This window comes from Pseudohongiella acticola (assembly GCF_001758195.1).
GTDB lineage: Bacteria > Pseudomonadota > Gammaproteobacteria > Pseudomonadales > Pseudohongiellaceae > Pseudohongiella > Pseudohongiella acticola.
Map to the genome: position 1 here is coordinate 1 of NZ_MASR01000002.1, position 57,671 is coordinate 57,671.

Annotated in this window: 48 protein-coding genes and 2 tRNA genes; 29 read left to right on the forward strand and 21 right to left on the reverse strand. The window is 55.7% G+C overall.

What is annotated here, in order from left to right:
• The coding region (locus PHACT_RS16360) for a hypothetical protein (RefSeq protein WP_070118438.1) at positions 1 to 2,279 on the forward strand (2,279 nt) is incomplete at its 5' end.
• Positions 2,280 to 2,367: 88 nt separating this feature from the next.
• On the opposite strand, the gene PHACT_RS12230 is transcribed toward PHACT_RS16360, so the two are convergent.
• The 3 genes from PHACT_RS12230 to msrA form a co-directional block, all read right to left on the reverse strand.
• A complete protein-coding gene (locus PHACT_RS12230) occupies positions 2,368 to 3,774 on the reverse strand; it encodes an MBL fold metallo-hydrolase (RefSeq protein ID WP_070118440.1) in 1,407 nt (468 codons plus the stop codon).
• 102 nt (positions 3,775 to 3,876) lie between these two features.
• A complete protein-coding gene (locus PHACT_RS12235; protein ID WP_070118442.1) occupies positions 3,877 to 5,004 on the reverse strand; it encodes a hypothetical protein in 1,128 nt (375 codons plus the stop codon).
• Positions 5,005 to 5,127: 123 nt separating this feature from the next.
• The gene (msrA, locus tag PHACT_RS12240) at positions 5,128 to 5,757 is read right to left on the reverse strand and encodes a peptide-methionine (S)-S-oxide reductase MsrA (protein WP_070118444.1); all 630 of its coding nucleotides are present in this window, start codon (positions 5,755 to 5,757) and stop codon (positions 5,128 to 5,130) included.
• 151 nt (positions 5,758 to 5,908) lie between these two features.
• On the opposite strand from msrA, the gene PHACT_RS12245 reads away from it, so the two are divergent.
• The 9 genes from PHACT_RS12245 (at position 5,909) to PHACT_RS12285 (ending at position 20,556) form a co-directional block, all read left to right on the forward strand.
• A complete protein-coding gene (locus tag PHACT_RS12245) occupies positions 5,909 to 7,084 on the forward strand; it encodes an aspartate aminotransferase family protein (protein WP_070118446.1) in 1,176 nt (391 codons plus the stop codon).
• A gap of 93 nt (positions 7,085 to 7,177) precedes the next feature.
• On the forward strand, positions 7,178 to 10,210 hold the full coding sequence (locus tag PHACT_RS12250) for a bifunctional diguanylate cyclase/phosphodiesterase (RefSeq protein ID WP_070118448.1): 3,033 nt from the start codon (positions 7,178 to 7,180) through the stop codon (positions 10,208 to 10,210).
• Positions 10,211 to 10,328: 118 nt separating this feature from the next.
• Entirely contained in the window at positions 10,329 to 11,867 is a 1,539-nt protein-coding gene (locus PHACT_RS12255; RefSeq protein WP_070118450.1) for a methyl-accepting chemotaxis protein, read from the forward strand.
• A gap of 172 nt (positions 11,868 to 12,039) precedes the next feature.
• Positions 12,040 to 13,206: an isovaleryl-CoA dehydrogenase gene (locus PHACT_RS12260; RefSeq protein ID WP_070118452.1), complete on the forward strand. Its 1,167-nt coding sequence runs from the start codon at positions 12,040 to 12,042 to the stop codon at positions 13,204 to 13,206.
• A 106-nt stretch (positions 13,207 to 13,312) separates the two neighbouring features.
• Positions 13,313 to 14,914: a carboxyl transferase domain-containing protein gene (locus PHACT_RS12265; RefSeq protein WP_070118453.1), complete on the forward strand. Its 1,602-nt coding sequence runs from the start codon at positions 13,313 to 13,315 to the stop codon at positions 14,912 to 14,914.
• A gap of 53 nt (positions 14,915 to 14,967) precedes the next feature.
• Positions 14,968 to 15,840, forward strand: a complete 873-nt coding sequence (locus tag PHACT_RS12270) for an enoyl-CoA hydratase-related protein (RefSeq protein WP_070118455.1) — start codon at positions 14,968 to 14,970, stop codon at positions 15,838 to 15,840.
• Positions 15,837 to 17,645, forward strand: a complete 1,809-nt coding sequence (locus PHACT_RS12275; RefSeq protein WP_070118457.1) for an acetyl/propionyl/methylcrotonyl-CoA carboxylase subunit alpha — start codon at positions 15,837 to 15,839, stop codon at positions 17,643 to 17,645. The genes PHACT_RS12270 and PHACT_RS12275 overlap by 4 nt, the downstream gene beginning before the upstream one ends.
• The gene (locus PHACT_RS12280) at positions 17,635 to 18,576 is read left to right on the forward strand and encodes a hydroxymethylglutaryl-CoA lyase (RefSeq protein ID WP_070118460.1); all 942 of its coding nucleotides are present in this window, start codon (positions 17,635 to 17,637) and stop codon (positions 18,574 to 18,576) included. Before PHACT_RS12275 ends, PHACT_RS12280 begins: the two co-directional genes overlap by 11 nt.
• Positions 18,577 to 18,612: 36 nt before the next feature.
• On the forward strand, positions 18,613 to 20,556 hold the full coding sequence (locus tag PHACT_RS12285) for an acetoacetate--CoA ligase (RefSeq protein WP_070118910.1): 1,944 nt from the start codon (positions 18,613 to 18,615) through the stop codon (positions 20,554 to 20,556).
• Between the two features lie 83 nt (positions 20,557 to 20,639).
• On the opposite strand, the gene mtnC is transcribed toward PHACT_RS12285, so the two are convergent.
• The 8 genes from mtnC to PHACT_RS12325 form a co-directional block, all read right to left on the reverse strand.
• Positions 20,640 to 21,329, reverse strand: a complete 690-nt coding sequence (gene mtnC, locus PHACT_RS12290) for an acireductone synthase (RefSeq protein WP_070118465.1) — start codon at positions 21,327 to 21,329, stop codon at positions 20,640 to 20,642.
• On the reverse strand, positions 21,329 to 21,886 hold the full coding sequence (locus PHACT_RS12295; protein WP_070118468.1) for a 1,2-dihydroxy-3-keto-5-methylthiopentene dioxygenase: 558 nt from the start codon (positions 21,884 to 21,886) through the stop codon (positions 21,329 to 21,331). The genes mtnC and PHACT_RS12295 overlap by 1 nt, the downstream gene beginning before the upstream one ends.
• 13 nt (positions 21,887 to 21,899) lie before the next feature.
• Positions 21,900 to 22,562: a methylthioribulose 1-phosphate dehydratase gene (locus PHACT_RS12300; RefSeq protein ID WP_083264618.1), complete on the reverse strand. Its 663-nt coding sequence runs from the start codon at positions 22,560 to 22,562 to the stop codon at positions 21,900 to 21,902.
• Positions 22,563 to 22,586: 24 nt separating this feature from the next.
• Entirely contained in the window at positions 22,587 to 23,771 is a 1,185-nt protein-coding gene (locus tag PHACT_RS12305; protein WP_070118469.1) for a class I SAM-dependent rRNA methyltransferase, read from the reverse strand.
• 13 nt (positions 23,772 to 23,784) lie between these two features.
• Entirely contained in the window at positions 23,785 to 24,639 is an 855-nt protein-coding gene (locus tag PHACT_RS12310) for a pirin family protein (RefSeq protein ID WP_070118471.1), read from the reverse strand.
• A gap of 51 nt (positions 24,640 to 24,690) precedes the next feature.
• Positions 24,691 to 25,275, reverse strand: coding sequence for a nitroreductase family protein (locus PHACT_RS12315; RefSeq protein ID WP_070118477.1), 585 nt, complete (start codon positions 25,273 to 25,275; stop codon positions 24,691 to 24,693).
• A gap of 167 nt (positions 25,276 to 25,442) precedes the next feature.
• Positions 25,443 to 25,937 carry a hypothetical protein gene (locus PHACT_RS12320; RefSeq protein ID WP_070118485.1) on the reverse strand — a complete coding sequence of 165 codons (495 nt, stop codon included), beginning with the start codon at positions 25,935 to 25,937 and terminating at the stop codon, positions 25,443 to 25,445.
• A 172-nt stretch (positions 25,938 to 26,109) separates the two neighbouring features.
• Positions 26,110 to 26,964: an SDR family oxidoreductase gene (locus tag PHACT_RS12325; protein ID WP_070118486.1), complete on the reverse strand. Its 855-nt coding sequence runs from the start codon at positions 26,962 to 26,964 to the stop codon at positions 26,110 to 26,112.
• 216 nt (positions 26,965 to 27,180) lie between these two features.
• Between PHACT_RS12325 and PHACT_RS12330 the strand changes: the two genes are divergently transcribed.
• The 3 genes from PHACT_RS12330 to PHACT_RS12340 all read left to right on the forward strand — a co-directional run bounded on the left by PHACT_RS12330 (position 27,181) and on the right by PHACT_RS12340 (position 28,683).
• A complete protein-coding gene (locus PHACT_RS12330; RefSeq protein ID WP_070118487.1) occupies positions 27,181 to 27,555 on the forward strand; it encodes a Rho termination factor N-terminal domain-containing protein in 375 nt (124 codons plus the stop codon).
• A 163-nt stretch (positions 27,556 to 27,718) separates the two neighbouring features.
• Positions 27,719 to 28,252, forward strand: coding sequence for a GNAT family N-acetyltransferase (locus PHACT_RS12335; RefSeq protein ID WP_070118488.1), 534 nt, complete (start codon positions 27,719 to 27,721; stop codon positions 28,250 to 28,252).
• A 23-nt stretch (positions 28,253 to 28,275) separates the two neighbouring features.
• On the forward strand, positions 28,276 to 28,683 hold the full coding sequence (locus PHACT_RS12340; RefSeq protein WP_070118493.1) for a DUF6491 family protein: 408 nt from the start codon (positions 28,276 to 28,278) through the stop codon (positions 28,681 to 28,683).
• A 2-nt stretch (positions 28,684 to 28,685) separates the two neighbouring features.
• Here PHACT_RS12340 and PHACT_RS12345 read toward each other — a convergent pair whose 3' ends face one another.
• Complete coding sequence (locus tag PHACT_RS12345; RefSeq protein WP_083264619.1) at positions 28,686 to 29,360, reverse strand: exopolysaccharide biosynthesis protein; 675 nt, start codon at positions 29,358 to 29,360, stop codon at positions 28,686 to 28,688.
• Between the two features lie 132 nt (positions 29,361 to 29,492).
• Here PHACT_RS12345 and PHACT_RS12350 point away from each other — a divergent pair, with 132 nt between their 5' ends.
• Positions 29,493 to 32,198, forward strand: coding sequence for a vitamin K epoxide reductase family protein (locus PHACT_RS12350; protein ID WP_317622284.1), 2,706 nt, complete (start codon positions 29,493 to 29,495; stop codon positions 32,196 to 32,198).
• Positions 32,199 to 32,271: 73 nt separating this feature from the next.
• Here PHACT_RS12350 and PHACT_RS12355 read toward each other — a convergent pair whose 3' ends face one another.
• From PHACT_RS12355 to PHACT_RS12375, 5 genes are read right to left on the reverse strand one after another with little or no spacing between them, the layout of a single operon-like run.
• Positions 32,272 to 32,736 (reverse strand): hemerythrin domain-containing protein, encoded by a 465-nt coding sequence (locus tag PHACT_RS12355; protein WP_070118495.1) that lies wholly within the window; start codon positions 32,734 to 32,736, stop codon positions 32,272 to 32,274.
• 41 nt (positions 32,737 to 32,777) lie between these two features.
• Positions 32,778 to 33,770: a potassium channel family protein gene (locus tag PHACT_RS12360; RefSeq protein ID WP_070118497.1), complete on the reverse strand. Its 993-nt coding sequence runs from the start codon at positions 33,768 to 33,770 to the stop codon at positions 32,778 to 32,780.
• A gap of 1 nt (position 33,771) precedes the next feature.
• Positions 33,772 to 34,164, reverse strand: coding sequence for a hypothetical protein (locus tag PHACT_RS12365; protein WP_139141573.1), 393 nt, complete (start codon positions 34,162 to 34,164; stop codon positions 33,772 to 33,774).
• Between the two features lie 53 nt (positions 34,165 to 34,217).
• The gene (locus PHACT_RS12370; protein ID WP_070118501.1) at positions 34,218 to 35,108 is read right to left on the reverse strand and encodes a TIGR02587 family membrane protein; all 891 of its coding nucleotides are present in this window, start codon (positions 35,106 to 35,108) and stop codon (positions 34,218 to 34,220) included.
• Positions 35,109 to 35,149: 41 nt separating this feature from the next.
• Positions 35,150 to 35,602 (reverse strand): DUF4142 domain-containing protein, encoded by a 453-nt coding sequence (locus PHACT_RS12375; protein WP_169819470.1) that lies wholly within the window; start codon positions 35,600 to 35,602, stop codon positions 35,150 to 35,152.
• A 426-nt stretch (positions 35,603 to 36,028) separates the two neighbouring features.
• Here PHACT_RS12375 and PHACT_RS12380 point away from each other — a divergent pair, with 426 nt between their 5' ends.
• Together PHACT_RS12380 and PHACT_RS12385 are read left to right on the forward strand one after the other, a co-directional pair.
• The gene (locus PHACT_RS12380; RefSeq protein WP_070118504.1) at positions 36,029 to 38,095 is read left to right on the forward strand and encodes a catalase; all 2,067 of its coding nucleotides are present in this window, start codon (positions 36,029 to 36,031) and stop codon (positions 38,093 to 38,095) included.
• Positions 38,096 to 38,173: 78 nt separating this feature from the next.
• Entirely contained in the window at positions 38,174 to 39,307 is a 1,134-nt protein-coding gene (locus tag PHACT_RS12385) for a DUF748 domain-containing protein (RefSeq protein WP_083264621.1), read from the forward strand.
• A gap of 20 nt (positions 39,308 to 39,327) precedes the next feature.
• Here PHACT_RS12385 and norR read toward each other — a convergent pair whose 3' ends face one another.
• Positions 39,328 to 40,875: a nitric oxide reductase transcriptional regulator NorR gene (gene norR, locus PHACT_RS12390; protein WP_070118506.1), complete on the reverse strand. Its 1,548-nt coding sequence runs from the start codon at positions 40,873 to 40,875 to the stop codon at positions 39,328 to 39,330.
• A 200-nt stretch (positions 40,876 to 41,075) separates the two neighbouring features.
• On the opposite strand from norR, the gene hmpA reads away from it, so the two are divergent.
• Together hmpA and PHACT_RS12400 are read left to right on the forward strand one after the other, a co-directional pair.
• A complete protein-coding gene (hmpA, locus tag PHACT_RS12395) occupies positions 41,076 to 42,251 on the forward strand; it encodes an NO-inducible flavohemoprotein (protein ID WP_070118508.1) in 1,176 nt (391 codons plus the stop codon).
• A 6-nt stretch (positions 42,252 to 42,257) separates the two neighbouring features.
• The gene (locus PHACT_RS12400) at positions 42,258 to 43,211 is read left to right on the forward strand and encodes an HPP family protein (RefSeq protein ID WP_070118510.1); all 954 of its coding nucleotides are present in this window, start codon (positions 42,258 to 42,260) and stop codon (positions 43,209 to 43,211) included.
• Here PHACT_RS12400 and PHACT_RS12405 read toward each other — a convergent pair.
• A complete protein-coding gene (locus tag PHACT_RS12405) occupies positions 43,199 to 43,570 on the reverse strand; it encodes a DUF3817 domain-containing protein (protein ID WP_070118512.1) in 372 nt (123 codons plus the stop codon). The genes PHACT_RS12400 and PHACT_RS12405 overlap by 13 nt on opposite strands.
• Before the next feature lie 145 nt (positions 43,571 to 43,715).
• Here PHACT_RS12405 and PHACT_RS16630 point away from each other — a divergent pair, with 145 nt between their 5' ends.
• The 6 genes from PHACT_RS16630 (at position 43,716) to PHACT_RS12430 (ending at position 49,236) form a co-directional block, all read left to right on the forward strand.
• On the forward strand, positions 43,716 to 43,841 hold the full coding sequence (locus PHACT_RS16630; RefSeq protein ID WP_281201746.1) for a hypothetical protein: 126 nt from the start codon (positions 43,716 to 43,718) through the stop codon (positions 43,839 to 43,841).
• Positions 43,842 to 44,132: 291 nt separating this feature from the next.
• The gene (locus PHACT_RS12410) at positions 44,133 to 45,428 is read left to right on the forward strand and encodes a c-type cytochrome (protein WP_070118513.1); all 1,296 of its coding nucleotides are present in this window, start codon (positions 44,133 to 44,135) and stop codon (positions 45,426 to 45,428) included.
• Positions 45,429 to 45,484: 56 nt separating this feature from the next.
• On the forward strand, positions 45,485 to 46,405 hold the full coding sequence (locus PHACT_RS12415; protein ID WP_070118515.1) for a hypothetical protein: 921 nt from the start codon (positions 45,485 to 45,487) through the stop codon (positions 46,403 to 46,405).
• 17 nt (positions 46,406 to 46,422) lie between these two features.
• Positions 46,423 to 47,616 (forward strand): hypothetical protein, encoded by a 1,194-nt coding sequence (locus PHACT_RS12420; protein WP_139141574.1) that lies wholly within the window; start codon positions 46,423 to 46,425, stop codon positions 47,614 to 47,616.
• Between the two features lie 197 nt (positions 47,617 to 47,813).
• A complete protein-coding gene (locus PHACT_RS12425; protein WP_070118519.1) occupies positions 47,814 to 48,992 on the forward strand; it encodes a hypothetical protein in 1,179 nt (392 codons plus the stop codon).
• Between the two features lies 1 nt (position 48,993).
• Positions 48,994 to 49,236 carry a hypothetical protein gene (locus tag PHACT_RS12430; RefSeq protein ID WP_070118521.1) on the forward strand — a complete coding sequence of 81 codons (243 nt, stop codon included), beginning with the start codon at positions 48,994 to 48,996 and terminating at the stop codon, positions 49,234 to 49,236.
• Positions 49,237 to 49,312: 76 nt separating this feature from the next.
• Here the strand turns inward: PHACT_RS12430 and PHACT_RS12435 are convergent, their stop codons facing one another.
• The gene (locus PHACT_RS12435; RefSeq protein WP_070118523.1) at positions 49,313 to 50,530 is read right to left on the reverse strand and encodes a DUF418 domain-containing protein; all 1,218 of its coding nucleotides are present in this window, start codon (positions 50,528 to 50,530) and stop codon (positions 49,313 to 49,315) included.
• A 219-nt stretch (positions 50,531 to 50,749) separates the two neighbouring features.
• Positions 50,750 to 50,836: transfer RNA gene (locus PHACT_RS12440), tRNA-Leu, on the reverse strand.
• A gap of 922 nt (positions 50,837 to 51,758) precedes the next feature.
• Between PHACT_RS12440 and PHACT_RS12450 the strand changes: the two genes are divergently transcribed.
• From PHACT_RS12450 to PHACT_RS16365, 5 genes are all read left to right on the forward strand, one after another.
• A complete protein-coding gene (locus PHACT_RS12450) occupies positions 51,759 to 53,204 on the forward strand; it encodes a thioredoxin domain-containing protein (protein WP_070118527.1) in 1,446 nt (481 codons plus the stop codon).
• A gap of 11 nt (positions 53,205 to 53,215) precedes the next feature.
• The gene (locus tag PHACT_RS16635) at positions 53,216 to 53,773 is read left to right on the forward strand and encodes a UGSC family (seleno)protein (protein ID WP_281201748.1); all 558 of its coding nucleotides are present in this window, start codon (positions 53,216 to 53,218) and stop codon (positions 53,771 to 53,773) included.
• Between the two features lie 36 nt (positions 53,774 to 53,809).
• On the forward strand, positions 53,810 to 55,213 hold the full coding sequence (gene selA / locus PHACT_RS12465; RefSeq protein WP_070118531.1) for an L-seryl-tRNA(Sec) selenium transferase: 1,404 nt from the start codon (positions 53,810 to 53,812) through the stop codon (positions 55,211 to 55,213).
• Entirely contained in the window at positions 55,210 to 57,213 is a 2,004-nt protein-coding gene (gene selB, locus PHACT_RS12470) for a selenocysteine-specific translation elongation factor (protein ID WP_070118533.1), read from the forward strand. Before selA ends, selB begins: the two co-directional genes overlap by 4 nt.
• 24 nt (positions 57,214 to 57,237) lie before the next feature.
• A tRNA-Sec gene (locus tag PHACT_RS16365) sits at positions 57,238 to 57,332 on the forward strand.
• Positions 57,333 to 57,671: the final 339 nt, after the last annotated feature.

The following is a 57,671-nucleotide window of genomic DNA, read 5'->3' on the forward strand; positions in this document are numbered from 1 at the left end:
TAATGAAAAATACCAGCCGTTACAAGACGCGCCTGAGCCAAGTGGTCATTGCGGGCGTTATATCCGGATTTGGCGTTTATGCCAACGCAAATGATTTCACCATTGTCTCGAGTGGCACGCAGGGGCAATTTACGCTCAGTAACGGCTCGGGGTATTCCACCTCGGCGCAGGTAGACGCAACGGGCACAGTCGGCACGATTAACAACATCCCGTTGACTGATAACTTTGGTATTCCCAACTTTGCCTTCACCCTGGGCAATTCAGTCGGCGCGACCAACAAAACGCATACCTTTAAAGTCGGTGTTTCCATCTCCGAGGTCGGCACTAACCGTCGCCTGGAGGCCTACATTGCGACACTGAATTTGACGGTCAACGGCACCACGGTTACTGGCGATATTCCGGTTCAGAACCTGACCGTGCTGGCACGGGCCGGCTCACTGAACGCAACCACCACACTTAACAACACCAATGCCAATGGCCCCTACGCCATCAGCGGCGGCGGCATCAGCTTCAGTGGTTCCAACCTGGTCAACGGCCTGCTGCCTGATTCACTGTTCACCAACATTCTGGGTGAGTTCAATACCGGCGGCAACACGTACGATTACAGCATCGTTATTGAAGAAACCACTGGCGCACCCAAAGCACGCTTTGGTATTGATACCGGTGCCTTTACTTCGTTCACCGCAGCGACGCCACCCAATACGGTCTTTGACCTGAACGGCAATCAGCTGGAAGCAAACTTTGGCGCAGGCTCCTACCGCGTCAATGGCCGCTTCACTACCGCAGCAGCCGGCAGCGGCGCCGGTGGCGGTGACGCGCCTCCGGGCCAGGTGGCCACAGAAACGGTTGAAAGCACCGGCACCACTGCCGCTGCAGCCAATAACGCCATCGTCAATGGTACGGCCGAAGAAGCACAAAGCGCACTGAACACGGCGGCCAGCTCACTGGAAACCCTGGCCACTGCCGTTACCAACGGTGGCACACTGTCTACCGAGCAGCAGGCAGCGGTGCAGGCCAACGTACAAACGGTATTTAGTAATGTAGTAACACTGATCAACAAGGTCAGCAACAATCCAACCCAATTGGCCGCCGCTGTTGCCACCCTCAACAAGACGCTTGACGCCATGCAGAAAGCCAAAGTACCCGCCACTGCCGCCATCGTGAACAGCGTTGTCACAGCCGGCCAGGCGTCGGCGCGCGGCGAGGCTATACGCCAAGCCGGATTGGGCGCTAATGCGACACCCGAGGAGATTGCGGCGGTACTGGTCGCGAGCCCGACTGCGCTGGAAGCAACCCTTCGCCAGTCCATTCGTATTCCGTCCAATGACGTGCTTACGGACGCGCAGATTACCGCAAAAACTAACACTACAATTAGCAATAATTTCGGTGGCAACACTGACGCAAACCCCATCGTCGAGGCAAACATAGCAGCGTTTGACGCAAGTAAAGCATCAGTCGAAGTTAACACTGAGCACCTACGTGATGCACTCAGCTTTTTCTCCTTTGGTGATGACAGGACCGGCGGCGCCTTCGCACTTGACAGTAATACCGGGGTCGTCAGGAAGGATGATTCCCTTAGTAAGATCCTGACCTTCGAGTTTCCAGGCGAAGCCTACGCAGCTTATTACATCGACGTTCGTGCAGTGCCGACAGAAGTACCCACCGGCACCCGAATTCTGCGTGATGGCACAGCGGTTATTGTCAATAGAGGGTACGCGATGAGGTTCGCACCCGTCCCCATCGATGTGCTTGGTTTTAGTTTCGCCGTGGTGCAGGCGGGCTACACCAATATGACCATTGGTGTCGACGATGCTGCCTACCGTATCGACTTCGGCGGCGGCCAGCGCTTCGCCGGCGTGTTTGCCTACGACAACCTGAAGGGCAAGACACTGGACTTCAACTGCGGTGGCACCACCATTGTTGAGCCAACCATCGCACCCACGGCTGCCGAGTACAGCTTTGGCATCCACTGCGCCAACGGTGTGCAGCAGCGCATGGTGCCTTATATGGACAACACCAGCTTCTTCGCCAGCCTGGAAGCGGCGCAGATCCCCTACCAGGTGGATCGCAGCACCGGCATCATCACCTCGGAAGGCAATGGTCGCTTCAAGCCCAGCTTCTTTGTCAGCCCGCTGACCGCTGCCGAAACGGCCTTCCATACGGCCAACAAGGATGCCAACGGCATCGCTTTCCAGGCAATTGATGTGAATGGCGATGGTCGTATCGATTTCAAGGTCATCGGCGATAACGGCACGCAGGTGCTGTACGGCGTCGAGTGATCGCTAAAGGTTAAAGGGGACAGGATAAAAGGGGACGGAGGGATTTGCGCAGCAAATCTAACCTCCGTCCCCTTTTATCCCATGCCCTTTAACAGATCACCTCAACTTCCCTGCCCGCCTCCGCCGCCATCGTCAGCATGGCCTGCTTCAGTGTTTCCCGCGCCACGCGCTCTCCATGCACAATCCGAATCTGTGCTGGCCAGTGCGGCATGTGATAGACAAAATCCAGCAGATCCTGCTGATCGGCATGGGCGCTGTAACCACCGATGCTGGTAATCGGGCACGCCACTGTCACCGTCTCGCCATCTATCTCGACCGTGGCACCAGCCCCGGGCGTCAGTTGCTGAAGCTGATGACCCAGCGTACCCCGGGCCTGATACCCGACAAACAGCACATCGTGCACCGGTTCCGGCAGCATGGCTTTCAGGTAGTTGACGATGCGCCCGCCGGCGGCCATGCCACTGGCGGCAATAACCACCGCTGGCTGCCGGTTTTTGGCCAGATAGGCGACGGTCTGCAGATGCTGCTCATGAGAGTCGACGGTATACAGGCTGTCAAAATCCAGTGGATGGCGTCCGGCCCGTACCCGTTTTAGCGCCTCGGCATCCCAGAAGGGTTTGAGTTCGCGATAGATCGCGGTAAATTTTGCCGCCAGCGGTGAATCGACAATGACCTGCAGGTCTCTCCAGGCAGCATCCTGCGCGTCTTTACCGGCCTGAATCAGACCTTCAAGCTCGTACAGCAACTCTTGCGTGCGCCCGATACTGAAGGCCGGGATCATCACCGTGCCGCCATTTTCCAGAGCATGGCTGAGTACGTCGCGTAAGCGCTGTTGCCGGGTTTCCCGGTTCTCGTGCAGACGATCGCCATACGTACTTTCAATAACGAGGGTATCGGCACATGCCGGGGATTCGGGTGCGGGCAGCAACGGTGCATGCGGTGCGCCCAGATCACCGGAGAATACCGTACGGTGCGAGCGGCCATCCGCATAGACCGCGTCAATCTCGATATAGGCCGAGCCCAGGATATGGCCGGCGCGTTGCAGACGGATACGAACCGCGACATCAGTGGTCTCGGCGATGGTGTGCCACTGCTGGTACGGCAACGGTACCAGCTGCTTGTCCACAGTATCCAGAAACCGCTGAATCAAATCCGCATCACGGGTGAACCCCACTTTCAGCGCATCTTCTATGACCAGCGGCAACAGGCGCGCCGATGGTTCGCTGCAATAGATGGGGCCGTCAAAACCGGCAGCCAGCAGATAGGGCAGCCGCCCAATGTGATCAATATGCACGTGGGTGACCAGCAATGCCCTGACCGTGGAGATATCAAAGTCGATGCGATGGAGGTCCAGCGTATCGCCGCGGGCTTCACGTCCCTGAAACAAGCCGCAGTCGACCAGCACATGCAGATCTGGTGATGCCAGTAAACGATGGCAGCTGCCCGTCACACCCGTGACGGCACCGTGGTGCTTAAACCTGGGATAGTTTTCCATACCCTAAGCTTAGACTATAAGAATGGGGACGGAGGGAATACTTTTTGACCATATATAGTATGGTCAAAAAGTATTCCCTCCGTCCCCATTCTTTCTAGAGCATCAGAGGCTGATGCTGTAGCGGATGTAGTAGTCGACGTCGTTGCGCTTGCGCACGGCGGTGCTGCGCTGGATCAGGTCCTCGCGTTCACGCAGACGGAACTGAAACAGGTGCCCGGACATGGGCCGCCAGTTGTAGCGGAACTCGGTCAGCGACTGGTTGTTGGTGAAGTCGGTGGACAGCAGCCAGCCGGCGTCGTTTTCACCGTGCACCAGGCCGATGCTGTGGCCCGGCGCCAGGTCCATCACGTTCAGCGAAATCTGCCAGGCATTGCCGTCACTGTCGCCAAAACCGGGAAGGCCCATTGCTGCCGATGTGGGCGTGTCAGGCGCATGGCCGACTTCAACACCGGCGACAAAGCGGCTTTCGCCGCGCAGTGCCCATTGCAGGCCCAGACGCGCTGTCACCGCCACGTAATCAGTCTTGTCGCCTGCCGCGACCCCGTTGTAATACAGCGCCGAGGGAATCACGGTGACATCAACCGAGCGCTGCAGGAACAGACCGTCTTCATCAGACTTGTCGACTGACGCATAGTACGTTGCCCGACTCTGCGACGATTGGTAATTCAGCGGCGAGCGGCGCACGGTGGTCGGGCCATCTTCGGTGGCATGCTCGATAATGAAGTTGTATTTCCAGCCATCGCCTGCGCTGAACTGGCTATGCAGACCGTCGGTCCAGCTGACATTCCAGCTGTTTGAGTTCATCCGGCTCATGGATTTGGCTGGCACGCCGACCAGTGCATTGCTGAACTGGAAGCGTCCTACCTTGTGATCCCAGTTGCCATAACGGGCACGCACATAGAGTTCGTCGATGGTCATATCACCTGGCTCGATGCTGGACGCCCCGGCCGGCAGCTCAGTGTAGAACTTCAGGTCGCCACTGAAATCGCTGTCATTGCCAGTGGCAGCAACACGGATTTTGGCACTGTATATCTCGGAGATATTCCATTGCATGCCGGCTCTGACACGCAGATTAAACTGACTGTCATCAGAGTTCAGACCATTACGGTCTTCGCGATCAAGACTGGCAAACCCGAAACGCAGGTCTCCGGAAAAATCGACATCCTGAGCAAATGCCGTACTGCTGAGCACAGGCAACAATGCCAGTCCCAGCCATGATTTATGAGTCACTAAAGTTCTCCCCTTAGCGTGATATTTTTGAACAGTATCGTAATTGTCACATGTCAAATTAAAGACAGTTACAAGACAACTGTGTGTCATTTTAGCAACAGCTACATGACATTAATGTGACAATCACTCAATCAGACAGGACAATCCGCGAATACCACAATAACCCGCAGGGTTTTTCGCGAGATACTGTTGATGATATTCCTCTGCGTAATAAAAATCGGCCAGTGGCGCAATTTCTGTAGTCACGATGCCGACACCTGCCGCATCCAGCCGTTTCTGTGCCTCTGCACGGCTGGCATCAGCCTGTATTTTTTGTTCGTCAGACACGGTGTAGATGGCAGAACGGTACTGCGTGCCACGATCGTTGCCCTGACGCATACCCTGAGTCGGATCATGGGAGGCCCAGAATGTTTTCAACAGCGCGGCAAACGACGTCACTGCCGGATCAAACACCACCCGAACCGCTTCGGTATGGCCAGTGGAACCACTGCAGACTTCTTCATAGGTCGGGTTCGGCGTAAACCCGCCGGCATACCCCACCGCCGTGCTGTAAACGCCCGGCAGCTTCCAGAATACCCGCTCCGCACCCCAGAAGCAGCCCAGCGCAAAAACCGCTTCCTGCAACCCTGCGGGCAATGGCTGTAACATATTGTTACCAGTGACGACGTGCTGGCCGCTTATCTGCATCGGAGAATCGCGCCCGCGCAGGGCACGATCCGCTGAAATCATTCTGTCTTTATCAAATAAACCCATTGCTTTCTCCTTCCTCCAACGGCTGATACGACTGCGTTGAAAACAGGCATTTCACCGCCACGCGTATACAAGAACCTGACTGACGCCTAGAATATCACACCAACGATTTCAGCTACTCATTTACACATAACCATCACCCCAGGATTTAGTAATGACTTCAGCTTTGATGGCCAACTATGGTCACCCGGAACTCCAGTTTGCCCGTGGCCAGGGCGTTTATCTGTACACGGCAGACGGCGAGCGCTATGTCGATTTCACCATGGGCATCGCCGTGAACTGCCTGGGCCATTGCCATCCTCACCTTATTGCAGCGCTCAAGCGCCAGGCAGATACGCTGTGGCACACGTCCAACCTGTTCAGCAATGTGCCCACGGAAACACTGGCAAAGCGCCTGGTTGAGCTGACCTTTGCTGATCGTGTGTTTTTTGCCAATTCCGGCACCGAAGCGGTGGAATGTGGTTTCAAGATGATGCGTCGTTACCATTACCATCATGGACGTAAGCAACGTGTGCGTATCATCTCCCTGACCCAGTCCTTTCACGGTCGCACACTGGCGCCGGTAGCTGCCTGCCTGAATCCCTTGCATACCGAAGGGTTCCTGGTCGGTGATGCCGGTTTTGATCAGGTACCGTTTGGCGATCTCGACGCCCTGCGCGCTGCCATCAGCGACAGCACCGCCGGCATCATCCTTGAGCCGGTGCAGGGCGAAGGCGGTATACGCGCGGTGTCGGTGGAATATTTGCAGGCTGTACGTCAGATTTGTGACGAACACGGCATTTTATTGATGTTCGACGAGGTACAATCAGGTATCGGACGGACCGGTTATCTGTTTGCTCACGAAGCGCTGGGAGTGGCCCCTGACCTGCTGGCCTCGGCCAAGGGATTGGGCGGCGGTTTCCCCATTGGTGCCTGCCTGTCCAGAGAACACGTGGCTGAAGTCATGACGGCCGGCACCCATGGCAGTACTTTTGGCGGCAATCCGCTGGCAACGTCAGTGGCAAATGCGGTACTGGACGTATTGACCGAGCCAGGCTTTCTGACCCAGGTGAACCAGCGTGCCGATCAGTTGCGGGCTGGCATAGATGCCCTCAGTGAACAGTACCCGGGCATTCTCGCCGGTCATACCGGACTCGGACTGATGGTGGGTCTGCGTTGCGCCGGCAGCAATGCTGATCTGCTGAAGGCGATGGCAACACACAAGCTGCTGGCGGTAAAAGCCGGCGGTAACTCAGTCCGGCTGCTACCGCCGCTGAATATCAGCGCTGCAGAGGTGGACGAGTCGCTGGCATTACTGGCATCTGCGTGTGCCGACCTTGCCAGTCTGTAACAGAATGTCATAAGCTATAACAATTACGTATAACACTCATAATAATAATACGCCGGATAGCCACACATCACGGTCGACTGTAGTTGGAAGATTATGCTGCCCACAAAAAATGTCACCCGGCTGGGAGAAGTCGCCCTGCGCCCTGCCGTCCCCGGCTCGTTGCAGCAGGTCGTGTCGCTTTGCACCGACCTGAGCTGGCAGGAAGATGACAAAGGCTTCTGTACACAAATTGACAGCCACAGCGACAAAACTACCTCAGTAGCGCAGCTGTTGTTCCAACGAAGACTCATTGATCTGGGCGACGCTGACAGTGTTGCCAGCGAAGACTGGCCCAGATACCTGGCCAGTGTTGGCGCACGGCAGCCCTACCGCCAGATCAAATGCCGCCTCAGTGGCGATGAGCGGAACGTTTACCTGCAGATCAGCGGCGTCCCCCAGTTTGATGACAATCAGGTGTTTCAGGGCTACGACTGTGTCGCCATCGACATGAGCCATGAACATCACAGTGAAGCCAGCCTGCTCCGCTTCCGCGCCGCCATGGACATGTCCATGGACATGATCTACCTGGTTGATCGGGACACCCTGACCTTCCTTGATGTCAATGACACCGCCGCTCGCGCCTATGGCTTCACCCGAGAAGAAGTGCTGGCCATGGGACCCTCGGAAGCGCTGGACCTTACACCAGAAGAACTGATTGAACGCTATGATCGCCTGATTACCCAGGGCGGCAGCAGTCGTATCGAACGCCGCGTCAAACTGAAAGACGACAAACCTGGCATTATCGAAGTCTACAGCCGCGCCACCTGCCTGAATGGCCGCTGGATCATCATTGGCGTCAGCCGCGACATCTCCGACCGCAAAATGGCCGAAACGCGTGCACTGCATCTGCAACACATCTTTTCCACGCTGAGCAATATCAACGGCGCCATCATTCGGGCAGAAACAGTTGCCACGCTGTATCAGGATATCTGCGCCGCTGCCGTCAATGAATCCCTGTTTGCCATGACCATGATTGTGACGCCTGATGCCGGTGGTGAACTCAACGGCGTTGCCATGATGGGCGATGAAACTTTCGAAGCGCAGCCGCTGCAGATCAGTGCCGACGCCGGCACGCCTCAGGGCCAGGGGCTGGTAGGCAGTGCACTGCGGGACGGCGTCGCCATGATCAGCAACGACTATATCAATGACCCGCGCTCCCTGCCCTGGCGTGACCTGCTTATAAATCAGGGGCTTAACAGTGCCGCCGCCATGCCGTTGTTCCAACGTAAACAGGTGGTCGCGGTGATGCTGTTTTACAGTCGCATCAAGGACGCCTTTGACAGTGAAACCCAGGCCGTGATGCAAAGCATGGCCGACAACATTTCATTTGCGCTGGATAATTTTGCCAGCGCAGAAGAACAGGCCCGCGCAGCCGCGTTGATTCAGGAAAGTGAAGCCCGCTTCCGCAGTCTGACCAACCTGACATCCGATTTTTACTGGGAACAGGATGCCAACCTGCGTTTTACCAAATATGAAGGCCGGGTTGTCGGCGAAGCCAACCAGCGCGCGGTGAAGACCATACTGGGCCGGCACCTGTGGGAAATGCCCGGCATAAAACCGGATTCGATGAACTGGCGGCAACTGCGCCGGCTTTTAAAAAAAGAACAGCCGTTTCGCGACTTTGAATTTTCATTCACCAATGAAGACAGCGTCCGTTACCATTTTACTCTGGCCGGCGAGCCCATCGTCGACAGCGCCGGTGCCTTTGCCGGATACCGTGGCATATCACGGGATATCACCGAGAAAAAGCGTATCGCTGACCGCATCAAACACCTCGCCACCCACGATACCCTGACTGGCCTTCCCAATCGGGTGATGTTCAGTGAATTGCTGCGCCAGTCCATCCGCACCGCCAATCGTTATAAAGATCAGCGTTTTGCCGTCATGTTTATTGACCTGGACCGATTCAAAGCTGTCAACGACACTTATGGCCACCACACCGGTGATCTGTTGCTGTCCGAGGTAGCGCAGCGGCTCCGCAAACCTCTGCGCGACAGTGACATCGTGGCACGGCTGGGCGGTGACGAGTTCGTCGTGCTGCTGCACAAGGTGTCGGACAAGCAGCAGGCCGGTCAGATTGCCGAAAACGTGTTAAAGATGTTTAAACAACCCATCGCACTGGCTGAGCGCGAGTTCGCCGTCAGCGGCAGCATTGGCATCAGCCTGTATGGCATTGATGCCAACGATGAAGAAAGCCTGATGAAACATGCGGATACGGCCATGTATGCGGCCAAGGAAGACGGTCGCAACAGTTACCGTATCTATTCCGCCGATCTGCATCAACATACCCAGGAACGTGCCGGTCTGGCACTGGAACTGAGGCATGCGCTTGAGCGAGGCGAGCTGGCATTGCACTATCAGGCCAAAGTGGCACTCGACAACGATGAGGTGGTGGGTGTCGAGGCACTGCTGCGCTGGCACCACCCCGAGCGGGGCGACATTTCGCCCGTGCAGTTTATCCCCATTGCCGAAGACAATGGTCTGATCATCCCGATTGGCGAATGGGTCATGGAAACTGCCTGTCAACAACTGGTGGCGTGGCAGGCACAGGGTCTGCCGCCGCTGGCACTGGCCGTTAATCTGTCGCCGCGCCAGTTTAACCACCCAGACCTGCACAAACACATCAGCGATGTACTGGCGCGCACGGACTTCGCCGCTAATTTGCTGGAGCTGGAGATCACCGAAAGTCTGGTCATGCAGAATCCGGAGCGTGCCATTGAACTGATGACCCAGATCAAGCGCATGGGAGTACGATTTGCCATCGATGATTTTGGCACTGGTTATTCTTCGCTGGGACAGCTGCGTCACTACCCCATCGATACGCTGAAAATTGACCGCGCGTTTATTCGCGACCTGGCCAGCAGCAAGGAAGACCAGGCCATCAGCAAAGCCATTATCTCCATGGGTAAAACTCTGGGTCTCACCGTTGTCGCCGAGGGCGTGGAAAACGCCCGCCAGCTGGCATTTCTACGTGACAATTATTGTGACCAGATCCAGGGCTTTTTCTACCACCGGCCCTGTTGCGCGGATGAATTTGTTAGCTGGTACCGGGCGACCGGATTTCCCGCAAACGTCATCAGTACCTGAACAAAACCGGGGTTCTGGACTTGGCGTTATTGCTTAAAAATTTACAGATCCTTCACTCAAGTTAAACTGGCCATCGCCGCTATTGTGTATGTATACCTGACACGCAAGAGATTCGGCCATGTCACAACGCATTAAGTTCTCCGCATCGGAAAAACTGGTTTCCACCACGGACCTCAAGAGTACGATCAAATACGCAAACCCGGAATTTATTGCCATCTCGGGCTTTACCGAGAAGGAACTGCTGGGTGCCACCCACAACGTCGTACGCCACCCGGATATGCCCAAAGACGCATTCAAGGCGTTGTGGGATACGATCCAGTCCGGGCGCCCGTGGATGGGCATGGTCAAGAACAAGTGCAAAAACGGCGATTACTATTGGGTCGACGCCTACATCACACCGGTGCTGGTTAACGGCAAAGTGACCGGCTATCAGTCGGTACGCTCGAGTCCGGATGAGAGCGATGTCGCCCATGCGGAGTCTTTGTACAAAAAGCTGCGATCAGGGGCGTCCGTGCGTATGCAGTCGCTGTTGTCGTGGCGACAATCGTTGCTCGCGATTCAGGCGGTCAGCGCCGCTGCCGTCATTGCCGCACTCAGCCTGTTATCGGGCCCCCTGGCTCTGGTTCTGGCACTGGTTGCTGCCGGTGCCGGTGTCGCCGGTTGCGCCATGCAGCTGGCGCAGATGAATCCGTTGCTGCAGCGCTGCGAAAGCATCAGTCAGGATAAACTGGCACGCGCCGTGTATACCGGCCATAAAAATGAACTGGGCAGCATTGAGCTGGCACTGAAATACCAGAACGCAAAGGCCAGCACCATTCTCAAACGCGTTGACGAATCTGCCACACGCCTGACAGCGCTGGCGAAACAGGCTACTGACTCCGTTGAAGTGACTGATCAGGCCATCAACCAGCAACAACACGAACTCACTTCGGTGTCATCCGCCGTCACCGAGATGTCCAGCGCGATTGTGGAAGTATCCAGTAATACCGCGCGCACCTCGACTGCTGCTGAAGAGGCCGACAATTCCGTCGAACAGGGTCACAAATCGATTCAGGAAAGCCTGTCAGCGACCACCCTGCTGGCTGAGAACATTGATGACATTACCCAGCTTATCAACGGCCTTGGGACCGACAGCAAGGCCATCGGCTCGGTCATTGAAGTGATCAACGCCATTGCCGAACAGACCAACCTGTTGGCCCTGAACGCAGCCATTGAGGCGGCCCGTGCCGGAGAACAGGGCCGTGGCTTTGCCGTGGTCGCCGACGAAGTGCGTACATTGGCCCAGCGTACGCAGAATTCCACGGTCGAGATCAAGGACATCATTTCACGCATCCAGAACAGCACCAACAGCTGTGTCGACAGCATCAGCGATGCCCAGAGTAAGGCACAGCAATGTGTCAGCTACAATCAGCAGGCTGGCCACTCCTACACCTCCATCAGCAAGGCGGTGTCCGATATCCGCAACATGGCCTTCCAGGTAGCCACCGCCGTCGAAGAACAAAGCGCTGTCGCCGAGGAAGTAAACCGCAACATCGTCAATATTCAGGGACAGTCTGAGAAGACCAGCGAGGCCTCCAAAGTCAATGCTGACAGCAGCACTCGACTGGCCAAGGATATTGCCGCCATGCGCGAGATAGTGAAGCAGTTCAGCGCATGAGGCGCTTGTAGAGCTTAGGATAACGGTTAGCACGAGCCTGGATAAAAATAGAGATTTGCATGCGGATGGCGACGGCGTCACCCATGATGTGAATCCATTCACTTTTGGTTTAGAATCGGTCTGTTGATATATTCGGCAAAATCAAGCCGCAGAATAACAAGAGACTTATTCCATGCATTACCCGCAATTGAGTTTTGACCTGGACGAAACCCTGACCATGCTGCAACAGCAGGTCAGACAGTTTGCCGACCGCGAGATCGCCCCACGTGCCGCCGGGATCGATCAGGACAATGAATTCCCTGCCGATCTCTGGCGCAAAATGGGTGACCTGGGTTTGCTGGGTATTACCGTGTCTGAAGAGCACGGTGGCTCGGGCCTGGGTTATCTGGCGCATGTTATTGCTGCCGAGGAAATCAGTCGTGCTTCGGCCAGCGTCGGCCTCAGCTACGGCGCGCACTCCAATCTGTGTGTCAATCAGATCTACCGCAATGGCAATGACGCGCAAAAGCAGCGCTACCTGCCCGGCCTGGTCAGTGGTGAAGCCATAGGCGCACTGGCCATGAGCGAACACAATGCCGGCTCTGATGTGGTGAGCATGAAGCTCAGCGCCCGCAAGCAGGGAGATGTGTATGTTCTTAACGGCAGTAAAATGTGGATCACCAACGGGCCTGATGCCCATGTCTATGTGATCTATGCCCGCACCGATGCAGATGCCGGTGCCCATGGCATCACTGCCTTTCTGGTGGAACGTGACGCTCCCGGCTTCAGCCGCTCTCCCAAACTCGACAAACTCGGCATGCGCGGCTCCAATACCTGCGAACTGGTGTTCCAGGACTGTGAAGTGCCGGCGGAAAATATTCTGGGTGTGGAGAACGGCGGCGTACGCGTGCTGATGAGTGGCCTGGATTATGAGCGCGTGGTTTTGTCCGGCGGCCCGCTGGGTATCATGCAGGCCTGTGTTGATGCCGTGCTGCCCTATATTCATGATCGCAAGCAGTTCGGTGAACCCATCGGCAACTTTCAGTTTATCCAGGGTAAAGTCGCTGACATGTATACCAATCTGAACGCCGCCCGCGCCTATGTCTATGCCGTGGCACGCGCCTGTGATCGCGGTGAAACCACCCGCAAGGACGCCGCCGGCGCCATCCTGTTCAGCTCCGACAAGGCCACACAACTGGCGCTGGAAGCAATACAGATACTGGGTGGCAACGGTTATATCAATGACTACCCTACCGGGCGACTGCTGCGTGATGCCAAACTGTATGAGATCGGCGCCGGCACCCAGGAAATCCGCCGCATGCTGATAGGCCGTGAGCTGTTCCGGGAGACGCAGCCATGAGCGAGAAGACAGCCATGAGCGAGAAGGCAGCCATGAGCGAAAAGACAGCCCTGTGCGAAAAAGCAGCCCTGAGCGAAAAAACAGTCATGAGCGAGGTAAAGAGCAGATGACAACGCTGACCTCCGCCATCAGTCCGCAGAGCGAAGCGTTCGCGCACAACTATCAGCACCATTCCGCGTTGCGTGACGAATTACAGGCACTTACCGCCACACTCGCGCTGGGCGGTGACCAGCGCTCACGCGAGCGCCATCAACAGCGCGGCAAACTGCTGCCACGCGAACGCATTGAAGCACTACTGGACACCGGTTCGCCGTTTCTTGAACTGTCAGCACTGGCGGCGTATCAAGTGTATGACGACGACATTCCAGGTGCCGGCATGATCAGCGGTATCGGCATGGTGTCGGGACAATGCTGCGTAATCGTTGCCAATGACGCCACGGTCAAAGGCGGTACCTATTATCCGCTGACCGTGAAAAAACACTTAAGGGCACAACAGATTGCCGCCGAGAACCACCTGCCCTGCATTTATCTGGTCGATTCAGGCGGTGCCAACCTGCCGCATCAGGCAGAAGTGTTTCCGGACCGCGAACATTTTGGTCGCATCTTTTTTAATCAGGCACGGATGTCGGCAGCCGGTATTCCACAGATTGCCGCGGTAATGGGATCGTGCACGGCCGGTGGCGCTTACGTGCCAGCGATGGCCGATGAATCCATTATTGTCCGCGAACAGGGCACCATCTTTCTGGGTGGCCCGCCCCTGGTAAAAGCCGCCACCGGCGAAATCGTCAGCGCCGAAGACCTTGGCGGCGGCCTGGTACACAGTCAGATTTCAGGCGTGGCCGATCAGCTGGCTGACGATGACATGCATGCACTGGCATTGATCCGGCGTAGTATGGCGCGCCTGAACCGGCCCGGGCACACTCTGGACCTGACTGCACCCGCGCCGCTGTTTGACAGCGACGAACTGCTCGGCATTGTGCCCGCAGATGTACGCCAGCCCTACGATGTACGTGAAGTCATTGCCCGCATTGTGGACGGCTCGGTGTTTGATGAATTCAAGCCCCTGTACGGCGCTACGCTGGTGTGCGGGTTCGCCGACATTCTGGGGCAAAGCGTCGGCATCATCGCCAACAACGGTATTCTGTTTTCCGAGAGCGCATTAAAAGGCAGCCACTTCATTCAGCTGTGCTGCCAACGCAATATTCCGCTGGTGTTCCTGCAGAACATTACCGGGTTTATGGTCGGCAAAAAATACGAACACGAAGGCATTGCCAAGAACGGCGCCAAACTGGTCAACGCCGTCGCCACCGCCAATGTAGCCAAAGTAACGGTCTTGATTGGTGGCAGTTTTGGCGCCGGCAACTATGGCATGTGCGGCCGCGCCTACGATCCGCGTTTTCTGTGGACCTGGCCCAATGCCCGCATCTCGGTAATGGGCGGCGCCCAGGCCGCCGGTGTGCTGGCACAGATCAAGGCCGAGACACTGGCTGCGAAAAAACAGTCATGGACGGACGAGGAAGAGCAGCAGTTCAAGAAACCCATCGAAGACAAGTACGAACGCGAAGGCCACCCCTACTACGCCAGTGCGCGCCTGTGGGACGATGGCGTTATTGCGCAGACGGACACGCGTTTTGTGCTTGGGCTGTCGCTGTTTGCCGCGCAAAATGCACCGCGTCAGGACACGCAATTTGGTATTTTCCGGATGTAGGCAAATTCCGCTATAACCGCGACGTAAATCCATAAAAACAATAAGGCATCGTTATGACCACTGACAGCATTACCGCACCGCTGGAGATAAGTCGCCCGCATGACGGGGTCACTGTGATCTGGCTGAACCGACCCAAAAAACACAATGCCATGACGCAGGCACTGATTGCTGATCTGCATGACGCCCTGACCACACTGGCAAAAGATGACAATACCCGCGTTGTGATTCTGGCGGGCCACGGCAAAAGCTTCTGCTCCGGGGCCGACCTGAATTACATGAAGTCGATGGTTGATTTCAGCCACGAAGAAAATGTTGATGACGCCTGTCGCTTTGCTGCCATGCTGCAGGCACTGCATCAGTTCCCCAAACCGGTCATCGCTGCTCTGCATGGCAACATATTTGCCGGTGCCACCGGGCTGGCGGCCTGCTCCGATATTGTGATCGCGGCAGATGACGCTCGTTTTTGTGTCAGCGAAGTCAAGCTGGGGCTGGTACCGGCGGTGATCAGCCCCTATGTGGTTGCCCGTATTGGCGCGCACCAGGCACGACGTTACTTTCTGACCGCCGAGGTGTTCAGTGCCGACGCTGCCGAACGTGCCGGCCTGGTTCACCGTTGTGTGCCGGCAGACACGCTGATGAACGAGGTCATGGACACCGCGATGATGTTGTTGAACAACGCACCCCGCGCCATGACCACCACCAAGAGCCTGATCAATTACCTGGTGCCGGTACCGTCCTCACGTGAAATAACCGATTACACCGCAGCGTTGATCGCACGCGTGCGTACGGGTCAGGAGGCCCAGAATGGTCTACAGGCATTCCTGGACAAGCAACCAGCACCATGGGCTGAACCTCAAGCCACGGGGAAACACACCACCACAGGCTCCGACTGGACGTCGACCGCTGCGGATAAAAGCAAACCATGATAGAACGCTTATTGATCATCAATCGCGGTGAAATCGCCTGCCGCATCCTGCGCACCGCTCAGCAGCTGGGTATTCGATGCGCAGCCGTGTATTCACCGGCAGACGGCAAAGCCCTGCATGTGCAACTGGCGGATGATGCCTTTGCCCTGCGCGGCAATGCCGCCAGCGACAGTTATCTGGACGCTGAGCAGATACTGGCCATTGCCGCTGACTGGGGCGCAGACGCCATCCATCCCGGTTACGGTTTTTTGTCGGAGAACAGTGAATTCGCCCGCGCCGTAGCAGCGGCCGGCATACGCTTTGTTGGTCCGGGTGCCGATGCCATTGCCGCCATGGGTTCCAAGGCGCGCGCAAAACAGTTGATGACTGACGCCGGTGTGCCCCTGTTGCCGGGCTACCATGGTGACGACCAGAGTGTGGATGGCTTGCGCCGCGAAGCGGACAAAGCCGGGTATCCGGTGTTGCTGAAAGCGGTATCAGGTGGCGGCGGCCGTGGCCTGCGCGTAGTGAATTCGGCGGCAGAAATGGAGGAAGCTCTGGCTGCCGTGCAGCGCGAAGCACAAGCCGCCTTTGGCGACAGCCGCGTGCTGCTGGAGAAATATCTGACGCAGGCTCGGCATGTGGAGATCCAGATTTTTGCCGACGACCATGGCCACTGTGTGCACCTGCATGAGCGCGACTGTTCGGTGCAGCGTCGGCACCAGAAACTGATCGAAGAAGCCCCTGCCCCCGGCCTTGATGACAGCACTCGCGATGCCATGGGCGCGGCAGCGGTACGTGCCGCCACCAGCATTGGTTATTCCGGTGCCGGCACGGTCGAGTTTCTGTATCAGGACGGCGCGTTCTATTTCCTGGAAATGAATACCCGCCTGCAGGTGGAACACCCGGTAACCGAATGCATCACCGGACTGGACCTGGTGGCCTGGCAATTGCGCGTGGCCAGTGGTGAAACCCTGCCCCTGGCGCAGGCCGATATCCCGCGTCGGGGCTGGGCCATTGAAGCCCGCATCAATGCCGAATCCGGCGCCCCGGATTTTTTGCCATCAACCGGCATGATCAACGAACTGAACTGGCCTCAGGGTGAGACACTGCGGGTGGATTCCGGGTTTCGCAGCGGTGATCGTGTCAGCGTATTTTACGACAGCATGCTGGGCAAACTTATTGCCTCAGCACCCAACCGCGCAGAAGCGATTGAGGAACTGTCGCAGGCATTGGCGCAACTGCAGATTGCCGGCATCAGTCACAATGCCGACTTCCTCGGTGCCGTACTCGACTCACCCGCCTTCAGGCAGGCGAGCTTGCACACTGGATTCCTGGCAGAGCATCAGCAAGACATCGCGGTCGCGCTGGTGCGACGGCAGCGCAGCAGATCAGCGTCACTGTCGCACCACAAGCCTGCCTGGGGCGCACTGAGCGGCTGGCGGCAGAATCAGGGTCAGCGTCAGGCCTTTGTGCAGCAATACCATCTGCGACCGCTGTATGCCGGTGGCGCGGCGTCGGCGGCGACTGATATCAATACCCTCTTTACGGGAACAGGCGGTGGCCCGGGTGCAGCCCAACAGGCCCTGAAAGCCCCCCTGCCCGGTCGTGTTATCAAGCTGTTTGTTAATGCAGGCGACCCGGTAGTGGCGGGTCAGCCGCTGCTGGTCATGGAAGCGATGAAGATGGAACATACGTTAAGGGCCAGCGCCGACTGCAACATCGACACAGTACAGTGTGAAGCCGATGCGATGGTACAGCCGGATCAACTGCTGATGACCTTTACCGCAAACGATGAGGCCAGTGGAGCCGCCAATGAACACTAGAACGGACCTGGCACTGTCAACGTTGCAGGGACAACGCGTCAGCATTGTCGAGATGGGCGCACGCGATGGTCTGCAGAATGAAACCACCCAGCTGAGCGCAAACGTCAAGGCGGGTCTGGTGGATCGTCTGGCTGCCTCGGGCCTGCAGCGCATCGAGACTGGCAGTTTCGTCTCCCCCAAATGGATTCCGCAGATGGCAGACTCTGACCAGGTATTTGCTGCTATCACCCGACTGCCCGGTGTGCGCTACAGTGCACTGACACCCAACATGCAGGGTTTTGAACGCGCAATGCAGGCCGGCGTCGATGAAGTGGCAGTATTCGCCGCGGCCTCTGAAATGTTCAGCCAGAAAAATATCAATTGCAGCATTCAGGAAAGCATTCGGCGGTTTACCGAAGTCTGCGCAGCAGCGAAGTCAGCGGGTATTCCGGTACGGGGTTATGTGTCCTGTGCCATGGGCTGTCCTTATCAGGGCGACGTATCGGCAGAGGATGTTGCCATGGCGGTGCGTGAGCTGATGGCACTGGGCTGTTATGAAGTGTCCATTGGCGACACCATTGGCACCGGCACACCTCACCATGTGCAGTCGGTGTTGTCACGCTGCCTGCAGGAAACCGGCCCGGCGCAACTGGCCATGCATTTCCATGACACTTACGGGCAGGCACTGGCCAATCTGACAGCCGGCCTGCAACTTGGCCTGCGTACCATTGATGCCTCGGTGGCCGGTCTCGGTGGTTGCCCCTACGCTCAGGGCGCCAGTGGCAATGTTGCCACGGAGGATGTGCTGTTCATGTTGCAGGGCCTGGGCATGGAGACTGGTATCGACCTGCCACGTCTGATTGATACCAGCCACTGGATCTGTACGCAGCTCAATCGACGCAACCAGTCCAGGGTATCGTTGGCCGGGTTACCGGTCGCACGCGGGATCTGAATCATGACAACCACCATAACCAACAGCGCAGAACGGATGAGCCCGGCGCGGTTCACTATAAAAACAGCGGCACCCGGTGACTGTCACCTGGTCGATTTTATCCACTGGCTGAATAAGACCCAGCGGCTTCAGCTTGACAGTTATGCCGCCGTCCATCGCTGGAGCGTGCAGAACCGGGAAGCATTCTGGCACACCTGCCTGGATTTCACCGGCATTGAAACTGACGCCCCCGCCCATGCCAGAACGCTTAAACCTGGTCAGCAGATATGGCTGGACCAATGGTTTCCCGAGCATCAACTGAATTACGCAGGCAACCTGCTGCGCTTTCGTGATGACAAAACGGCCTTGATCTTCAGTGACGAACACAACAACCGCCAGTCATTGAGCTATGCCGAGCTCTATCAGCAGGTGTCGCAGCTGCAGCGCTGGTTGCTGGCCCAGGGCGTGATTGCCGGTGATCGGGTCGCCGGTTTTGCTGCCAACCGAATTGAAACCGTGGTCGCTATGCTGGCCAGCGCGTCCATCGGTGCGATCTGGTCATCGTGTTCACCGGATTTTGGTGTCGGCGGCATACTGGACCGATTCACCCAGATTGAACCGACAGTACTTTTTGCCGTCAGCAGTCACTGTTATGCCGGGCGCATCAACAGGCATCAGGCAGTGCTGGAGAAACTGATGGCGGGTCTGCCATCGCTGCGACAGGTGGTATTGCTACCTGACCTGTACGAGGCCGGCGCTGACGATCCCGTGGGACATAGCGACGTTGTGCACTGGCGCGACGCCCTGGCCGGAGAACTGGCAGCGGAAATGACCTTTGCTGCCCTGCCGTTCGCGCATCCACTGTTTATCATGTATTCATCCGGCACCACCGGCGTCCCCAAATGCATCGTGCACAGTGCCGGCGGTACGCTGTTGCAGCATCGCAAGGAACATCACCTGCACCTGAACCTGCAGCGTGATGACGTGCTGTTCTATTTCACCACTTGCGGCTGGATGATGTGGAACTGGCTAGTCAGTGGTCTGGCCTCAGGCGCAACACTGGTGCTGTACGATGGGTCGCCGTTTCATCCCAAACCCTCAATACTGTTTGACCTGGCAGAAGATACCGGCGTCACGATTTTTGGCACCTCGGCCAAGTACCTGTCGGCAGCAGAAAAAGCCGGTGTCCAGCCACAGCAGACTCATGCCCTGCCGCATCTGCACACCCTGCTCTCCACCGGTTCACCGCTGAACGCAGAAGGCTTTGATTACGTTTACCAGCAGGTGAAGGGCGACATCAGTCTGCAGTCGATTTCCGGCGGTACTGATATCATCTCCTGCTTTGTGCTCGGCAGTCCGTTGTTGCCGGTATACCGTGGCGAGATTCAGTGTGCTGGCCTGGGCATGGATGTAAAGGTCTACAACCAGGCCGGCAAACCGGTGTCGCAGGAAAAAGGCGAACTGGTGTGCCAGCAGTCCTTTCCCAGCATGCCCACCGGCTTTTGGCAGGATCCGGAGCATGAGAAGTACCAGGCGGCATACTTCGCGCGCTTCGATAACATATGGACCCACGGCGATTACGCTGAACAGACTGCACATGGCGGCTGGATTATTTACGGTCGTTCAGACACGGTGTTGAACCCTGGCGGCGTGCGCATTGGCACTGCTGAAATCTATCGCCAGGTGGAACAATTAGCACAGGTACTTGAGAGTGTAGCCGTGGGTCAGGAGTGGGAGGGCGATGTGCGCATTGTGCTGTTTGTACGCCTGCAGGCCGATGCCACACTGGACGATGAGCTGATTGGCACGATCAAGCTCAGTATTCGCAACGGTGCGTCACCGCGCCACGTACCTGCCGTCATCCGTCAGGTCACCGACATACCCCGCACCCTCAATGGCAAGATTGCCGAGATCGCAGTGCGTGAAACCCTGCACGGCCGCCCCGTCAACAACAGAGATGCTCTCGCCAACCCCGATGCGCTGAAAGAATTTGAGGCCTAAAAAGAAAGAAAAGAAAGGGGACGGAGGGAATACTTTTTGACCATAGGTGGTCAAAAAGTATTCCCTCCGTCCCCTTTCTTTCTCTATAGCTCGATTTCGCTGAAAGTGTTGACGATGGCATGTCGGGTTTTTTTCGGCGCCACAGTGCCTTCCTGGGGCCGCACCACCCAGATAGTGTTGAGACCCGCATCAGCGGCAGCGTCCAGTTCACCTTCGATGTCGGACAGGAACAGAATATCCTTGGGCGGCAAGGCAATCTGCTCGGCCAGGTTAAGGTAGGACTGCACTTCCTGCTTGGCGCCGATAGTGGTATCAAAATAACCGGCAAACATCAGCCGCAGATCACCGCAACTGGAGTAACGGAAGAACAGGCGCTGTGCTTTTTCCGAACCCGACGAATAAACATACAGATTGATACCTTCGTCCAGCCACTCCTGCAACTTGGGTGGCACGTCGGCATACACGTGTGCTTGGTATTCACCGCGCTGGTAACCACGCTCCCATACCATGCCCTGCAACGCCTTCAGTTCAGTTACCTTCTGGTCCTCGTGCATCCACAGCCGCAGCTGATCAATCAGCGCTTCGGTATTTTTTTGCGGAATGCCAGTGCTCTCACTCATGCTGCGCAGCTGTCGTGCCACGTCGCGCTCTTCCTTGTGCTTGCGCACAAATTCCGGCAGAAACCGCTCCGCGTAGACAAACAGCACGTCCTTAACAAAACGGATGGAACTTGTGGTGCCTTCGATATCCGTAACAATGGCAATCGGTTTCATTATGACTCCAGTCGGGAAAACGATTCAGCAATCGGACTGCCCGTATAGTTGGCAACCCAGCCTTCGGTGTTGTTAAAAAACCGGATCGCCACGAACGACGGTTTCGGGCCCATGTCGAACCAGTGTGGCGTGTTGGCCGGCACTGAAATCAGATCTCCTTTCTGACACAGTACTTCATAAACTTTATCCTGAAGATGCAGACTGAACAGCCCCTGACCATCAACAAAGAAACGCACTTCGTCTTCGCTATGGCAATGTTCACTGAGAAATTTCTGACGCAGTTCCGGCACTTTGGCTTCCACCTCAGGGTTGGACGCATCCAGACTGATCACGTCCACGGTTTGATAGCCCTCTTCGGCAACCAGTTTGTCAATATCGGTCTGGTAAGCAGCCATGACATCTTCGCTGCTGTCGCCGGCCCTGGCCGCGGCCGTTGCCTGCCAACGTTCAAAGCGGATACCGACGGCTGCCAGCTGCTCTGCAATCTGCAGGGCATCAGTGGCCTGCCACTCAACGGTGGCGGGATCGGAGTCCGAATATATCGTTAACGCGCTCATTTTCTATCCTCAATCAAATCACTACTTCAGTCGTGTCAGGTCGGGCGTGCCAATAATACTCAAGCAGAAACTCCAGTGCCTCAAGATGGCGCAGAGTTTCCGGCAAATCGCGGCCCCAGGTGTACAGACCATGCCCCCTGATCAAATATGCATGTCCGGTGCCATGTTGTTGCATCCAGGTTTCGACATCATTGGCCAGTGCTGCAATATCCTGGGTATTGTTGAACACCGGAATACGCAGGGTGACCTGATGACTACTATTGCCGGCAAAAGCTTTGAGCAATTCCAGGCCGCTGAGTTCCACGATGCTCGGGGCAACTGTCGACACCAGCGTCGCATTCATCGAATGGGTATGCAAAACCGCACCAATCTCGGGGTCATGCCGGTATAACTGCGTATGTAACAGGGTTTCGGCCGACGGCTTTTTGCCATCCAGCGCCTGCCCCGCCAAGTCCACTTGCATGATGTCTTCCGGCTGCAGGTTGCCTTTGTCACGGCCCGACACGGTAACGGCACAGCTGTCCGGCCCCAGACGCTGGGAAAAATTACTGCTGGTGGCCGGACACCATCCCTGCTGCCAGAGTCGCGCACCCGCAGCGATCAGGCCTGATACGGTATGAGCGTAGTCTGCTGCGGAGCGGGTTGAAGAGACATTTGTCGAGGGTGCTGGCTTCATGGCGTGAATTATAGCCCGATTTGTTCAGTCAAGCACACACACCAACCCCTTCAGATACAGTGCCTCCGGAAACGGCAATGCCACCGGGTGATCTTCAGCCTGATGCAGGTAATGCGTTATGCGGCCCTCGCGCCCGGCATCCAGCAGGGCGTCCGCGGTAATTTTCTGAAACAGCGCCGGATCGATGGCACCGGAGCAGGAGAAACTCACCAGTGTGCCGCCGACATTGAGCAACTGCGCCGCCTGCAACGCGATATCCTTATACGCTCGCGCCGCTTTTTTAAATTGATGTTTTGTCTCGGCAAACTTCGGTGGATCCAGCACGATCAGGTCATAAGACGTATTGCTGGCTTTTAACTCGCGCAAATACTCAAAGACATTGGCCTGCACCAGCTCGGCCTGATCGGCATCAAAGCCGTTCAGCTCCAGATTCTGGCCGGCCAGTTCCAGCGCCGGTGCCGAGGAGTCGACATTGGTGACGTGGGTGGCGCCGCCCTTGAGCGCGGCAATGCCAAACCCGCCGGTATAGGAGAAGCAGTTGAGCACGGTTTTACCGGCGCTCAGTTGTTGCACCAGGCTGCGGTTGTCAAACTGATCCAGATAGTAGCCGGTTTTGTGGCCCTGCTGGATGCTGACCATGAACAGGCGATCCTGCTCCTGGATCTGCACCCATTGCGGAGGCTCCTGCCCATGCACCAGACCCTGGCGCTGTTCCAGACCTTCGTGTTTGCGCACCGCAACGTCGGAACGCTCATAAATACCCAGGCACGGGGACAATTCCGCCAGTGCAGCGATGATGGTGTCTCGCCAGAACTCGGCGCCACTGCTGAGAAACTGGCAACTGAGATAGTCACCATACCGGTCCACGATCAACCCGGGGAAACCGTCCGCCTCTGCGTACACCAACCGGCAGGCGGTGCGTGTCTCACTCAACAGGCCGGCGCGCCGGGCAATGGCGCGGCGCAGGCGTTCGCGAATAAAGTCCGCATCAATCACCGTGCCTGGATCAAACGACCACATGCGTGCACGGATCTGTGATGCCGGCGACCAGGCGGCCACGCCCAGAGCCTTGCCACTGCTGTCTGCAATGGTCACGGTGTCGCCGACACCAGGCGTACCTTCTACGGCGGCAACTGCACCAGAGAAAATCCACGGATGATGGCGCAACAGCGAACTGTCACGGCCCTTGCCCAGCTTCACAATATTCATTGCTTAATGACACTCATGGCAGTGGTATAAATTCCTTGTCATCCCCCGGCACCCGGGGAAACTCGCCATTGTCCCAGCGTTTGCGCGCCGCATCCAGTGTGCTGCGCTCATAAGCGACAAAATTCCAGTGTATGTGTGGCACGCGGTGAAATTTTTCACCGCCCAGCAGCATCAGACGACTGTGTTCGAGGCTCTCGATTTCCAGATCATTGCCATCGAGCAACACAAAGTCACCGGCATTAAATACCGTATCACTGACCTTGATGCTGCCACTTTCAACAAAAAGCGCTGCCTCATGTTCGGGATTCGGATGTTCCAGCGTGGCGCCCGGCTGCGCCAGAATGTCCAGGTAAAACATGGGGGAGAAGGTTCTCACCGGCGAACTGCGATCATAGGCCTCACCCACAATCAGCCGCATCATCAAGCCGGGACGATTAATGGTAGGCAGCAGCGACTTGTTGATGTGCTGAAAATCAGGTTCAACGGTCTCGTGCTCCGGCGGCAGTGCCACCCACAATTGCAGACCATGCAACGGATGCTGTTGCGCCCGCACTTCATGGGTTTCCCGCTCAGAATGCACAATGCCTTTGCCGGCTATCATCCAGTTGACGTCACCGGGGAAAATCTCCTGCACCGAGCCCAGGCTGTCACGGTGCAGAATGCTGCCGTTAAACAGATAGGTGACCGTGGCCAGACCGATATGCGGGTGCGGTCGCACGTTGATGCCCTCACCGGCTGGGAAATCAGCCGGACCGATGTGATCAAAAAAGATAAACGGCCCGACCATTTTTTTATCCTGGTTGGGTAAAACCCGACTGACGGTGAATCCACCCAGGTCTTTGTCGTCTGCCTGCAGTATCGTTGCCATGGTTTACTCCGGCCTGAGTGAGTCAAAAGTAGGATGACGCCCTGTCACGTGTTATCTACGCAACACCTCGCTGAGCGGTTTTCGCGGTGAGGGTTTCTCCTTGGCAGCCAGTTCGTCAGGCAGGATCGTAGGCGCAGCCGCGACACCAATGGCCAGGCCGCAGATGACTTTATGATCGTCGTCCAGCTTGAGGTAAGCGGCGACTTCATCATGCTTGATGCCGCCCATTCCATGCGTATACAGGCCCATCTGCCGCGCCTGTAAGGTCATCGCCATCCACGCAGCGCCGGCATCGTATTCGGCATAGGCGTTGGCTTTGCCGTTATGGGAAAAGGTCTTTTTCACCACAACAAAACCCAGCAAGGACGCATTTTTGGCCCAGGCCTGGTTACCTTCAACCAGCAGGTTCAGGTAATCATCAAAGGTTTTGTCAGTGGAAACGTAAAACTCCCAGGGCTGGGCGTTGAAACAGGAGGGTGCCCAGCGGGCCGCCTCGAACAACAAGGCCACATCGGCTTCGGCGATGACCGATTTGGTAAATGCGCGAGGCGACCAGCGACTGATCTGCAATGGATCAACACCCTGCAGAGCGTCGCGGGCTGAAAAATCGGGATGAATTGAATCGGGGTACTTCATGGGCAACTCCCTTTTGACACGATGGCGCGTACATTAAGAGAGAAGTGTACCGTTGATGCGCTAACCGTGCCAGCGACAGCGTCCGGTCACCAGACCCCGCTTGGCCGTCAGAGAAAAAGGGCACCTTCCCGTGCCCCTCTCCCCCCACGGCCTGCAGAACGCCAGCACTACAATGTGAAATCCGTTTTCACACCATTAACATTGACAGAATATTCACCAGAAGACAGATCTTCAGTCGGTAATGTCGTGATTAGGTAATACTCGACGGCCAGTTCGATACACACATCCGAGGTCGGTTCAGACACCGGAATGGCGACCATGAATTGACCATCATGATAGGAGACCGCTGCCGGTTCGATACTGACACAGGCAGAACGAAAGCCCTCGGCCAGGACGTCAACACGATCAGCGTTTTTCAGAATCTCCACCGATTCAACTTGGGCCAGATTGCCCGGATCAGAAGCAGTAATGGCAAAATTGCCGTTAGCTCCCTGAGTCAACTCCACATTTCGAAAGTGACTGAAGTCGTCGCCATCCATGACCACGGCCTGCGGCAGGGTCAGCACATCATCGCGCAACACGACGGGCGACTGCTCCGCCCACACGGCGTGACTGCAACCCAGCAACATGGTAGCAGCGACATAGTTTTTCAGATAAGTCATCGTATCCTCCTTTGCATTAAAGCTCATTTATCCTACGACTTCTCTAACACGACTTTTCTAACACGACTTTTCTATCACGACTTTTCTATCAGAGCACAACTGTCCAAATGACACTCTTCGCTTTGTGCCCTACAACAGCGACTTTGATTTTCGCAAACGACCGGCATGCCTATCAACCATTGATCACGCTGCCACCGTTCAGGTGGAGCACTTGTCCAGTCATGTAGCTGGAATCATCGCAGGCCAGATACACATAAGCAGGCCCCAGGTCTGATGGCTGGCCCGGTCGACCCAGCGGCGTGTTGGCACCAAAGGTACTCACGGTATCCTCATCAAATGTTGACGGAATCAGTGGCGTCCAGACTGGGCCCGGCGCCACACCGTTGACACGAATACCGCGCTCGGCAAGGTTCAGAGACAGCGACCGGGTAAATGAAGTAACGGCGCCTTTTGTTGCCGAATAATCGATCAGGACCGGGTTGCCTTTGTAGGCAGTGATTGAAGTGGTATTGATGATCGATGCACCACTACGCATATGTGGGAGAACCGCCCTGGTCAACCGGAACATGGCGAGGATGTTGCTACTAAATGTTCTTTCCAGTTGGTCGTCGCTGATATCTTCCAGATTCTGTTGCGGATGCTGTTCGCCCGCATTGTTAACCAGAACATCGACCTGACCAAATTTTGCCAAGGTCTGTTTTATCACTTCTTTGCAATGTTTAGCATCGGCGACATCTCCGGCAAGCATTAAAGCCTCACGCCCGGACAGTTCGACTTCACGGCGGGTAAGTTCGGCGTCCTCATGTTCTTCCAGATACAACATCACTACGTCTGCGCCTTCTCTGGCGAAGTACACGGCAACGGCGCGGCCAATACCGCTATCAGCACCGGTGACAATGGCAACTTTGCCGGTCAACTTGCCTGCAGGTCTGTAAGCACTGGAGTAATAGTCGGGACGCGGTTGCATTTTTTCCTCGCGCCCGGGGCGTTGATTCTGGTGCTGCGGAGGAAGTGTTGATTTATCCATAAAAATCTCCTTGTAATATCCTTTCCATCTGTAAATTACGACCGGAATTGTGGGCAATAGTTTCGCATTCAGGCAAATCCGGTGAACGCCGTACGTCTCATCAAAGCGCCCTCTTTACTGAACTTTTCACACCCGCTACAGTCGTAAATAGTATGTATGAGTGGATTGGTAGCGCACTCATGTGATGCAACGGATGAATCAACGGAGGATACGATTATGCCGCGTGGAAGCAAAGACAAATACACCAAGAAGCAACAACGACAAGCGGATCACATAGAAGAAAATTACGAGGAGAAAGGTGTATCTCCGGAAGAGGCCGAAGCCAGGGCCTGGGCGACCGTCAACAAACAGAGCGGCGGCGGCGAACGCACGGGCGGCTCCGGGCAACACAAAAGCGCCCGGGACAAGGAGCGCGACCGCAGTGACTCCGCCAAACAGGCAAGCGCCACCCGTAAAGGCAAGACCAAACAGGGAAAGCTGGAAGCCAAAACCAGGGATGAACTAATGCAGGAAGCGCGCAAACGTGATATTCGAGGTCGCTCAACAATGCGTAAACAGGAGCTGGTGACTGCATTGAAAAAGAGTGCCTGACGCGGATTATCGCAGTCATACCGCAGCAAAAACGCCAGAAAATATCGTTACCAATTCCAGTCAGTATTAGGTACCCACGCGAAACACACAGTACAATGACAGCGAACAACCTGACTGCCTTGGCGAGGGTCGATTTATCAACTGGAAACCAGGATTCTACGCAATGGAAGACCAACCCACACTGGCCACCGAACGATTGCTGTTGCGACCGTTTCAGCCAACTGACGCCGAACGCGTGCAGTTACTGGCTGGCAACCCCAATGTTGCCAGAATGACCACCAATATCCCGCACCCGTATACCGACGGCGAGGCTGCCAACTGGATAACGGCACATACCGACGACTGGCAACGCGGCAGCGCTGCCATTTTTGCCGTGTGTCTGCGACGCGACGGCGAACTGGTTGGCGCGGTCGGCCTGATGAATATTCACCACCATGACGCGGAACTGGGCTACTGGATTGGCGAACCCTACTGGGGCCAGGGGTTTGCCAGCGAGGCTGTGGATGCAATCATCGGTTTTGGAATAACCTCATGCGAACTGACACGGCTTCATGCCCACCACTTGTCACGTAACCCCGCCTCTGGCAAGGTATTAACAAACGCGGGTCTGACGCGCATGGAAAAACGCCGCGTCACCGCTCGCGACGGCATTACCCAGGAAGACGCTGACTTTTATGAAATGCTGATAACGGATTGAGGACATCATTCGGAGGTCTAATCATGTTGAATCACAGAACCCTGCTCTATCGCCTGGTCACGGCTGCGGCACTGCCGATGGCACTGACCGCGTGTGCATCATCGGGCCCCAGTACGCAGGATGCCATTATGGCCGGCATGCTGGGTGAAGAAGAAAATTCGGTCTGTTTCACCCGCAACATTCGCAGCTGGCACGATTTTGATGACCGCTCAATTGTTATTGAAACGCTGCGTGACGAGTACTACAAACTGGAACTGGCCGGCGGCTGCAACACGCGCAATTCGTTTATGCAGATTGCCGTAGAATCACGCGGCGGTTCCTGTCTTGGACCGGGAGATCGCATCAGCTTTGATCGGGACCAGGGCCTGTCCTGTGCCATCACCCAGATCAATCGTTGGCATCTGGCTGACGAGGAAGAATTAAGCTTCTGATATCAGGATGGGAGCATCATCGCAGCGCCCCCGACAATCATCCAGATAGTGATTACGGTGGCGCTGTAGCCGAACAACGCCAGCAGTCCGTCTCGAGTCACCAATGCGACGCCAAACAGAACCAACACTGCGCCGGCCACCGAGGACGAGAACAGGATCAATTCCATCAGGGGCAACACACAGGCAATTGCCAGACAGATGACAGCAATGATGTAAATGCTCGGGCCGCGCACCAGCACCGTCATTCTGGGCATGGTGATGCGATCAACAAACGCTGCCGGACGTTGCAGCCAGCAAAGCGCTTTTTGTAATTTCTCGCATGGCACTTGTACGTTAAGCAGTCGGGCAGGCAACCAGAAATGTTTGCGCCCGTACAGCATTTGCGAGGTAACCAGCAGAACAACGCAGGCAACCATGCTAGGAAACGTGGGCACACCGCTTAGCGGCGATACCAGCAACATCCCCACCAGCATCAGTAGCGGGGCGAACGAGCGATCGCCAACCACATGGATGATGTCACCGACGCTGACATGCGTGAGATCGCTTTGGTCCTGGTCTTTAATTTGGTTCTGCTCCGGAGCACCCTGTGTACACAACTCAGACAGATGATCCAGCAATGCCTCCAGAGGAATTTCCGTTTCCGCTTTATGCGAAGACTTCGTTGTTTTTCCGTTCATAAAACCTCGTCCGGGAGTGTCAGCGTTGCCACCTTGCAACTTGAACCTTTCAGTACTAAGCTGGTCCTAGTTCTTACCACGTTCACAACCAGTCGCTGCTGAACAGTTCAAGGTAGATCGCACCCACGTTCAGTGTCGAAGGAGGGATCCGCCATCGACCGGAAGAGCAAACCAGAAGAGTCTTCAACGGCTGAGAAGCCAAAAGAGTCTTCAACAGCTGCAAAGCCAAAAGAGTCTTCAACGGCCGCAAAGCCCAAAAAGCCTTCAACAGCTGCAAAGCCGAAAAAGCCTTCAACGGCCGCAAAGCAAAGTCAAAAGCAAGGTCAAAAGCCAGCTAAGCAGGCAAAACCAACCAAGAGCGCACCCAAGCCTCTGGTTGTCATTACCGGTTCCAACGGCAATATTGGAACAGCTCTGCGGCAAAAACTCAAATCTGACTACCGTGTTGTCGGTCTTGATCGCGACGATAGCAAGCACACTGATATCGTTGCCGACCTGACATCACCTGATTCGCTCGCGCTCGCATTCCGCGAGCTGCGTGATCGCCACGGCCAGGACATTTCCGCCGTTGTGCACCTGGCCGCCTACTTCGACTTTACCGGTGAAAAATCACCCCTTTATGACAAAGTGAATGTTGAAGGCACAAAGAACCTGCTGACAGCACTGGCCGATTTTGAGGTCGCCCGATTCATCTACTCAGGGACCATGCTGGTGCATCAGGCTGTGTCGCCAGGCGAACGCGTCACCGAAAGTACGCCGATCGCTCCCAAATGGGCTTACCCGGAATCCAAGGCGGAAACCGAAGACGCCATTCGCGAGCATTGCCAGGACACGCCTTTCACACTGTTACACCTGGCGGGTCTTTACGATGATCACACTGCCGTACCAACGCTGGCGCACCAGATTGCCCGAATCTACGAACGCGATATGAAGGCGCATCTGCATTCGGGCGACCAGGATGCAGGACAGTCGTTTATCCATCTGGATGACATGCTGGAACTGATCAAACGCTGCATTGACTGTCGCAATGCCTTGCCTGCAGACAACGTCATTCTGGCTGGCGAGCCGGATGTGATGAGTTACCAGCAGTTGCAGGATGAACTTGGTCGCCTGATACATGGCGCGGACGTCTGGCGCACACTGTCGCTGCCACAGCCACTTGCCAAGGCCGGTGCCTGGCTGGAAGAAAAAGCCGAGCCGGTGGTACCGGACGCAATCGACCACGGCGAAAAACCCTTTATCCGTCCGTTTCTGATTGACCTGGCCTGTGATCACTATGCGCTGGATATCAGCCATGCCAAGTACCTGCTGGACTGGCAACCCAGACACAGCATACACAACAAGCTTGAGACGCTGGTCAGCAATCTGAAAAAAGATCCGGTCGCGTGGTATCAGAATAACGGTATCCGTGCGCCGGAGTGGCTGGTGGAAGCCGACGAAAAAACCGATAAACCCGAGGCCATGCGGCAACGTCATGAAACCTGGTACCGGGACGAACACGCACGTAATCTCTGGGGTGCCTTTTTTAACATTGCACTTGGCGCCTGGCTGATCGCTTCGGTGCCGCGGCTGGCATACGAATCACAGGCCATGGTTTACAGTGACATCATCTCTGGCATTGCCATCATGGTATTGGCGTCGCTGTCCCTGTCCTGGCGCTTGCCGTTGGCCCGCTGGGCTACCGCGGGCGTGGGTCTATGGGTGATGTCAGCGCCCCTGGTGTTCTGGGCACCCAGCACCAGCGCCTACCTGAACGGCTCCCTGATTGGTTTTCTGGTGGTAGCCCTGTCGGTGCTGTTGCGGCCCGCGCCGGGTATTTCGCCACTTGCGGTAATGAGTGGCCCCACGATTCCGCCGGGTTGGCAGTACTCGCCCTCCTCCTGGCTGCAGCGTTTGCCCATTATCATTCTGGCCTTTATCGGTTTCTTTATTTCCGCATATATGGCCGCTTATCAATTGGGGCATGTCGACACTATCTGGGAGCCATTCTTTGCCGGCGCCATTCCCGACGATGGCAAAAACGGCACCAGCGAGATCATTACCTCGTCAATTTCCGAAGCCTGGCCGGTGCCCGATGCCGGCGCCGGCGCGATGGTCTACCTGCTGGAGATCCTGGTGGGAGTTATTGGTTCGTCACAACGTTGGCGCACCATGCCCTGGCTGACACTGCTGTTTGGCATTCTGATTGTGCCTCTGGGTGCGGTTTCCATCACCTTCATCATCATCCAGCCCATCCTGCTCGACACCTGGTGCACCTTGTGTCTGATGGCGGCCGCGGCGATGTTACTGCAGATTCCGTTTTCAGTGGATGAACTGGTCGCCACCTGTCAGTTTCTGCGTCGCCGCAAACGCGCCGGGCATTCATTACTGCGCGCCTTTATTTTTGGCGATACTGATGAAGGTGGCAAAAGCATGACCAGTGTCAAAGCCCTGAATACAACGGATGATTTTGAGCGATCGCCTGTTGCCATTATCCAGGACATTTTCACCGGTGGCGTGCGTCTGTGCTACGGCCTGCTGGCTTGTATCGTATTAGGCTCGCTGTTGATGCTGAGCCGTTTGTTGCTGGGCGTGGAAGGCAGTATGGCCGATGCGCATCACCTGATCGGCGCGCTGGTGCTTACCATTTCGGTCACCTCGCTGGCGGAAGTGGCCCGACCTCTGCGCTACCTGAATCTGTTCCTGGCGCTGGGGTTGATAATCTGTGCGCTGGTACTGGACAGCACCTTGCTGGTCACTGGCGTGACACTGCTGATCGCGGTCCTGATCATGGTCACCAGCATTCCGCGCGGCCCGGTTAATGGCAAGTACGGTAATTGGTCACGGTTGATTGTATGAGGCTGGCTGCATTAGGCTGGCTAACGGAGTGCACGCCGCCGAGCCATCATGAGTGGCCCGGCGTGCAATACGATCAGCCTGCAACCATCAGCTGCTGCTTGCGTTCCTTGATCTGGCTGCCGACCGCAACCAGATCTATGTCAGCAGAGCGCATCAAGGGAAACATTTCCTTTTCCTCCTCTTTGACATGATGATCGATGTACTCAGACAGGACTTTCACCCTGGCATCAAACAGCTCCTCGTCGCCCTTCATATCAAGGATTTCTCCGATAAGCACTTTGGCACTTGAGTGCTCTACCACAGCTTCGTTAACCAGAGGTTTTTCCTTCTTGATATTCTTGACAAAAACCGGATAAAGAATCTCTTCTTCTACCTGGGTATGCACCAGTAGCTCCATGCAGATTTCGTCCGCCAGTTTCTTTTTGCTGACAAATGCTTTATCACCCAGTTCTTCAAATTGCTTGAATGCAGCTTTCACCTTCTTGTGATCAGCCATCAGAATCTTGATTGCGTCGTCCTTTGCATTACTATTAGCCATCAGTACTACTCCTTGTTTAATCAAAAGGTCCAACATTAAAGTCAATCGTAGCTAGCGTCCGGAAAAACCCCATCCAGGGCGCCCCAGCCACTGCTTTCCACATACACAGCCAGAACCGTTTCGAACGACTGCGCGTGAACTCCACGGCGTAACATTGCCATATCTTCGTTGAGTGCATCTCTTATGCGTTTGTCGCGAATCAGAGACGACCAGTGACTGGTGATGGCGTTCACCGCCAATGCACGAACCAGGGTCAGGCTAACCTGACATTGTGCGATAACCTTTAGCGGGTACGCCTGTCTGTTGGCCAAAACCCGAGTCAGGAACGTTGTCAAACGTTGAATATTAACGGGCAGACATACGCGCGCCGAGCGTTCGCTGAATGCTTGAATCACCGGATAGGCAAGGTATTTTTGGGCGGCACCCGCCACCGCCATGTCGAGCGAAGCAAGATGTCCCGAAATAAATTCCACGCTTTCCTTATCGCACTGCGCCGATTGTTGGACGGTGAAGCGGATCTGCTCCATGGCATCAATCATCAACGCAAGCCGACGATTCTCCACCACTGCCGTCAGCACCTGAATACTATAGGTTATCGCCAGTGTGAGCAGAAAAAGACCGTTGAAGCCAGCAATCGCAGAGGCAAACTGCCCCCGGGTGTCCAGTGCCTTAAAATCGCCGTAGCCAACCGTGGTGATGGTATAACCTGTGTAATAAATGCGTTCTGCCAGCGTCGAGGGCAGGCCCGATTGTGCATTAACCAGTGTAATCCCCTGCCAGGAAAATACCAGCACCCAGCCTACCCAGATGCAGACAACCCAGAACAGAATCATGACCACCAGTACGGCTGGCCCACTCATGATACGCCGGCGCGCACCACTGGACCGGCCCTGCGGTCGAAACCAACGCCACATGAAGTGACTCACCGGATTGGACACCGGCCCCGCACCTTCCATGGTCAGGGTCGTTACAATCAGGTCCACCATGGCGACCAGAATAATTAACAGGCCGATGATCAACAGCACAACTGACATATTAGGGCTCCTGATATCCTAAAGGCACGAATTCCAGTTCACCCGTAGCCGGGTTGGCGGGAAAATAAAAACCCACGCGTCGCGTCGATTCGGCGGCCAGATAGTCAACCTGAGACGTGGCGCTTAGCGTGTCTTCATTGGCTCGGACCAGACGGCTCTCCAGTTGCAACGCTGATGCAGTCTGGTCTCCCCGGTTACTGACGTCCACGAGCACCAGATAGCGCTGCATCACAGGTTCGACCGACACCACGTCAAATTCAATATCAGGCGGCTGTTCACCTGCAGTCGCAGCCAGCCATGCCAGGTAAACGATGGTAAAACAGATCAGAACAAAGCCCGCCAGCCCTACGAACCATTCCCACAATGGCGTTGTTGATCTTCGATGCCCGATCAAATTAGCCTCCCTGGTTTCAATCGTTCTGGCGTTTGATGATTGTCGCCCGACATCTAAATAATAAATCGGGCCGCAGCCGCCCCAATGCCGGCCGGAAACAATAATACAACCACATTGGCCAGAATCTGCGCACTGGCCAGCCCATCAAAGTGATCGAATACCCACAACATCAATGCACTGGCTGCCAATGCCACAACAAATGCAATACAGGTGTAACGCAGGTAGTCGATATGAGTTTGTTGCTTGCCACCCTGGCTGCTCTTGCTTTCCTTAGCTTCCGTATTGTCCTGCTCGCTCTGGTAACTGTCGGGCTCGCGCGACTCCGCAACACTGCTCGCCACCGTAAAAATATACATGACGAGCAGAGTCGTTGAAAACAGCGCCAGCTGATGCCAGGGCGTCATACGGTTGGCAATGAGATGTATCTCTTCCGTGGGCGCCACGTTGAGCGCAAGAAACAGGGCACCAATGGCCAGCACCACAAGCCGGTCAATTGCACTTTTTCCCGCGGTCCTGTCGTGCTCCCCGCGACCCAGTTCACTGCGTGCCAGCAGGGCCCCCAGACTGGCCGGAACGGTCTGCAGCATCACCGCTGTAAAGTTGATACCGGCAGGATAATCACTGGCGGCGACACTGAACAGGTAAAGAACGATACCCGACACCACAAAGCCAAAACCATAGGCCACAAAAACATCAATGATGTTATCGGTCAGGTTCCGACTCGCGGTAAAACCGATCAGACTGGAGACACCCACCAGCAACGGTAAACTGACCACAATGAGCACGATCAGCCTGACCGGATCAATATAAAAACCCAGCCACCACATCTCCATTGTCATCATCAGCGGCAAGCCAAAAACAACGGCACCCCCGATCGCCCTCCCCACGCCCATCCAGCCTGGCTGGGGCGCTTCAGTTTCCGGGGAATCACGGGTCGGGGACATCGTTTCGTTGCAGCCTGAAAGACTCTTAACCAAAAAAACGCTTAATGCGCGCTGCTGGCGTCCTGCCGTGCTTTCAGCTCATTGGCCATATGCAGGTGTTCATGCAGCTTGGGCAATTTCTGACGAGCAAATGCGCTGATTTCAGGAATCTCAGAGTGACTCGCTCGTTCAAACAGATTCGTGGTTTGTTCGTGCGCGTTAATCTGATTCTTGATATAGGCCTCGTCAAAGGATTCGCCACTACGGACACTGAGTATCATTGCTTTGGCTTGATCCATCAGGGTGGCGTCGTCTGCGATTTCCAGATTCGCGCGGCGGGCAATGGCTTTCAGCTCATCATTCGCTTCCGTGTGATCGGCAATCATCATGCGGGCAAAGGCAACCACGGAAGGACCTCCTTCTTCCAACGCCATTCGTGCCGTTTCAATCTCTGCAATACCTTTCGCAGAGGCTTTTTCTACAAAGTCTTTAGCATCAATAGTATCTTTACTCATATCATCATCTTCCATGTTAAAAATATTAGTACATTGATATCCGTATTCCATAACCTTTGAAATACGTTGTCTTGCAGGAGCACTATGCTCCTGACAGTTTGGACCTGTCAACCCTGAAGAAGTTCATACGGAACACTAGAGCCTGTCGCAATCGTTCTGAAACGAGTGACGACTTTAACCTGGGTTAATCAGCAAACCTTTATTGCTTCTGGAAATCTTGTCATATTATTATCTGGCTGGTCATGCATTTTACGATGTGGAATTTTCGGCAATATTTGTAGTCTCAATGTTTGCGCTAATTGTTGCGAAACTATCCAGATAAATTCAGACTATTTTTTTCATACTGATAAAGATAGAACGCAAAGAAGGAGATCCAACGAGACAGAATCATTACGAATTGCAGCTAAAGCTGAAAAAGGAGGTAGTATGAAGGACGATACCACTAACACCACTCGCGGCACCGGCGGTGAGCTTCATCAACAGGCGGGTGATGGTGCCCCTACCCTGACAACTCAGCAGGGCGGTCCCGTGGCGGACGACCAGAACTCTCTTAAGGCGGGCATGCGAGGCCCCACCTTGCTGGAAGATCATATTCTGCGCGACAAAATTTTCCATTTCGATCATGAACGCATCCCTGAACGCGTGGTTCACGCGCGCGGTTTCGGCGTTCACGGTTTCTTCGAAACCTATGATTCGTTATCAGACATTACCTGTGCAGACTTATTCCAGCGGCCAGGAGAAAAAACGTCAGCGTTTGTTCGCTTTTCCACAGTTGCTGGGAGCAAGGGCTCACCAGATCTGGCACGAGATGTCAGGGGGTTTGCGGTCAAGCTGTACACCAAAGAAGGCAACTGGGACATTGTTGGTAACAACATTCCGGTGTTTTTTATCCAGGACGCGATGAAATTTCCGGACCTGGTTCATGCCGCCAAAGAAGAACCAGACAGCGGTTTTCCACAGGCCCAGACGGCTCATGACAACTTCTGGGATTTTATTTCCTTGACCCCGGAAAGTATGAACATGGTGATGTGGATCATGTCAGATCGTGCCATACCACGCTCTTTCCGTTTTATGGAAGGCTTTGGTGTGCATAGCTTCCGGATGATCAATGAGGAAGGCAAAGCGGTCTTTGTAAAATTCCACTGGAAACCCAAACTGGGGTTGCAGTCTGTACTTTGGGACGAGGCGCTGAAGATTAATGGCGCCGATCCGGACTTCCACCGGCGCGATCTGTGGGATGCCATCAATAGAGGTGACTATCCCGAGTGGGAGCTGGGGCTGCAGGTGTTCGATGAAGAATTCGCCGAACAATTTGAATTTGATGTGCTCGACGCAACCAAAATAATTCCCGAGGAACAGGTACCCATTCAGCCTGTGGGCAGACTGGTACTCGAGCGAGTGGTCGATAACTTTTTTGCCGAAACTGAACAGGTTGCCTTCTGCACGCAGAATATTGTTCGTGGTATAGATCATTCGGAAGATCCGTTGCTGCAGGGACGCAACTTTTCCTACCTGGACACGCAAGTAAAACGCCTGGGCGGACCCAACTTCACGCACATCCCAGTGAATGCGCCCAAGTGCCCGGTGAATCATTTTCAGCAGGATGGGCACATGGCCATGCACAATCCCAAAGGGCGCGCCAACTACGAACCCAATAGCTGGGGTGAACAGGGCGGGCCGCGAGAATGTCCGATGAAAGGCTTCACCAGTTACCGTCAGCCAGCAATTGGAGACAGACAGCGTGTACGTTCAGAAACCTTTGCTGATCACTACAGCCAGGCACGCCAGTTCTACATCAGCCAGACCCCCACGGAGCAAAACCACATGGCGAAAGCGCTGGGTTTTGAGCTAAGTAAGGTCAAAACCGAACGCATCCGTGAACGTGTCGTCTCGCATCTATTGAACATTGACAACGAGTTGGCAAAAAACGTGGCTGCCATGCTTGCCATTGACCCATTGCCAGACCCGGCCGAGGCTGCCATGCCGACGCGGCAGGACCTGCCCTCTTCCGACAAACTCAGCATCATCAAAAATGGCCCCGGTAGTTTCAAAGGTCGCAAACTTGGCGTGTTAATGAGCGCGGGTGCAAACGCCAAACTGTTTGCTGCGTTACAAACAGCCTGCAAGGAAGAAGGCGCCATGCTGGAAGTCATAGCACCCATGACCGGCGCATTAAAGCTCAGCGATGGCAATAGCGTCAAGGTAGATGAGAAAGTTGATGGCGGCCCATCAGTGCTATACGATGCAGTTGTATTGCTTCCGGGAGACGAAGGTTCGGAAGAATTGAGCAGAATCCCGGCAGCGCAGAACTATGTCAAAGATGCATTTGACCACCAGAAATTTATTGCTTACGTAGACGCCGCAGCAGGGCTGATGGACAGGGCCGGTATCGGCAAGGCGCTCGATGAGGGTTGCCTGAAGTTGGATACCCAGACCTCAGCCGATGATTTTATCACTGCTTGCCGGCAAATACGGTACTGGCAACGACAGTAGTCTGGACTCCGGGGGCGGGCCAGGAAAACCCTCCCCCGGGTAATACCTAGAGCGAAACCCTGACTGAAGGATTCAGAAATGGCGCCTCGCGACACCGCTAGTCAGAATCAGGCACAAGCCCATACTCAGGCCAAGAAACCCGACCATCACCGTCATCATGATCGTCGCTGGTGGTCTCGCCGTGTGCTGTTGATCGTGGCGACCCTGGTTGTGCTGCTGGTGGTCATTCGCCTCGCCCTGCCCTCGATAATCAAATCCTATCTGAACCGCAATCTCGCTGAAATTGGTGACTATCGCGGTCACATTGAAAATGTTGACCTGGCCATCTGGCGCGGCGCCTATGTGATCAGGGAGCTGGACGTGGTCAAACTGGAAGACAATGTACCGGTGCCTTTTTTTCGGGTGACGGCGATTGATCTTTCTGTGGACTGGTCGGCTTTGTTGAGAGGCGCTGTTGTCGCAGAAATCGATTTTTTGCAGCCTGAACTCCATTTTGTGGATGCCAACGATAACGCTGAACAGGCCGGTGCCGGCACCGATTGGCAACTGACGTTACAACAGCTGGTTCCCATTACCATCAACCGGCTCAGTATCCAGCAGGGACAACTGCACTTTCACAATTTCCAGTCCGAGCCTCCGGTGCACATTGTGGTGACCGATCTTGGTGGGCAGTTCACCAATCTCAGTAATGCCGACCGTAGCGAAGCCGCCGTAAATTCGGAGTTTTCGTTTAACGCGCAGGTACTGGGCGCCGCGCGTGCATCGGTTGAAGGATACCTGGACCCGCTTGGCGATTTCCGAGATTTTGATATTGACCTGCGTGTTCTGGGTATTGACCTGACCCGGATAAATGACTTCGCCGAAGCCTACGGCAATTTTGATATAGAAACAGGCGAAGGCGATTTTGTTATGGAGCTACAGGCGGAAAATGGTCAGCTGGAGGGCTATGCCCGACCGGTACTGGACAATGTCGCCATTCTGGACCTGAGTGAGGACGGAGAAGAGGGTGTGCTCAGCGCTGCCTGGGAAGCAATCGTCGCTGCGCTTGGGCAAATCTTCCGCAACCAGCCAGAAGACCGGATTGCCACCGAAATAGAAATTAGTGGCAACCTGGATAATCAAGACGTCAGTGCGTGGCAGGCCTTTGTGTCAATCTTGCGTAACGCGTTTATTGAAGCCTATGATGCACAGTTTCGCCCCAATCAGCCCTGAGGTTTTTTTATTCGCTGCCATCAAAGACCGAGTCGCTTCAACAACCTGCTAAGGTTGCCCCGGTCCAGGCCCAGGGCTCTGGCCGCTTGTGACTGATTGCCGTCGCACTGACGCAACGCATTAGTGACCATGTCCTTCTGAAACATTTCAGTGGCCTGCCGCAACGTTAACCCGGGCTTCGTATCAGGCGGCACACTCGGCGGCAAGGTAATTGTTGCCTGGGAGACGCTGTCAGGCAGATCCAATACATCACAGGTAATCGTCAGCAACCGGCGCGTATCCGATATTCCTGTTTCTGAAGCGCGGGCACGCAGTGCCGCCCGGCTGATCAGATGCTCCAATTCACGCACATTGCCGGGCCAGTCGTACGCCAATAACGCGTCACGCGCTGCGCTTTGTAATCGAATGCCTCTTAACCCGAGACGACGCCGGTTCATTTCAAGAAAGTGCCCCGCCAACGTCAATACGTCACGCTGCCGGCTGCGCAGAGGCGGAACTTCTATCGGATAGACGCTGAGACGATGATAGAGGTCGGCACGAAAATGACCAGCAGCCACCTCTCTGGCAAGATCACGATTGGTTGCAGCGATAATGCGCACGTCTACTTTATGTTGAACGTCACTGCCGACACGCTGAACATCACCATTTTGCAACGCCCGCAACAATTTAGGTTGCGTTGCCAGTGGCAGTTCACCAACTTCATCCAGGAACAGAGTGCCTCCGTGCGCCAGTTCAAACTTTCCGGCTCTTGCCTGTGACGCGCCAGAAAATGCGCCTTGGGTATGTCCAAATAACTCGCTTTCGACCAGGTTATCCGGCAACGCAGCGCAGTTGACATAGACCAGCGGTGACTGCGCACGTGATGAACCGGCGTGAATATGTCTGGCCACCAGTTCTTTACCAACACCCGTCTCTCCCGTGATAAGCACTGCCAGATCGGTCAATGCCACCACATCGATCTCGTGTCGCAATATCTGCATCACCTTGCTATGGCCCGTCAGTTCCAGCTGCACCTGCTCCGCCACTACAGCCTGCGTCACCAGATGTTCGCGCTCCACTCGCGCACGCAGACCACCGATCAGATTGACGATTTTAATTGTCGCTTCTGCCAGTCGCAAAAACGTGCGCAGATCATATGGATCTATTTCATCAAAAGCGCCAGGTCGCATGGCATCCAGTGTCAATAATCCCCACGGCATATCATCAATATACAAGGATGCCCCCAGGCAGTCGTGTACATGCAGGCTGTCACTGTCCACAAGTCCATCGTAGGGGTCGGGCAATTGCGAATCCGCCATAAAGCGTACAGGCTCACGACTCAACAGAATTTTCGCCAGACGCGGGTGATCATCCACCATAAAACTCCGACCCATTGTGTCGTCACTTAACCCCTGAATCGCCAACGGTTGCAGCGTGCCTCCATGTAGCTGCAGCAATGCTGCTGCATCACAGGGAAAAACCCGGGATAAAGCCTGCAGCAGGCGTGTATACCGCTCACCAGGCGTCAGCTCACGTGACAGATCTGCCAGAATTTCCAGTACTGCGTCCGGCATGTGTCTCGTTGTCATAAATACACCATATTTGTCTTTATGACATCATACTGAGATTTGTCATATTAACAACACTTAATATTAACCCCTTATTAATCATATATTTAAATAATGGCATAAATACTGCTATTAACACTGCTATTGGAAATCAGTAACAGGCACTGCTAACTGAAACTGCAGACCAACGCTCAACCATCAACAACCTGAGGGGAACCACAATGCTGTCACAACAATCCAAGGACACCATCGCTGCCACGTTGCCCGCCGTCGGCGCTCACGTAAACCAGATTACAGAAGTTTTTTACCCGCTGCTGTTCCAACGTTATCCCGAGGTCAAAGCCTATTTTAATGAAGCCCATCAGGTACAGGGTACTCAACCTCAGGCGCTGGCCAACGCCGTGGTAGCTTATGCCAGCAACCTGGAACGGCTGGAAAAACTTGGTGACGCTGTCAGCCTCATTGTGCAAAAACATGTATCGTTAAACATTCAACCAGAACATTACCCGTTGGTGGGTGAATGCCTGCTGGCGGCCATCAAAGAAGTGCTGGGCGACGCCGCATCCGAAGAGGTTCTGGCTGCCTGGGCGGAAGCCTACACCCAACTGGCCGACATTTTGACAGGCGCTGAAGAACAGGTTTATCACAGCATTGAACAACAGCCTGGCGGCTGGCGCGGCGAACGTGAATTTGTGCTCAAACACAAGGTCCGGGAAAGCGCGATCATTACCTCTTTTTATTTTGAACCCGCCGATGGTGCAGCCCTGCTGGCATTCAAACCCGGCCAATACATTGGTCTGGTATTGAACATAAACGGGCAAGCAGTGCGCCGCAACTACTCACTTTCTGACAGCCCAGACAACCCGCATTACCGCATCAGTGTTAAACGCGAAAACAATGGCCTGGCGTCGGCATATCTTCACGATGAACTGACAGTGGGTGATCGCGTTCGGATGACACCACCGTGTGGCGACTTTGTGCTGAACGATGCCGACCGCCCTCTGGTGCTGCTGTCCGGCGGTGTTGGCATCACGCCAACCATTGCGATGCTGAAACCGGCCCTGGAAAGTGGCAGAGACGTGCATTTTCTGCATGGCGCACTGAACAGCGAAAGCCATGCCTTCCGCGAACTGATCGAGGAGATGGCCACGACTTACAAAAACCTGCATAACTATTACTGTTACAGCCATCCATTACCGCAGGATACAGCGCAAAACAGTGGTTTTCTCGATCGGGAACGCCTTTCGGCACTGCTGCCTGAGCACAGAGATGTTGATGTCTATTTCCTGGGGCCGAAACCATTCATGCAAGCCTGTTACAAATCGCTTAAAGAGCTTAAAATTCCGGCGGAGCGAATTCGCTATGAATTCTTCGGACCATTGGAAGCATTGAATTAAGCGCCTATGAGTGTTCGGAAAGAAATAAAAGCGCTGGCCGGCATTGAAAACAATACCACAAGTCATACCGAGAAAATGATCTGTGCCGCTGGCGTTTTTGTGGGTGTCATGGTGGTGTACTGGATCAGCGCAGGTGTACTGTCAGAGCCTACCGGGCACACGCTGATGGTAGCCTCGCTGGGGGCCAGCGTGGTATTGCTGTTTGCAACACCACACGGCGCCCTGTCACAGCCTTGGCCGGTAATCTCCGGCAATGTAATTTCGGCCGCTATTGGCGTCGCCTGCTATAAACATATACCTGACCCCTACCTGGGTGCGGCTACCGCTGTCAGTCTGTCCGTGGCTGCCATGCATTATCTGCGCTGCCTGCATCCGCCCGGTGGTGCAACGGCATTAACTGCGGTGATCGGCGGCAACGAGATTCACGACGTCGGTTACCACTATGTGCTCAACCCCGTACTCATCAACGTCGTTGCCATTGTGTTGGTTGCCGTACTGTTTAATCTGGTGTTTAGCTGGCGTCGCTATCCAGCGCACCTGACGCGTCGACACAAAAAGACGGCGGAAACCGTGCCCGATAAAATCGAGTTTGAATTGACTCAGGAGGATTTTGCTGCCGCCATGCAGCAAATGGATTCCTATATAGATGTGACATCGGATGGTCTGACTGAACTTCTGGAGTTGGCCAAACAGCATGCGGAAACCCATAAAACCCAGCCGGCCAACATTGAAGCTGGCCTTTTCTATAGCAACGGCAGAATCGGTCGCTCATGGAGCGTCAGACAGGTGGTCGCGGTAAACAACATCGCAAACCCGGACAAAGCTACCGTCACTTATCAAACAGTAGCTGGCCACGGCGGACATGAATCAGCCACATGTCCGCGGGCAAAATTTCTGCAATGGGCCCGGTTTGAGGTGACGCAGGAAGGGGGACGCTGGGTTAAAGTTCAGGCGTCGTAATTGTGCTCAGTGCTGGCTGAGTGGCGGCGCGTTGACGCCAACAATCCCAGACGCAGAAACCACATCTCCAACGGCAGCGTAACCAGAGGCGGAATGGCAGCCAGAATGGCCAATACTGTCGCCCACCACGGCCAGCGCAAACGCCATGCTGCGAACACCGCAATCACCACGTAAAACATAAACGCCGCACCATGCAGACGGCCGAACAGCCAGACCCCCATGTCTGTGGTTTCAGTCACGTATTTTAGAAACATGCCGATCAGCAGCCCGGCCCAGGTGGCGGCTTCGATCAGGGAGGCAATGGCAAACAGTCGGCCGGTACCGGTGAGTCGGGTACCTGAGAGTCGAGTGACGGTCAAAACAGGTTTCTCCTGCGTTTTAGGGAATTGGCATTTCTTTTAAATATTAAAAACTTAAGTCTGTATAAAAACATTAAAACCCGGAGGAATAGCATTACGAAACTGTATATAAACAGTTATTTTAATTTTCCTCAGGAGAGCGGAAATGTACGCTAATACGGCCGTTACCGCTACTGCACATCCCGCTTTTTCAGGATCGGTGAATGTCATCACACATGACGACATTCCCGAAGACAGCAACGCTGTGGCCGCCGCCTTCACCACCTGGTGAGGAGAACAGATGGATTATTCCATGGCCGTGACAGGGTTGCAGACTTTTTAGCTCGACAAGATGCGCAGTTTTCTTTAATTGTGACGCCGATTATTGTACTGTTTATTTAAGTACATAATGTTGCCACTGCATTTTGATAACAGTTTTTGTCTAAGTATTTGATAGTAGGAGTTTCTATACCCGCTGGAGGCGAATTCAGTCCTATCCATACCATTACGCGAGGAGATCAGAATGAAAATAAGACACACTCCCGGAATGCTACATAAAACCTGCACAGGATCAGCGGCCCTCATGATGTTGATGGCCGCCGGGCTGGCAACGGAAACCCTGGCTCAGGGCTCATCCAACCACTCTTCACCGACCTACGCCGCCGATGTTGCCAGCATCATCAATGAAAACTGCGTGGTATGCCACCGCGAAGGTGGTATTGCGCCCATGCAGTTGACCAACTATGAACAGGTACGCCCATGGGCGCCATTGATCCAGGACCGGGTTGTCAATCGCAAGATGCCGCCCTATTCCTACGATCATGGCATCGGCATCCAGGATCTGCAGGGCGACTGGCGTCTGTCTCAGGACGACATTGATACCATCGTCGCCTGGGTCAGTCAGGGCTCTCCTTCCGGTAACCTGAACGAGATACCTCCGATGCCTGATCTGCCGGATCTGGCAGAATGGAACTTCGCCCCACAATTTGGTCAGCCCGATATCGTGCTGGCATCCAACGCCATTGATGTGCCGGCCAGCGGCAATGATCTGTGGGACATCCATTTTGTGCAAAGCGGATTGACTTCAGACCGCTGCATCAAAGCCGTTCAAGTGAAGCCCCGCGGCGATGCCAAATCTGTGGTGCACCATGCAAACACCTATTTTGCTGACGTAGACGAGGACGGTAACGTTTCCCGTAGCCCGCTGACCGAGTACGCCATGGGCAAATGGGGTGAGATCATCCCCGAGGGCGTCTGCCGCACTGCCGCCGCTGGCAGGCTGGTGCAATGGGACATCCATATGTATCCCGGCGGCCTCGGTGGCGCTGCGCCAGGCACCATGATTGAGGACAATGTCGTTGAACTGGGCATCTGGCTGCATGACGAAGATTACCAGGCTGACATCAAGCAGGATCTGTCATCGTATCAGCTGAACCAGGGAGAGCTGCTGATTCCGCCCCACGGCAAGATCATGACGCAGGGTTTCCACACATTTGACCACCCGGTGCGAATCGACAGCTTCCAACCTCATGGCCACTTACGCATGAACGCTGCCACGCTGGAGATTTTTTATCCCGAAACCGGTCGGACAGAAGTCGTCAGTTCGATTTCCGACTGGAGCGCGACCTGGCATCACAGTCACTTGTTCGACTCTGATGCTGCGCCGCTGGTGCCCGCCGGGGCCGTCCTTGTTATCAAGCAGTGGTATGACAATACCGCCGACAACCCCAACAACCCTGATCCCCGTCAGTGGGTTGCCTGGGGTCAGCGCACTGCCGATGAGATGACGCATGCCTGGATCGCCGTTTCTCACCTTGATGATGAAACCTATCAGGAGTTGCTGGCCGAGCGCGAAGCCGGCTCTGTGGCGGTCAATTGAATCTGGGCTGACGCTACCAACAGCGAATACTAATAATAAGACTGGAGAACATGTACATGCGAGTGATGAGTTCCCTTGTGATTCGAGCGGCACTGGTGCTGCTGGTAAATGGTTTGATGATCACCAGCATCAGTGCGCAATCTGGTGACAGGTTGTTACGACCGGCGCCCGGCGCTGGCACACCGGTCATTCCATTTATGGAGGGCTGGTACGGCAACGAGGATGGATCGGTAACCCTGTCGTTCGGCTACCAAAACCGCAATCGGGAGCCGGTCCGTATCCCAGCCGGGGCCAACAATCGCATCGAACCGCAAGGCCTGGGTGACATGCAGCCAGAGTTCTTTTTGCCCGGGCGGCACCACGGTGTCTTCGCCGTCACCATCCCCGCCGACATGGACGGGACAACCGTCTGGTGGCACCTGATCTCCGAAGGTGAAGAACTCAAAGTACCCGGCGAGCGCGGCTCCACAGCCTACGAACTGGACCGTAACCCGCGCCCACAGGGAAGCGTGCAGCCACTGGTCGGTTTCAGCGAGAGCGGCCCGGTCGGCGTAGGTCCGGAAGGCATCGTCTCAGAGCAGGTCGTGGAAGCGTCGATAGATGAGCCTGTCACGTTAGAGGTCTGGACCAATGATCCGTCCAAGCACGACCCGTCGGATCCGCGTTATGCCAAACCACTGGACTCCCGGGTGTCATGGTACTTGCACCAAGGGCCTGGTGAGGTAGATTTTATCGCGCATGAGTCGATGCCATTCCTCGACACGCGGCCGGCCACACCGCTCAGCCGTAACGCGCCACCGCAGCATGCCGTGGCCGTCAAAGAAAGCGTAGGACCTGCGCGGGTGACCGCCTCGTTTTCAGAACCGGGCGAGTACCTGATTCGCGCTCGTCTCGATAACTGGGAAGCGTCCGACAGTGATGCCCTGGACCAGTGCTGCTGGAGCAATGCCTATCAACGTGTCCGTGTCATTGAATGATATGCGGGGTTTCCGCCATGACCAGAAAACCACTGAGACTTTTTAAACCAGCCCTGGCGCTATTGCTGGGCATCTCGGTGTCGACCGGCGCCCTGGCTCAGGCCAACCTGGAGAGCAGCGTTGAGAGTCAGCACTCCGAACTCGCCCGCCTCTACCACGCTTTCACCGTCACTCATGCCGCCGCGCTGGATACCATCGCCAGGGCCAACCTCGATCCCCAGTTTGCTCAAGCGCGAGCAGACATGCGTCAGCATCTGGAACAAATGCAGACCCGGGAAAACTCGCAATCGATGTCTCACGGCATGATGCACAGTTCAGGCGACAGCAATTCACACGACATGGACATGAGCATGGAAGGCCCCTACCGGGAGCTGGATGTAAAGGCGCGTGTCAACATGGGCCGACAGGTGCGTGCCGATCATACTGACGCGGCCGCCGCCGAGGCCTACGACAATGTTGCGTCCCTGCCCCGCCACGCCGCAATGGTGCTGGCTGCGGGCCGGCAGTTCGAAGAAGCGTTGTGGAGCCTCTGGGCCGACCCGGTCACGAGCGTTGACGACAAGGTGAAGGCAACCCAGACAGTTATCGAAGACTATCGATCCGCCGACGAAAGGCACGCCGTCTCTGTGCAGCCCAAGCCGGTCGCGCTGTATCTCGACCACGCCTACACCGGCAGCCTGCAGAGCGCCTACCCACGCCTCAGTGGCCTGCTCTGGTCCAATCAGTGGCTGCAACTGGCGTCTCTGGAAGCCATCATCCGTGGCCAGGTAGACCCTCAGTTCGCCGGTCGTGTCGATGACACGCTGGAGCGCTACAACAACAAACTGGGTTCAGACAGCGGCATGAGCATGTTTCCCGCCCCCGTGGAGATGCCCACCGTACCGACGATCGCGCCGACCCTGTACACCCTGGCGCCTGAGGCCTCGATCATCGTCGACAACCTGAACATGCTGGATGCGGCCATTGCCGATATCATCGCCTACCCCGGCCTGGATGCGAATACTCGCGAGCACGCAATCCTGGATAAAGTGGCGCAGTTTACCGACGACGACACCGCCACGGACAACATGAGCTACCTGCTATCAGCCCTGCGCGGCGGCATCTACAACCAGGGTGGCCCTGCCATTGGCGAACTCATGGGCTCCGAGCGCAACCGCTCCCGCGACGCTATGGGCATGCAGCATCATATGAGTATGTCCGGGCCGAATTGAGGAATGGGGTGTGGGCAATTAAGTCAGAGACTTATTCCCTAATTCACAATATCACGCTCAACATTAATTGAATTTAGCTCCAGCTCTTGTGTCCGGCGATTACACGATTTTTATCGAGTTTACGGGCACCAGAAGAATAGAACGTTAGTTGTCGTGAGTCCATTCTGAATATAATGAAATAACAAAGGGTGAAAGCAATGAAAAAACCCTCTCTGATTTCCGTGCTCATTGGCTGCGCTTTACTCTCTTTCACGAATTTGACTTCGGCTCAGGAACAGCGGCCATTCAGGTTTTTCTTCAATGCATCAGGCCTAAACCCTTCCGCCAGCGGTGTAGCATCGGTGGACCTGGAGTTAAAACAACTGCTAGGTTCAGTTGAGTTCATGTCCATGGAACTGGAACGTGACCGGAACAACCGATACGAAGCGGAAGAATTGATACCGCGGGAAAGCGAGTACTTCATGATTTCGGGCTATTGGGAAGCAGCTGATTCTGACTATCGGCTATATCTGCCAATCCAATTGGTCCATAACTCCACTTATCCAGGCCCTGACATCAGAGAATTGACCAAGACTGAGAGATTTGTAAACGCCAATGATGCTTTTTTTGTCTCATTGCATATGAGAGCGAGAGATGCATTCGAGGCTGGAAATACTCCACTCGCCTTGCTATTTCTGGAAAAACTTTACGTTCATGAGCTGGTTGAGTTAAGCAATGGAAACAGTGCAGCGTTGTCTTATTTCCATACATATGAAGATTCGATAACTCGCCCGGAAAACTTGCCGTACACCCTCACAGTCTGGGATAACATCTACAACAGTTCGAAAGAAAACATCGATCTGGTAATGACATATGCCAATTTCCTGGCAAATCTGGGCAACAAAAACATCGACGGTTTACCTCTATTTGGATCCAACCTAGGGAATTATAGAAAAAACCGCCTTCACAGCCTTGCTGAACAGAATCTCAATGGATTGTTTACGAACTATGTCAGCATTGCATACCAGCTATTCGATTCACGACAATTTACTGACTGTGTATCCATGAGCTCAAAGCTACTTGAAGAACTAACAAGAGCAGATGACTATCATGCCACAGTAAAAGCAAATGATGACTGGCAGACTAGTTTGACGAGATACCTTCTAATCGGATCAAGCTGCCTGCATCGCGAGTTCGAACTGTCACGCGGGATCGTTGATGGCTCGATGATGTTAGATGATCGGTTTCGAAACTTTATACAACAAGATCCAGATACGCGGAAATTTGCAGAGTTGTATGTGTCTATCGTCGAAGCGTTCAGCCTGGACTATCTGGATGGCGTCTCAGATACTGCTAAGGACGTGAAGAAATATTACATGGCTTACACAGGAACCTGATATGAAATCTTCCCCAATATCATTTGTCTTCATTATGACCAATGTGATAACCGCAATACTGGCCCTGTGCATTATCGCTGTGCCAATATTCATGCATGCTTTTGACGGTACTTATCAATTACCAAACGTGATCAAGGAATGGGGTGGAGTCGTGGTTGGTTACTACTTCGGCAGCTCGTTAACTCTTTTTGTGAAGTATTTTGAGTCTGAAAGCAAATCATCAAAACCAGAGCCTGGAACTTAAGTGGTTTCACGCACACTGTGAATTTGAGCGTGGCTGGGTGGTCGACGCCGGCAGGTAACTACCACTGTAAACCGCCCTACCTGGCCATTGGCTGGAACCGCCAATAGGTCAGTGATCGCCATAACCATTCCAGCGGTCCAAAACGAAAATGCCTCAGCCACATTGGCGAAACAAGAAGTTGCAGTATCCAGATGCCAAACACAATGACGATCTGCCCGCTGCGATCAATCTGCCCGAACTGCCCCAGGCCATGTCCATAAAAAATGAAACCGCAGATAAGTGTGTGCATGATGTAATTGCTGAATGCCATACGGCCGACGGCTGCCAGACGTTGTGTCAGCCAGTTCATCCTGTTGTGCTTTAGCAGGAGTATCAGCGAGGCCATATAGGCCATACTGACCAGTATGCTGGCCCAGTAGTTGAACTGCGAGCCGAGGAACATCGACACTGGCCCCCACGCGTTGGCGAAGTTCCACTGAATGCCGATCATGATTATTGGCAACCCCAATAAAACACCAACGGCCAGAAAGCGCCAGTAAACCCTGTTGTCAGCGCGCGCAGAAAGAATGCCGAGTTTGTAAAGCGCCATACCCAACAGCATCATGCCAGCCGCGCGCCAGAATCCCCAGATCAGGTATACAAAGGTGTGCATCTCGAGTGTGACTGGCACACGGTTTGACATCTGCTGTGACCAGCCGCCCTGGTAAGCTGCAATTTCTTCCGCCAGTTGCGCGGCCGGTGGGTTCCAGCTCGGCTGGATCGCCTCTACGAGTACTTCCTCAGGCAATGACGGTAGCGCAAATCCAGTCAACAGATAGACAATCGACGATATCGACAGAAATACGATGCCCACGATGATCAATCGTCGCGGACGCCAGTTACGCAATGGGTAAAGCGCAAACGCGCAGATAGCATAAAGAAACAGGACATCGCCATACCACAACAGATAGGCGTGGGCAGCACCAAACAGCAACAACCAGAAATTGCGTCGGTAGTGATAGCCCACCGCTGACTTGCCCTGTGCCGTGGCGCGTTCGGTAAACAGGATGATGCCCGCGCCAAACAGCATGGAAAACAGAGCCATCTTTTTCTGGTCGGTGAACACGTGACTCAGGTACCACACCGCACCATCCACCCCTGACAGCGTCCCCCAGACAGTCGGATTGAGGTAGGTGGCGGAAGGCATGGCAAAGATCTGTATGTTCATGACCAGTATGCCGAGCACAGCAAATCCGCGCAGCACGTCCAGAGAATTGATGCGATCGCTGGTGGGCGAAGCGAGAGGCGCAACCATAGTTAAGGTCCTGTGTGTTTATGTGCAAACAGTCGCGATAAAGACAGTAGCGATCACTGAACAGCAAGGACGCCATAAGAATCTAAAGGTCATCAATTTAAGCCTTTAAGTCCCGGTTCCATTTATAACTCATATATCTGGACAAGTCAGCCGGTGGCGGGGCTACAGAATGTAGGGCGTATTGGAGCTAGTGCTGAGCATTCTGTTTAGGGATAAGAATGGTGCCCGGGACCGGAATCGAACCGGTACGGAGTTTCCCCCGAGGGATTTTAAGTCCCTTGCGTCTACCAATTTCGCCACCCGGGCATGGGAGGCTGTCTATCTAGTTAGGTGCCAGCTCAGAGGCTGCCCCTTGCGGCCGTTCCCGGACGTCCTGTCCTCCACGGCATTCGTGCATCCTGCACTTCATCTACCAATTTCGCCACCCGGGCATGGGAGGCTGTCTATCTAGTTAGGTGCCAGCTCAGAGGCTGCCCCTTGCGGCCGTTCCCGGACGTCCTGTCCTCCACGGCATTCGTGCATCCTGCACTTCATCTACCAATTTCGCCACCCGGGCATGGGAGGCTGTCTATCTAGTTAGGTGCCAGCTCAGACGCTGCCCCTTGCGGCCGTTCCCGGACGTCCTGTCCTCCACGGCATTCGTGCATCCTGCACTTCATCTACCAATTTCGCCACCCGGGCATGGGAGGCTGTCTATCTAGTTGGGTGTCGACTCGCCAATTCAGCACCAGCAGGATGGGTGCCTTTTTGCGAAGCTGCGCATTATATAGCAATCACTTGCCTAAACCTAGTTACGAACCGGCACACGGGACCACTGCCCCGGCTCGCGCGACCACAACAGCATCAATCCGCAAGAACCTCCTGATCCGACTGGTTGACGTCCTCATTGGGGGGGGCCAGCCAGGCGTCCAGAGTGGATTGATCGTCAGGCAGCATCAGAGGTATGGATTTGGGGTGGATTGCCTGCAGCCAGCGTTGGTTGTCGGGCGATGGCGGGTTCGGGGTATTGCGCAAGTCAAGATAAAACAAACGTCCGGATACAGGGTGACGCCCAGATACTGCAGCAGCGTCATGACTTCGGGACTGTCAATTACGTTGAAGCGGCCGCACATGGGCTCCTCCGGGATGGGTGACATGCTCTGGTTCCGCTGTCGCTGGACAATCAGCGGGACCGGCGCTACCTTTGGACTTTGAATCGTATTAGCAAACGCCAGAGAAACGCGAAACAATGACAACTCCTCCGCCCGATGGCCTGATTGTCGTCGCCAAGGCAGACTGCCCGACCTGTCGCCTGGTCGAACCGCTGCTGACTGAGCTGGCCGATGCCGGCCCGCTGCAGGTGTATGTGCAGGATGACAGCGACTATGCCGCTGCCCTGCCGGACACGCGCTACGATGACACCCTGGAACACTCCTGGCGGCTGGAGACCGAATTTGTGCCGACACTGATCCGAATGGAGCAGGGCCGGGAGGTGTCACGTACCTACGGCTGGGACAAGGCAGAGTGGCGCGCCATCAGTGGCCTGAGTGGACTGGGCGAGGCGCTGCCGGTGATGCGGCCCGGATGCGGCTCCAAAACCCTGGAGCCCGGCATTGCCGAGCGACTGGAACTGGCCTTCGGCGATGTGCAGCTGAAGTCGCGAGGAATCGACGTCAGCGCCGAAGATGATGCCATCGAGGCCTGTTATGCCCGCGGCTGGAGCGATGGCCTGCCGGTGGTGCCGCCGACGCCGGTGCGGGTGCTGCGCATGCTCAAGGGTACGACCCGCGATCCGCAAGAAGTGGTCGGCCTGATGCCGCCGGATCTGGTGTCCTGCACCGTCGAGAAGGTCGCCATCAATGCGGTCATGGCGGGCTGCAAACCGGAGTATATGCCGGTGCTGCTGGCCGCGCTGGAAGCATCATTAGAAGACGACTTCGGTCTACATGGACTGATCTGTACCACCATGTTTGGCAGCCCGTTGATCATGGTCAATGGCCCCATTGCCAAAGCCATCGGCATGAATTCCGGCAACAATGCCCTGGGTCAGGGCAACCGCGCCAATGCCACCATCGGGCGGGCCCTGCAACTGATCATCCGTAATGTTGGCGGTGGGCGTCCGGGCGAGATTGACCGGGCGGCGCTGGGCAACCCGGGCAAATATACCTTCTGCTTTGCCGAAGCCGAAGACAGTGACTGGCTGCCGTTGGCGCAGGAACGCGGCATTGCTGACGGCCGTTCTGCCGTGACCGTGTTTCCCGGCGAAGGTGTGCAGGGCATTATTGACCAAAAATCCCGCGACCCGGAGTCGCTGGCCCGTTCCATGGCAGAGTCGCTGCGCGCTGTGGATAACGTCAAGCTGGCCATGGCCGGTGATGCCGTACTGGTGGTCTCCCCCGAGCATGCACGCATATTTATCGAAGCGGGTTGGTCCAAGCAGCGTTTGCGCGAGACCCTGGAGCAGTTGCTGATGGCGCCCGGCGAGTCACTGCTGGCCGGTGCCGGGGGCATTGCCGAAGGTATTCCGACACGTTTCAAAGACAAGCAGGTGCCCAAATTCCGGCCGGGCGGTCTGCTGATCGTCCGCGCCGGTGGCACTGCCGGGCTGTTTTCTGCGATTATCGCTGGCTGGGCCGCATCCGGCCCGGTTGGTTCTGCACCTGTGACACGCGAAATCAAACAAGAGGCTACATGAGAGGTCATAATATGAACGATAGTATTCTGCTGGACCCGACGGCGGAAACCGCCCCGGCGCAGCGGGCACGACTGGCCAGGCCCGGCAGCCTGGATGGCAAGGTGGTCGGCCTGCTGGATATCTCCAAGCCGCGCGGCAATGTGTTCCTGGATCGTATTGAGGAGCAGCTGGCGGCACTGGGCATCACCGTCAACCGCTACAGCAAACCGACCTTCACCCGCCCTGCCCCCACTGCCCTGAAACAGCAGATGGCGGCAGAAGTGGATGTGCTGGTGGAAGGACTGGCTGACTGAGGATCGTGTACGTCGTGCTGTATGCATGACATAGCCGATCTGGAGTCACGACAGATTCCGGGAGTTGGAGTTGCCTCTAGCGAGTTTATTGATGCGGCGGCAGCACAGTCCAGAACGCTGGGTTTCGACCCGGCGATGGTTTTTGTGCCGCACCCGATCCAGAACCGCACTGATGCGGAAATGTGTACCCTGGCCGACGAGGCTTTGGGGGATATTCTGCGGCTGCTCGGTCACGATCAGGGCGTTGCCGCTCAGCCGCCAGAAGACGACACCTGACGCCTGCAACGCCACAGCGATACCGGGGCGTATGTTGTGAGCAGTACTCACGGCGGGCGCCCGCCGGCGGTCGACAAGGCACTGGCCTGGCCGGGCGTGCAGGCACTGATTGATTGCCATGGCCGCAACCTGGTGCTGGACGCACTGCGCGCCGGGTTGCAACAGTGGCGCGAGGGTCACATCGGCGATGAACAGACCCTGGTCGCCGAGGTACAGGCCAGCATTGAACAGGTGCTGGCGCCCGCTTTTAAACCGGTCTTTAACCTGACCGGCACCGTCATTCACACCAATCTGGGACGTGCGCCCCTGCCACCGGAAGCCATCAACGCCATCGCCGCGGTGGCCAGTGGCGCCAGTAACCTGGAGTATGACCTGCACAGCGGCCAGCGTGGCGACCGCGATGCCCATGTCGAGGACTGGATCTGCCGGCTGACCGGCGCTGAAGCCGCGACGGTGGTCAACAACAATGCTGCAGCGGTGCTGCTGGTCCTTAATGCCCTGGCGCTGCGCCGGGAAGTGATTGTCTCGCGCGGTGAATTGATTGAAATTGGCGGCTCCTTCCGCCTGCCGGATATCATGGCACGTGCTGGCTGCAAACTGCATGAAGTCGGCAGCACCAATCGCACCCATGGCCATGATTACGCCGATGCCATCAGCTCGCGCACGGCGCTGCTGCTCAAGGCGCATACCAGCAACTATGTGGTGCAGGGGTTCACCCGCAGCCTCAGTGAAGCCGAGCTGGCAACCATCGCACATCAACATGACCTGCCGCTGGTGGTCGATCTGGGCAGCGGCTCGCTTATTGATATGCAGCGCCTGGGTTTGCCGTTTGAACCGGTGGTGCGTGAGGTCCTGGCCCAGGGCGTTGACGTGGTGACCTTCAGTGGCGACAAATTATTGGGTGGACCGCAGGCCGGTATTATTGCCGGACGCGCAGACCTCATTTCGCGAATTCGAAAAAGCCCGTTAAAACGCGCACTGCGCTGCGACAAACTGACACTGGCCGCGCTGTCCGCGGTGCTGCGCCTGTATGCCAACCCGGACACGTTGGCTCAGCGCATCCCCGCCCTGCGTCTGCTGAGCCGATCGCAAACAGATATCGAGCAGACTGTCGCGGCACTGCTGACGCCATTAACAAGCTGGGCTGGCGACCCTATTGCTGTTGATGCCTGCGAGGTACTCAGTCAGATTGGGTCCGGCTCGCAGCCGCTGGACCGGCTGCCCAGTGCCGCACTGCGCCTGCGCAGCCAACACACCAATAAACGCGCCCGCAGTCGGCAATTACGCGAACTGGCCAGACAATTGCGACAACTGCCGGTGCCGGTGATTGGCCGTATTGCCGATGACAGCCTGCTATTGGATTGCCGTTGTGTCGAGGAGCCGCAAGCCCTGGCAACGCAGTGGCTGAATCATCGTTTTAATGCGGAGCCGCTGGCGTGATCATTGCCACCGCCGGGCATGTGGACCATGGCAAGACCACGCTGATCAAGGCGCTGACCGGCAAAAACACGGATCAGCTTGCCGAGGAGCAACGCCGCGGCCTCACCATCGATCTGGGTTTCGCCTGGCGGCATGACAGCGAAGCTGGCACGCTCGGATTCGTGGACGTGCCAGGTCATGCGCGGTTCATTCGCACCATGCTGGCCGGTCTGGCGGGCGTGGATGCAGCGCTGCTAGTGATCGCTGCGGACACCGGTCCGATGCCACAAACCCGTGAACATCTGGCGTTGCTGGAACTGCTGGGTATTCACCGTGGCATTGTGGTGATGACTGCGATGGATCGGGCCGATGCCGGGCAGCAGGCTGATTGCCGGGCAGCTATTCGATCATTGCTGCAACACAGTTCGCTGGCCGGCTCACCGCTGATTGCCGTGGACTCAATCAGCGGTCAGGGACTGGACGAGTTGCTGGCCGCGATCCGTACACTGGCTGCGAATACGCCAGCCCGCCGTGTTGAAGGCCATGCCCGCTTTCTGATTGATCGACGCTTTACCGTACCCGGTGCGGGTTGTGTGGTAACCGGCACTTTGTTGAACGGTCGCCTGAGCGTGGCGCAGCAGACACCACTGCAATTGGCACCTGTGAACAGCAGCGTGCGGTTGCGTGGCATCCAGATTGACGGCCAGGCAGCGACCGGGATTGTCAGTGGCCAGCGCGCTGCCCTGAACCTGACCGGGGAGTTGGACAACGAGCATCCGCAGCGTGGCGACTGGCTGCTGGCAGCGGAGCCTGATCACAACAATCGGCCCCTTATCAGTCAGCGCCTGGATGTCCATCTGCGCATACTGCCTGAAAAAATTATCCATCGTGGCACCTTACAGATACTGACCGGCGCCACTGCCGTCAGCGGCCGCCTGGTGTGGCTGGAAGCGCCTGCGGCAGGTAAAGCTCCTGCAGCGGGTAAAGCGCCTGCGGCAGATAAAGAGCCTGCGGCAGATAAAGCGCCTGCGGCAGATAAAGAGCCAGCGGCGGGTTTGGCACAACTACTTTTGGACAAACCCGTGCATGTCATGGCCGGCGACGCCGTCATTGTGCGGGAACCGGCGGCCAATATCACCCTGGGCGGCGGCCGGGTGCTGGACCCCCAGGGACGTCAGCGTGGTCGCAGCAGACCCGAAGCGCTGGCGCGACTGAGTGAGCTGAGCACGGTGAGTTCTGCTACCGTTGCGCTGGCGGTGGAGCTGAACCATCAGCAGGAAATTGATCTGACGGCCTTCGCCGGACGCTGGAACCTGACGGCGCCGGAACTGGATGAGCTGCTGACGCAACACTCGGTGGTCAGGCTGGGACAACAGGGGCTGAGTCACGCGCACTATGCCGCCGCCCAGGCGATCATCCTGCAATGTGTGCAACAGGCTCATGATGAGCATCCCGAACAATTGGGCATCCATCCGCAGTTGCTGCTGCGCGCCGCAGCGACAGGACTTTCCCGGCAGACAGCTAAACGGCTGGTCGACCAGCTGGTTTCGGAACATCGCCTGCACCGACATGGCGTGGTGCTCGCCCTGCCCGATCATCAGGCAGTGCTGCCGGCTCAAGATGAAGCGCTGTATCTTCGAGTGCGCGAGGCACTGGCCAATGCCGGATTGCGTCCACCGATTGTCGGTGAACTGGGTGCATTACTGGGACTTGAACGTGACGCCATGCTGGCCTTCATGCACCGCCTGCAGGGCTGGGGCTATGTGCTGCCGGTGGCGCCCAACCGGTTCTATCTGCCCAAGCAACTGGATGATCTGGCCGCGGTGGCACAGGCGTTGTGTGAAGAAGGCACCGACGGCGGGTTTTCGGCAGCGGACTACCGGGATCGCTCGGACATTGGCCGAAATCTGACCATCAGGGTGCTGGAGTATCTGGACCGCGTCGGCATTACCGTGTACCGGAACGAGCGGCGCTATATGCGTGTGGGCTGGCGATGCACGGTCGCCGACAAAAACAGGTAAACTGCCTGGTGCACGACAGATCATGGAAGGACATCGTCCCCGGTGGGGCGCCCGGACTTCAACTCCGGTGAGATGCGCAACGCGCGTCTGGTGGGTTCGACTCCCATGTCCTTCCGCCAACAGTCCTTCCGCCAAACCAACAGAAAATGCCTGCGATAGGCAAGCTAATGTTAATCAGGGAAAAAATGGAGGCTGGGGTCGGAATCGAACCGGCGTACGCGGAGTTGCAGTCCGTAGTCCCTAGATACCTCTATTTCCTTTCCCTTCAATAACTTAATGCTGTTTCCGGCCTTACAAATTCGCCCACTTTCCAGCGAAGTCGCGCATTATATATCAATAACTTGCAAAACTATAGTTGCGGTTTTACATTGCGGTGGCGGTTTTTCCATTTGCTCATAGAGGCGCTATGCGACATCTACATTGGATATTCTTAGGCCTTTACGCAGCTGCGTTAAGCC

Coding starts and splice junctions, on each gene's coding strand:
- PHACT_RS12230 (WP_070118440.1), bottom strand. CDS start 3,774: ATGGAAAACTATCCCAGGTTTAAGCACCACGGTGCCGTCACGGGTGTG.
- msrA (WP_070118444.1), bottom strand. CDS start 5,757: ATGGGTTTATTTGATAAAGACAGAATGATTTCAGCGGATCGTGCCCTG.
- PHACT_RS12245 (WP_070118446.1), top strand. CDS start 5,909: ATGACTTCAGCTTTGATGGCCAACTATGGTCACCCGGAACTCCAGTTT.
- PHACT_RS12250 (WP_070118448.1), top strand. CDS start 7,178: ATGCTGCCCACAAAAAATGTCACCCGGCTGGGAGAAGTCGCCCTGCGC.
- PHACT_RS12255 (WP_070118450.1), top strand. CDS start 10,329: ATGTCACAACGCATTAAGTTCTCCGCATCGGAAAAACTGGTTTCCACC.
- PHACT_RS12260 (WP_070118452.1), top strand. CDS start 12,040: ATGCATTACCCGCAATTGAGTTTTGACCTGGACGAAACCCTGACCATG.
- PHACT_RS12265 (WP_070118453.1), top strand. CDS start 13,313: ATGACAACGCTGACCTCCGCCATCAGTCCGCAGAGCGAAGCGTTCGCG.
- PHACT_RS12270 (WP_070118455.1), top strand. CDS start 14,968: ATGACCACTGACAGCATTACCGCACCGCTGGAGATAAGTCGCCCGCAT.
- PHACT_RS12275 (WP_070118457.1), top strand. CDS start 15,837: ATGATAGAACGCTTATTGATCATCAATCGCGGTGAAATCGCCTGCCGC.
- PHACT_RS12280 (WP_070118460.1), top strand. CDS start 17,635: ATGAACACTAGAACGGACCTGGCACTGTCAACGTTGCAGGGACAACGC.
- PHACT_RS12285 (WP_070118910.1), top strand. CDS start 18,613: ATGAGCCCGGCGCGGTTCACTATAAAAACAGCGGCACCCGGTGACTGT.
- mtnC (WP_070118465.1), bottom strand. CDS start 21,329: ATGAAACCGATTGCCATTGTTACGGATATCGAAGGCACCACAAGTTCC.
- PHACT_RS12295 (WP_070118468.1), bottom strand. CDS start 21,886: ATGAGCGCGTTAACGATATATTCGGACTCCGATCCCGCCACCGTTGAG.
- PHACT_RS12300 (WP_083264618.1), bottom strand. CDS start 22,562: ATGAAGCCAGCACCCTCGACAAATGTCTCTTCAACCCGCTCCGCAGCA.
- PHACT_RS12305 (WP_070118469.1), bottom strand. CDS start 23,771: ATGAATATTGTGAAGCTGGGCAAGGGCCGTGACAGTTCGCTGTTGCGC.
- PHACT_RS12310 (WP_070118471.1), bottom strand. CDS start 24,639: ATGGCAACGATACTGCAGGCAGACGACAAAGACCTGGGTGGATTCACC.
- PHACT_RS12315 (WP_070118477.1), bottom strand. CDS start 25,275: ATGAAGTACCCCGATTCAATTCATCCCGATTTTTCAGCCCGCGACGCT.
- PHACT_RS12320 (WP_070118485.1), bottom strand. CDS start 25,937: ATGACTTATCTGAAAAACTATGTCGCTGCTACCATGTTGCTGGGTTGC.
- PHACT_RS12325 (WP_070118486.1), bottom strand. CDS start 26,964: ATGGATAAATCAACACTTCCTCCGCAGCACCAGAATCAACGCCCCGGG.
- PHACT_RS12330 (WP_070118487.1), top strand. CDS start 27,181: ATGCCGCGTGGAAGCAAAGACAAATACACCAAGAAGCAACAACGACAA.
- PHACT_RS12335 (WP_070118488.1), top strand. CDS start 27,719: ATGGAAGACCAACCCACACTGGCCACCGAACGATTGCTGTTGCGACCG.
- PHACT_RS12340 (WP_070118493.1), top strand. CDS start 28,276: ATGTTGAATCACAGAACCCTGCTCTATCGCCTGGTCACGGCTGCGGCA.
- PHACT_RS12345 (WP_083264619.1), bottom strand. CDS start 29,360: ATGAACGGAAAAACAACGAAGTCTTCGCATAAAGCGGAAACGGAAATT.
- PHACT_RS12355 (WP_070118495.1), bottom strand. CDS start 32,736: ATGGCTAATAGTAATGCAAAGGACGACGCAATCAAGATTCTGATGGCT.
- PHACT_RS12360 (WP_070118497.1), bottom strand. CDS start 33,770: ATGTCAGTTGTGCTGTTGATCATCGGCCTGTTAATTATTCTGGTCGCC.
- PHACT_RS12370 (WP_070118501.1), bottom strand. CDS start 35,108: ATGTCCCCGACCCGTGATTCCCCGGAAACTGAAGCGCCCCAGCCAGGC.
- PHACT_RS12375 (WP_169819470.1), bottom strand. CDS start 35,602: ATGAGTAAAGATACTATTGATGCTAAAGACTTTGTAGAAAAAGCCTCT.
- PHACT_RS12380 (WP_070118504.1), top strand. CDS start 36,029: ATGAAGGACGATACCACTAACACCACTCGCGGCACCGGCGGTGAGCTT.
- PHACT_RS12385 (WP_083264621.1), top strand. CDS start 38,174: ATGGCGCCTCGCGACACCGCTAGTCAGAATCAGGCACAAGCCCATACT.
- norR (WP_070118506.1), bottom strand. CDS start 40,875: ATGACAACGAGACACATGCCGGACGCAGTACTGGAAATTCTGGCAGAT.
- hmpA (WP_070118508.1), top strand. CDS start 41,076: ATGCTGTCACAACAATCCAAGGACACCATCGCTGCCACGTTGCCCGCC.
- PHACT_RS12400 (WP_070118510.1), top strand. CDS start 42,258: ATGAGTGTTCGGAAAGAAATAAAAGCGCTGGCCGGCATTGAAAACAAT.
- PHACT_RS16630 (WP_281201746.1), top strand. CDS start 43,716: ATGTACGCTAATACGGCCGTTACCGCTACTGCACATCCCGCTTTTTCA.
- PHACT_RS12410 (WP_070118513.1), top strand. CDS start 44,133: ATGATGTTGATGGCCGCCGGGCTGGCAACGGAAACCCTGGCTCAGGGC.
- PHACT_RS12415 (WP_070118515.1), top strand. CDS start 45,485: ATGCGAGTGATGAGTTCCCTTGTGATTCGAGCGGCACTGGTGCTGCTG.
- PHACT_RS12420 (WP_139141574.1), top strand. CDS start 46,423: ATGACCAGAAAACCACTGAGACTTTTTAAACCAGCCCTGGCGCTATTG.
- PHACT_RS12425 (WP_070118519.1), top strand. CDS start 47,814: ATGAAAAAACCCTCTCTGATTTCCGTGCTCATTGGCTGCGCTTTACTC.
- PHACT_RS12430 (WP_070118521.1), top strand. CDS start 48,994: ATGAAATCTTCCCCAATATCATTTGTCTTCATTATGACCAATGTGATA.
- PHACT_RS12435 (WP_070118523.1), bottom strand. CDS start 50,530: ATGGTTGCGCCTCTCGCTTCGCCCACCAGCGATCGCATCAATTCTCTG.
- PHACT_RS12450 (WP_070118527.1), top strand. CDS start 51,759: ATGACAACTCCTCCGCCCGATGGCCTGATTGTCGTCGCCAAGGCAGAC.